The following is a 55,200-nucleotide window of genomic DNA, read 5'->3' as shown; positions in this document are numbered from 1 at the left end:
ATCGGAGACCGTGCCCTGCCGCCCGCCGGAGGCCGGCTGCCCCAGCAGCACCCGGGCGTGCTCCAGCACGAACCGCCGCCCCGGGTCGCCGCCCGCCAGCAGCACCGCCGCCGTCGAGGCCGCCTGCCCCACGCAGAACGTGGAGATCGGCGCCTGTACGAACGTCATCGTGTCGTAGATGGCCATCAGCGAAGTGAACGAGCCACCGGGCGAGTTGAGGTAGATCGCGATCTCCTGGTCCGGGGCCGCCGACTCCAGGTGGAGCAGCTGGGCGATGACGACGCCCGCGACCCCGTCGTCGATCTCGGTGCCGAGGAAGACGATGCGTTCGTTCAGCAACCTGCTGAACACGTCGTAGGACCGCTCACCCTGCGCGGTGCGCTCGATGACGTACGGAACCGTGTACGACCCCATGTCAGAGCCCCATCCGCCGGCGCGAGTCGGCCGGGCGGATGCCGGCGACCGACTCCACCACCCGGTCCACCATCCCGTACTCCCTGGCCTGTTCGGCGGTGAACCAGCGGTCCCGGTCGCCGTCCCGCCGGATCGTCTCCTCGCTCTGCCCGGTGTGCTCGGCGGTGAGCCGCTCGATGGTGCGCTTGGTGTGCTCCAGGTTCTCCGCCTGGATCTCGATGTCCGCGGTGGTGCCGCCGATGCCCGCCGACGGCTGGTGCATCATGATCCGCGCGTTCGGCAGCGCGAACCGCTTGCCCCGCGTGCCCACCGCGAGCAGGAACTGGCCCATGCTCGCGGCGAATCCCATCGCCAGCGTCGACACGTCGTTCGGGATGAGCCGCATCGTGTCGTAGATGGCGAGCCCCGCGGTGACGGATCCGCCGGGGCTGTTGATGTACAGGGCGATGTCGGTGCGCGGGTCCTCCGCCGACAACAGCAGCAGTTGGGCGCACACCCGGTTGGCCGACACCTCGTCGACCTGGGTGCCCAGGAACACGATCCGCTGGGCGAGCAGCCCGGCCGCGAGATGGTCGTCGAACCGGCTGGGCGTGGTGTCGTGCTCCTCGGCGCGCGGCGCGAGCGCGCCGGACGGGAGCAGTGCGGTCGGTGGCGTCATCGGGTCTCCTTGTCGTGGCACGGAAGCCGTCGACCCCACTGTCGGCCCGGTGCCACCGCCGCGTACGGATTCTCTGCCCGTGGCAGATTCGCCACGGGCGGAGCGGCCCGGTCAGCCCTTCTCGCGGAGCTGCCGGAAGAACGCCCGTACGTCCGTGACCAGCAGGTCCGGCTCCTCCATCGCCGCGAAGTGGCCGCCGTGGTCGAACTGCGTCCAGCGCACGATGTTCTCGGTGCGCTCCGCCCTGTGCCGCAGCGGGAGTTGCAGCTCGGCGGGGAAGACGGCGAGCGCGGTCGGGGCGGTCGACGGATCGGCGGGCGCGGCGGCCCGGCCGGAGGCGTGCGCCCGCTCGTAGTAGATGCGCGCGGACGAACCGGCCGTCCCGGTCAGCCAGTACAGCATCACGTCGGTGAGCATCCGGTCCCGGTCGACGGCCTCCTCGGGCAGGTCGTCGCAGTCCGTCCATTCACGGAATTTCTCGACGATCCAGGCGAGCTGGCCGACCGGCGAGTCGGTGAGCGCGTACGCCAGGGTCTGCGGGCGGCTGGCGTTCAGTGCCGCGTAGCCCGCGCCCTCCCGCTGCCAGGCGTCCCAGCGCCGCCACGACGTGAGCGTCCGCTCCCGCTCCTCGGCGTCGAGCCCGGCCAGCTCCTCCCCGGTCGGTTCGGTGGTCTGCTGCGCGCCCGGCAGCAGATTCAGGTGGACGCCGATCACCCGGCCGGGGTGGGCGCGGCCCAGCTCGCGGGAGATCGCCGCGCCCCAGTCGCCGCCCTGCGCGCCGAACCGCTCGTAGCCGAGCCGCCGCATCAGTTCGGCCCACGCGTCGGCGACCCGTCCCGCCTCCCAGCCGCGTTCGGTGGTGGGCCCGGACAGCCCGAAGCCCGGGATGGTCGGCAGGACGAGGTGGAAGGCGTCGGCCGGGTCGCCGCCGTGGGCGGCCGGGTCGGTGAGCGGGCCCACGATGTCCAGGAACTCGACGATCGAGCCCGGCCAGCCGTGCGTGACGACCAGCGCGGTGGCGTCCGGCTCCGGCGAGCGGACGTGGGCGAAGTGCACATTCGCCCCGTCGATCGTGGTCGTGAACTGCGGCCACTGGTTCAGCCGCGCCTCGGCCGCCCGCCAGTCGTAATCGTGCCGCCAGTACCGCACGAGCTCGCGCAGGTAGCCGACGGGGACGCCGTGGTCCCAGCCCGAGCCGGGCAGCTCGTCCGGCCAGCGGGTGCGGTCGAGGCGGTCGTACAGATCGTCCAGGTCGCTCTGCGGGACGCTGAGCCGGAAGGGCCGGATGCCGTCGGCGGGCGGTGACGTCGTCATGCCCGCGATGCTAATTCCGAGCCGGTGCGCGGCTCCGGGAATTTTTGCCGGAGCACCGATGAGTTTCGCGGCGCGGGCCGGTCGATACGGACGAGCGCGTCCCACACCCCAGGAGGAACCCGTGGCCACCGAAGGATTCACCACCTGTCTCTGGTTCGACGGCCAGGCCGAGGAGGCGGCCCACTACTACGTCTCGGTCTTCAAGAACTCCGGCATCGGGCGGATCGGCCGCTACACCGAGGCCGGACCCGGCCCGGCCGGATCCGTGATCGCGGTCGACTTCGTGGCGAACGGCCAGAAGTTCGTCGCGCTGAACGGCGGTCCGCAGTTCACGTTCAACGAGTCGATCTCCTTCCAGATCCACTGCGAGAACCAGGACGAGATCGACCACTACTGGACCAGGCTCACCGAGAACGGCGGCGAGCCGGGCCCCTGCGGCTGGCTCAAGGACAGGTACGGCGTCTCCTGGCAGGTGGTCCCGGAGCGGCTCATCGACATGATCGGCGACCCCGACGCCGAGAAGGCGGCCCGCACCACGCGGGCGATGCTCGCCATGGGCAAGCTCGACATCGCCGCCCTGGAAAGGGCGTACGCGGGCGAGTGACGGCGGGCGACGGGGCCGGTCCACCCGTCCGGGGGAGTGGACCGGCCCCACTGTTTTGGTGCCGGGGCGAAGGAGCGCGCTCCGGTCAGGGCAGGTCGTTCACCAGCACCGCGGCCCCGTCGAAGCGGCCTGCCTTGAGGTCCTCCAGCGCCTGCGGGGCCCGCGAGAGCGGATAGGCGTGCGTGGTGGCGCGCACCCCGTGCCGGGCGGCCAGGGCGAGGAAGTCCCGGCCGTCGTCGCGTGTGTTCGAGGTGACGCTGCGCAGTTCCTTCTCGTAGAACAGCTCGCGCTCGTAGCGAAGCGGCGGTGTGTCGCTCAGGTGGATGCCGGCCACGGACAGCACGCCGCCGCGGTCGAGGGCCCGCAGCGCCACGGGGACCAGGTCGCCCACGGGGGCGAACAGGATCGCGCTGTCCAGCGGCTCGGGCGGGGCCGCGTACGCGTCCTGGACCGAGGCCGCGCCCAGCTCCAGCGCGAGTCGCCGCGCGGCTTCCCCGCGGGTCATGACGTGCACCCTGGCGCCCTCCGCGAGTGCCACCTGCGCGCACAGATGGGCGCTGCCGCCGAATCCGTACAGGCCGAGGCGTCCGCCGGGCGGCAGCGCGGCCCGGCGCAGCGCCCGGAAGCCGATGATCCCCGCGCACAGCAGCGGCGCGAGCGCCACGTCGTCGACCTCGCCGGGCAGCCGGTAGGCGAACGCGGCCGGGACGGTCGTGTACTCGGCGTAACCGCCGTCGGCGTCCCAGCCGGTGTACCGGGAGGCCGGGCACAGGTTCTCCGCGCCGCGCAGACAGTACGCGCAGGTGCCGTCGGTGCTCCGCAGCCAGGCCACGCCCACCCGGTCGCCGGGCGCGAAGCCGTTCACCGCCCGCCCCCGGCCCGCCACCACGCCCACGACCTCGTGACCGGGCGTGACCCCGGTCCGGTGCACCGGCAGATCGCCCTCGGTGACGTGCAGATCGGTGCGGCACACCCCGCACGCGCGTACGTGGACCAGCAGCTCGTCGTCCCCCGGCTCGGGGACCGGTTTCACCGTCAGCCGCAGCGGCCCCTCCTCCACGGGCCGGGGGCCGGTCACCGTCCACGCCCGCATCGTGCCGTCCGTCATCTCGCGTCCCGTCCGCCGTGGCCGCCCGGTTCCTCGCCGTCCGTCCCAGTGTGGAACAGGCGGGCCGACTCGGCGCGCGACCGCACCGGGGAGTCACTGGCGTGAGGACCGGACGAGTCACCGAACGGGAGAGGGTGGCGGCCATGGCGGTACGACCCGAGGGAACCGTTCCGCGACCCGGCGGGGCGGTGTGCTGCGGTTCGGCCCGCACGACAGCCCCTTCGGCCGGCTCGCGGCGCTCACCGATCCGCAGGGTGCGAACTTCTCGGTGATCGACGTCACCACGACCCGGAGGGGGAGGCCGCAGGCCGCGGACGTGTCCTGGGACGTGTCCTGGACGACGGTCCGGAGGATGCGTCCGGCCGTGGCATGATCGAGCCCATGCGTGAACGTGTGGTGGCCGCCTGCGACGGGGCGTCGAAGGGAAATCCGGGTCCGGCGGGCTGGGCGTGGGTCGTCTCGGACGACGCCGTCAGCCCGGTCCGCTGGGAGGCGGGAGCGCTCGGTACCGCCACCAACAACATCGCCGAACTCACCGCGCTGGAGCGGCTGTTGACTGCGACCGACCCGGACGTGCCGCTCGAGGTGCGGATGGACTCGCAGTACGCGATGAAGGCCGTGACCACCTGGCTGCCCGGCTGGAAGCGCAACGGCTGGAAGACGGCCGCGGGCAAGCCGGTCGCCAACCAGGAGCTGGTCGTGCGGATCGACGAGCTGCTGCAGGGCCGCTCGGTCGACTTCCGTTACGTGCCCGCCCACCAGGTCGACGGCGACCCGCTCAACGACTTCGCGGACCGGGCGGCCAGCCAGGCGGCGAGCGCGCAGCAGTCCGCGGGCAGCGCCCTCGGCTCGCCGGAGCCGCCGCCCTCCGCGCCCGTGTCCGCCGCCCCGCGCCGCCGCACGAACGGGACCAAGGCGGCACGGCCGCGCTCCGGCGGCTCGTCGTCCCGCACGATCAAGGCGAAGTTCCCCGGCCGCTGCGTGTGCGGCCGCCCGTACGCGGCCGGCGAGTCCATCGCCCGCAACGACCAGGGCTGGGGCCACCCGGAGTGCCGCGCGGCGGCCGCCGGGTAGCCGCGACGGCCGCGTACGGGGCACCGGTCCCGGAGCGGCCCGCTCCGCGCGGGTGGACGCCTGATGACAGACTGTCGTCATGGACGAACGTGAATTCGGCAGGTCGCACCAGCACGCGTCGGTCGTCGGGCTCGGCACCTGGCAACTGGGCGCCGACTGGGGCGACGTGGACGACAAGGAAGCCCTCTCCGTCCTGGAGGCGGCCGCCGAGTCGGGGGTGACCTTCCTCGACACCGCCGATGTCTACGGCGACGGGCGCAGCGAGTCGGCCATCGCCACCTTCCTCGGCAGCCGGCCGGACCACCACGCGCTGGTCGCCACCAAGATGGGCCGGCGCGTCGAGCAGATCCCGGAGAACTACGTCCTGGACAACTTCCGCGCCTGGAACGACCGTTCCCGGCGCAACCTGGGCATCGACCGCATCGACCTGGTGCAGCTGCACTGCCCGCCCACCTCCGTGTACTCCAGTGACGCGGTGTTCGACGCGCTGGACACCCTGGTGGAGGAGGAGCGGATCGCCGCCTACGGCGTCAGCGTGGAGACCTGCGCCGAGGCGCTGACGGCGATCGCCCGGCCGAACGTGGCCAGTGTGCAGATCATCCTCAACCCGTTCCGCATGAAGCCGCTGCGCGAGGTGCTGCCCGCGGCGCGGGAGGCGGGCGTCGGCATCATCGCCCGGGTCCCGCTCGCCTCCGGGCTGCTGTCGGGCAAGTACACCAAGGACACCGTCTTCGCCGCCGACGACCACCGCACCTACAACCGGCACGGCGAGGCCTTCGACCAGGGCGAGACCTTCTCCGGCGTCGACTTCGCGACGGGCGTGGAGGCCGCGGCCGAGTTCGCCGCGCTCGCCCCCGAGGGCTGGACCCCGGCCCAGCTCGCGCTGCGCTGGATCATCCAGCAGCCCGGCGTCACCACGGTCATCCCGGGCGCCCGCTCGCCGGAGCAGGCCCGCGCCAACGCTGCCGCCGCGAAGCTGCCCCCGCTGGGCGAGGAGACCCTCGCGGCCATCCGGGACCTCTACGAGCGGCGGATCAAGGACCAGGTGGAGGCCCGCTGGTAGCGGCGGGCCGGGGCGGCCGCGGGAATCCGCGGGACACAGGCGCCGGCCCGGCACTCGGGCCGGCCCCGGCCGCCGGGAGCCGGAGCGGACCCGGCGTCGCGGCATCATCGGTGCGGCGGCGACGGCGGCCTCGCTCAGCTTCCGGTGAGCACCTGCGCGAGGAAGTCGTCGACACCGGCGTCCTCCTCGCCGGGCGTCACCAAGGCATAGGTCTCCCGCAGGAACGCCCCGACGGCGGCCGCCCACACGAACACCGTCGCGTGCTGCCGCCCTCCGTCGGCGTGGGCGTCGCCGAGGAACTCCATGCACAGTTCCTCCGACAGGCCGTCGGAGACGGGGCGGAAGCGGACGTCGCCGACGCCGACCGGCTCTCTCAGCCCCTCGTCGAGCATGCCCCGGTCCACCCTCCACCGGGCCAGCACCCGTCCGTCGTGCGTGAAGACGATCGTGACGGCGAACGGGTCGTCGGCGTCGTAGTCCAGGTGCGCCAGCACGGGGAAGCGTTCCATTCCGTGCGCCTGCAACTGCACCACCAGACTCTTGCGCACCATGGCGTTCACGAATTCGGCCCTCCGAGGACGACTGCGGGACGTAGACCCCTCTGGTACCCCTGATACGCGTGAGATGCCCGGCTGTTCGAAGTAATCTCCCGATGCCGCGACGGCGGGACCGGCGGTGCTGGTCAGCGCAGTTGGAACCGGTCCGCCCAGGACATGACGTCGGCGACCGCCGCGTTGCCCCCGCACACCACCAGGCCGAGCCGGACGCCCGGGCCCATCAGCTCCCTCACCCGCCAGGCGGCAGGCAGCAGGGAGCCCGCGGCGGGCTCGGCCCAGACCTTGGCGTGCTCAGCGAGGTCGAGGCTGCCTCGCACGGCCTCCCGGTCGGGCACCACGAGCACCTCGTGCACGAGGGCGCGGACATGGTCGTACGTCAGCCTCGAGACCGTCGGGGCGCTCAGCGTCGTCACGATCGAGGAGAGGGCGACCGGGACCGGGCCGCCGGACGCCAGCGCCTCGGACATGGCCTCGGCTCCCTCGGTCTCCACGCCCCAGATCCGCACCCCGGGCCGCAGCGCGTGCAGTGCCGCTGCGACGCCCGCGATCAGCCCGCCGCCCCCGATGCTGACGAGCACGTCGGTCAGCTCCCCGGCGTCGGCGGCCAGCTCAAGGCCGACGGTGCCCTGCCCGGCGACCACCACCTCGTCGTCGAAGGGATGGACCAGGGTGAGCCCCTCGTCCCGCAGCCGCGCGGCCGTCGCGAACGCCTCGTCCATGCCGTCGGTCAGCCGCACCGACGCCCCGGCCGCCTCGGCGATGGCGACGGACCGGGCGGGCGCCGAGCGCGGCATGACGACGGTGGCCTTCACGTGCAGCGCGGCGGCCATCACGGCGAGCGCGATCCCGTGGTTGCCACCGCTGACCGCGACCACGCCCGCGGCCCGCTCCGCCTCGTCGAGCGACAGCAGCCGCGCCGTGGCGCCGCGCGCCTTGAAGGAGCCCGTGCGCTGCAACAGCTCCAGCTTCGCGGTCACCGGGGCGCCGAGCAGCGCGGACAGGCCGGGGCTCGGCATGGTCGGGGTGCGCACGACGTGTCCGGCGATCCGCTCGGCGGCGGTTTCGATCTCCGAGATGCCGATCAAGGCAGTCCACCTTTCCGGCGCGGCTGGTGATCCGCGCCGACCCGACCCTCACCTGCCGGGGTCACGCAGGTCAACAGGTCCGCCGCATCCACCCCCTGGGACGGCCTGCTCTCCCTCAGTGCTGCTGGGGCCGGTGCGGCGTCGCCTCGCTCGGCCGGACGACGACGTGGCCCTCGCCCTCCAGCATGAGCTGCACCGCCTCGCCGGACCCGCCGCGCAGCATCGATCCGAACGACTGCGAGCGGTGCAGCGACGTCCTCAGGCGGGCGGTCCAGCCGACGATTGCGTCCGTGTCGACGTAGACGGGCTGCCGCGGCGTGACCGGTATGACCAGCGGGCTGCCCTCGCACGCCAGGCCCAGCAGGCCCTGCCCGGTGAACACGCTGTTGAACAGCCCGCCGCCCGCGATGCCCGAACCCTTCACCGTCCTGATCTCGTACGACAGGGTCGCGTCGAAGCACAGCACGTTGCGGCCGTTGACGGTGAACTCGTCACCCGGGTCGACCTCGACGACGAAGCAGTTCAGGGCCTCCTGCGCGAACCAGGCCTCGCCCTGCCCGCGTACGGTCATCAGCGGCAGCCCCTCCCCGGTGACCGCGCGCTTGAGCATGCCGCCGACGCCCTGGCTCCTGCGCTCGAACCGCAGGTCGCCGCGGTACGCGACCATCGAGCCCTGGCGGGCGAACATCTCGCCGTCCACTGTGTACTTGACGCACTTGGAGTTCTCGACGGTCATGCCGGGCGCGGTCGCGGGGCCCACCACGTACTCACTGGAAAACAGGTCACCCTTCATGCGGGCATCCTGGCCCGGAGGCAGCCGTTCCGCCTAGTGCTGTGGCCGGGAAGGTTCGCCGGGAAGCTCGCGGCGTCCGGTGCGGGCGTCGCGAGCCGGTGAACCTATCCGGTCGCAGTACTGGATCACTGCGCGAGGTCGTTCTCCATCGCCGTGCCCGGCAGGTGGGCGGCGCCGCGCGCCTTCGTCTGCTTGCCGCAGAACGCCGACTCCAGGGTGCGCAGCATCGTCAGCTGCACGGCGCCGTTGTTGGAGGTGTTGGCGAGCGCGGCCAGGCTGCGCCTGCCGTCCTTGCTGGTGAACGCGTAGGTGTAGTAGCCCTGTACGGCGCCGGTGTGCCCGTACACCGACACCCCGCACGACAGGTCCCGGCGGCGCAGCCCGAGCCCGTACGCCTGGCCGGTGCCCGCGGGGATCCACCGCTGCATCTGGTCCAACTGGGCGGGCGGAAGCAGCCGTCCGCCCAGCAGCGCCGAGAAGAACGTGTTGAGGTCGCGGGTGCTGGAGATGAGCGCGCCCGCGCTCTGCGCCCAGGACATCGTCTGCTCGGTGGCGTCCACCGGGGGTGACGCGGCCTCGTCGGGGGTGAGGTAGCCGCGCGCGTACCGGCCGGGGATCGTCGTGGCGGGGTGGACGTAGAAGGTGTCGCTCAGCTTCAGCGGCTTGATGACGCGGTTCTCGTACGCGGCGCGCACCGGATGGCCGGTCAGCTTCTCGATGAGCAGGCCGACGACCACGAAGTTCGTGTTGGAGTAGGCGTAGACGGCGCCGGGCGCCTGGGTGGGCGGGTGCTTCAGGGACAGGGCGAGCAGTTGACGGTACGTGAAGACCTTGGTGCGGACGGCCTCGAAGCCTGGCACGGTGCCGGCGAACAACTCTTTCGTGTAGTCGTACAGACCGCTGCGGTGGCTGAGCACGTGCCGCACCGTGATCCGGTCGTCCGGCAGTAGTCCCGGCAGGTAGCGGTTGACCGGGTCGTCGAGTCTCACCCGGCCCTCGGCGGCCAGTTGCAGCAGTACGACCGCGGAGAAGGTCTTGGTGACGCTGCCGATGCGGAACCGGTCGGCCGTGCTGATCCAGTCCCCGGTCCCGCGGTCGGCGACGCCCTCCGTGGCCTTGTACACCGTCGCGTGGTCGTCGTAGGAGGCCCGGTGGTCGTCGATCCGCGCCATCGCGCCCGGCGCGCCCTGCTTCAGCGCCGTGCGCAGGAGGGTGCCGAGTGCCGCCGTGTCCGGGGCGGGCGGCGCGTCCGGCGCCGCAGTGCCGGTCCGGTGGTGCACCGCGTGCGCAGGACCTGCCAGCAGGGCCGGCACGAGCACTCCGAGTACCGCACCGCTGCACACCGTTCGTGAGGCCATCCGATTCCTCTTCCGTCTCCGTCCGCGCGGCGAACCGTGCGAGTCCGGCCGCATCCGGGCAGAGCAACCCTCTCCCATCCGGTCACGTCTCCCCGGCCGACACACAGTCGCCCGCCCGCCGATCACTGAGTGGGGTGGATGGGGAATGCGCCGTCAGCCATGGGGGCCGGCCTCGCCCATCGGGACCGTCAGGGCACAGCGGATGCCCCGCCTTCCGGCGGGGCATCGGGGCATGCGGCAGGGAGTGTGGCTCAGCGCAGTGTGTCCGCCCAGTCCGCTGGGACGCGGCCCGCCGGGCCGGGGGTCGGCTGGTCCTTCGGGTGGCTCTCGGGCGGGGCGAGTTGGGGGCCGGATTCGTAGAGCTCGCTCGTGTCGTAGTTCCAGAACCAGCCCTCGCCCGGCTCGTAGCTGCGGATCACCGGGTGTCCGGTGGCCCGGTTGTGGGCGGTGGCGTGCTTGCCGGGGGAGTCGTCGCAGCAGCCGATGTGGCCGCAGCGGGCGCAGCGCCGCAGATGGAACCACCAGCCGCCGGCCGCGTCGCACTCGGCGCAGCCGGTGCCGCTGGGCGGCACACGGGGGTCGATACCGGTGTCACGGGTCATGTCGGCTCCTCGGAGGTCGGGCGTGCCCCGGCGGTGGACGGCCCTCCGGCCGCCGCCGGCCCGTCGCCGTCCGCGGCGTTCAGCGGCAGCAGCACCTTGAACCGGGTGTCGCCGGGCACCGACTTCACGCAGATGGCGCCGTGGTGCTTGTTGACGACGATCCGCCAGGAGATGTCGAGGCCGAGGCCGGTGCCCCGGCCGACCGGCTTGGTGGTGAAGAACGGGTCGAAGATGCGGTCCCGGATCTCCGGCGGCACCCCGGGGCCGGTGTCCCGGAACTCGACCAGCAGCCGGTCGTCGTGGAGCGCGGTCCGCACGGTCAGCGTGCCCTCGCCGCCCGCGCCGTCCATGGCGCACACCGCGTTGTCGATCAGATTGGTCCATACCTGGTTGAGTTCGGCCGGATAGGCGGGGATCCGCGGCAGCGTACGGTCGTACTCCCTGACGACCTCGATCCGCGGCCCGATCTTGCCGGACAGCATCAGCAGGGTGCTGTCGAGGAGTTCGTGCACATCGGCGACCTGGTACGGGGCGCGGTCCAGCTGGGAGTACTGCTTGGCGGCGTCCACGAGCCGGGAGACCCGGGTGGTGGAGTCCGCGATCTCGTCCATCAGCAGTTCCGTCTCCACCGTGTAGTTGAGCCACCCCACCGCGCCCGGCAGGATCTCCTCGTCGACGGCCGCCGCGACCTGGTCCAGCCAGTCGGCGTCGAGCCCCGCCTGCACGAAGGTGGGGGCCAGTTGCGGGCCCTGGTCGATGCCGTGGTCATCCAGCCAGTCGGTGAGCTCGTCCTCGCGGTCGGCGGCCTGGAGCGGACTGAGGTCCGGGGCCTTGGCGACCCGTTCGGCCGTCCGCTCCTGGATCTCGATGAGGTTGGTCAACTGGTCCCGGGAGAAGGGCCCTTCAGCGATCACGGCGAGCTTGCGCCGCATCTTGGCCACCCGTTCCCGCAGCGTCGCGGTGGCCCGTACGGCCGCCGCCGCGGGATTGTTCAGCTCATGGGTCAGCCCGGCGGACAGCGAGCCGAGTGCCAGCAGCCGCTCCCGCTGCCCGACGGCCGCCTGGGTGCTCTTCGACCCGAAGAACAGCCCCTCCAGCAGGTGCACCGCCATCGGGAACCATTCCCGCATGATGTCCGCGAACGCGTCGGCGGGCAGCACGAAGAACCGGGTCGGCTCCGTGACCCGCATCGAGTTGATGTAGACCTGCCGCAGCCGGTCCCCGAGATACGCCTGCATGGCGCCCGAGTACACCCCGCGCTGCGAGGTCCGGCTGACCTCCACGTCGTCGCCGCCGACCCGGCGCGAGAGCACCACCGTCCCCTCGATCATCACGTAGAAGGAGGTGGCCGGCTCGCCCTCGGTGTACACCGGGCCGGGCTCGAACCTCTCCACCCGCCCCTCGGCGCACAGCCGGCCCAGCTGCTCGGGACGCAGCTTCTCGAACAGGAACAGCGAGCCGATCTCACCGGCGCTGCACGGCATCGGCCGCCCGCTCACGACTGCTCCAGGTAACGGTGGACGAGCAACACGGCCATGGCTCCCTCTCCGACGGCGGACGCGACCCGTTTGGCGGACTCCGCCCGCGCGTCACCGGCGACGAACACGCCGGGCACGTTGGTCTCCAGGTGGTACGGCGGCCGGTCCAGCTCCCACCCCGGGGGCGGCCGCCCGTCGGCGGTGAGGTCGGGTCCGGACAGGATGAACCCGCGCCCGTCCCGCAGCACCGTGCCGTCCAGCCAGTCGGTCCGCGGCGCCGCCCCGATGAACACGAACATCCACTGCGCGTCGACGAGTTCGCTCTCCCCGGTGACGGTGTCGCGCAGGGCCAGCTTCTCCAGGTGGCCCGAGCCGTGCGCGGCGTCCACGACGGTGCCCGTGCGGACCGTGATGTTGGGGGCCTCGTCGATCTGCTGGATCAGGTAGTACGACATCGACGCCGCCAGCGACGCCCCGCGCACCAGCAGGGTCACCGACTTCGCGCCCCGGGCCAGGTACATCGCCGCCTGCCCCGCGGAGTTGGCGCCGCCGACGATGTAGACGTCCTGCCCCTGGCAGGAGGGCGCCTCGGTCAGTGCCGAACCGTAGAACACCCCGCATCCGGTCAGCTCCTCCACTCCGGCCGCCGGGAGCTGCCGGTAGGACACGCCGGTCGCCAGGATCACGCTGTGCGCGGAGACCGCCGAACCGTCGGAGAACCGCACGCTCCGCGCCGCCCCGCAGATCTCCAGGCCGGTCACCTCGCGCGCGGTCAGGATCTCCGCGCCGAACCGCGTCGCCTGCCGCCGGGCCCGGTCGGTGAGCTGGGCGCCGGAGACGCCGTCCGGGAAGCCGAGGTAGTTCTCGATCCGGGAACTCTGCCCCGCCTGGCCGCCGGTCGCCGAACGTTCCACGAGCACCGTCCGCAGTCCCTCGGAGGCCCCGTAGACGGCCGCGCCGAGCCCGGCCGGGCCGCCGCCGACCACCACCAGGTCGTAGAACTCGGCCGCCGGTGTCGTCGCGAGCCCCACGTGGGCCGCGAGCTCGGCCGGCTCCGGTTCCACCAGCGGGGTGCCGTCCGGGGTGACCACCAGCGGCAGCCGCTGACCGTCCTGCCCGGCCGCCGCCAGCAGCCTCCCGCCCTCCGGTTCGTCCGAGGAGTACCAGCGGTACGGCACCTGGTTGCGGGCCAGGAACTCCCGCACCTGGGAGGACCGCGCCGACCAGCGGTGTCCCACCACCTTCGTGCTCGGCACCGGCCGGCGGTCGCTGCTCCGCCAGACCTGGAGCAGGTCGTCCAGGACCGGGTACAGCTTCTCCTCGGGCGGGTCCCAGGGCTTGAGGAGGTAGTGGTCGAGGTCGACCACGTTGATCGCGTCGATCGCCGCGTCGGTGTCCGCGTACGCGGTCAGCAGCACCCGCCGGGCGCCCGGATGGATGTCGAGGGCCCGTTCGAGGAACTCGATGCCGTTCATCCGCGGCATGCGGAAGTCGGCCAGGATCACGGCGACGGGATCGCCCCGCAGCTTCAGCTCGCGCAGCGCGTCCAGCGCGGACTCGCCGGACTCGGCGCGCACGATCCGGTACGTACCGCTGTAGCGCCGCCTGAGATCGCGGGCGACGGCGCGGGACACCCCCGGATCGTCGTCCACGGTCATGATGACGGTCCGCGCCTGCTCCTGGGGCTGTGTCATGCGGCTGTCACCCCGCGTGCTCGGGGATCGGCGTCCCGGTGCGCCCCCGTCGCCACCGCGCCGGCTCCTGCCCATCGTATGTGCGCCCGTCCCGGTTCGCCCAGGCTGTGCTTCTCTCCTCGGTCGGGTCGCCAGACATCGCCGGAATCCAAGGGCGGGCTCGCCCATGAGGCAGGCGGGCGTCGGGAGCGCAATTAGCGATTTGCGGAATGGCGGAATGGCGTATCACGCATTCCGCCATCCGCCATGGATCAAGTCGTAGGGACATGGCTTCACCGAGTAAGTCAAGGCTTATCTTCAGGGGGCTTTGATCGTATGGTGTGGCTCGAATCGAAGGAGCCCCCTGTGGTCGAAAATGGATGATCCCGCTGTGCGTGCGATTGACTCGGAGCAGGATTATGTGTCCTCCTTGTACGAGTTGCTCGCCGAGCGGATTTCCGAGGCGCGAGCACACCGAGCAAGGGTGCTGAAGTCCCCGGCGGACAGCGCCGGTGAGGCATACGAGAGGGAAATCGCCGCCGAGCGTCTGGCCAAGGAAATCGGCCGGCTGGAGGGCGCCGAAAAGGGGCTGGTCTTCGGGCGCATCGACTGGACGGACGGCACGGCCCTGCGCATCGGGCGGATCGGACTGCAGACGGAGGAGGATGACCTGCCTCTGCTCGTGGACTGGCGCGCGAACGCGGCGCGGCCCTTCTACGAGGCGACACCGGTCCACCCGATGGACCTGCGGCGACGCCGGCACCTGCGCCTCGAGGAGCGCACGGTCGTCTCGGTGAGCGACGAACTGCTGGACGGGACCGCCCCGACCGACGAGGACGTCGTGGCGGACGGCCCGTTGACCGAGGCTCTGTCGGCACGGCGTACGGGCAGGATGCACGCGGCCGTCGCGACGCTGCAGGCCGAGCAGGACGAGATCGTCCGCTCCGCCCACCGGGGGGTGACCGTGGTGCAGGGCGGGCCCGGCACCGGCAAGACGGTGGTCGCCCTGCACCGGGCGGCCTATGTCCTGTACGCGTTCCCGCGCGCCGCGGAGGAGGGTGTCCTGGTGGTGGGCCCGAACGCCCGGTTCCTCGACTACATCTCCCAGGTCCTTCCCTCGCTCGGAGAGAACGACGTCGTTCTCGCGACCTGCCGGGAACTGGCCGGACTGTCCACGGACACGGTGGACCCGTTCGCCACGGCGCGTCTCAAGGGCCGCTCCGGCCTCGCCGACGCCTTGGCCGGCCTGCTGCGCGTCCACCAGGCCCCCGCCGGTGACTTCACCGTGCGGGTCGGACAGGAACTGGTTCACCTGTCCGGCGAGGAGGTCGCCGTGGCACGCGACGCCGCCGTGGCAGCCGCACCGGGGCACAACCTCGCGCGCCAGGTGTTCAAGGAGCTCTTGGTCGACGCCGTCGCCGACGCGATGCAACGGGACATGGGCGACCTCCTGGAGCAGATCGACGCCGATGCCGAGAGGATGACGGGCATGGACCTCGACCGGTTCACGGGAGCCGCCCAGCTCCGTGCCGAGGGTGCGGCCGACTCGGGTCCGGTCCACGAGCTGGACCTGGACGCCGTCCGAGCCGATCTCCTCGACGACGCCGGCGTCGACCGAGCGGTCGAGGTGTTGTGGCCGCGGCTGGTACCCGGCGACCTCGTGAAGGCGCTCCTGACGAACGCCGGCGCTCTCGCCGAGCGCCTGCCCCGCCTGACCGCGCGGGAGCGGTCCCTTCTGCTGCGCGGTCCGGACGACCCGTGGACCGATGCCGATGTGCCGTTGCTGGACGAGGCGGCGAGCCTGGTCGACGGACCCCCCGAGCGGACGTACGGGCACGTCGTCGTCGACGAGGCGCAGGAACTGACCGCCATGCAGTGGCGGATGATCGTCCGCCGCTGCCCGGCGAGGGCGATGACGCTGGTGGGCGACTTCGCCCAGGCAGGTCCGGTCGCGACGGCACGCGACTGGAAGGAAGCGCTGAGCCCCCACGTCGGACCGCGGTTCAGACTGCACAACCTGAGCGTCAGCTACCGCACCACGCAGGAGATCCTGGAGAACGTCCGGGACCTGCTCACGCGGATCGCTCCGGACCAGAAGCCCACACGGTCACTGCGAAGCGGTGAGCGCCCTCGCACCGTGACCACACCTCCGGACGGGTCGGTCACCGCCGTCGTTGAGGAACTTCGCGCCCAGAGCACCGCGCACCCGGGCGAGCTTCTGGGAGTGATCTGCGCGGACACCAGGGTGAGCGAGCTGACGGCCCAGGGCATCGCTCATCACGCACGCATCGTGCCGGCGTCCGAAGCACGCGGCCTGGAATTCGACGGGGTCGTCGTCATGAACCCCGAGGAAATCGTCACGGCCCGCCCCGGTGGGGAAAGGGACTTGTACGTAGCCCTGACCCGGGCGACCAAGCGCCTCTGCACCATCACCGCCCAGCCCGCCTGACGACTCGGTGCCCGCGTCGTCGCCGCGGCGCAGCCGGCGCGGTACAGACACCGGCCCGCGCACACGGGGCTGCCCGCCGCCTCACCGCTCGTGGCCGCACCCACCGCCCGCTCCGGTGATCGGCCGGTAGGGGAGACTGGACCGGAACCGGCTCACCAACACAGGGAGGAACACGGCATGACGCGCCCGATCACGGCAGGGGTGGACGGATCGGAGGAGAGCCTCGCCGCACTGGCGTGGGCGGCACGGGAGGCCGAGCGCCGCGGGCTGCCGCTGCGTGTGGTGCGGGCCTGGCGTCACGAGGCGCACGACGCCTTCGACGTGGGCGACCGGGACACCCAGCAGGCGTGGGTGCGCGAGTCGGTCGCCGAGGCCGCCAGGACCGTCACCGAGCGCCACCCGGGCCTGGACGTGACCGCCGACGCCCTGGAGGACGATCCCGTGCCGGCTCTGCTCGGCGCCGCGGCCGCGTCGGAGACGCTGGTGCTCGGCTCGCGTGGACGGGGTGTTCTCGTCGGGTTCCTGGTCGGCTCCGTCGGACAGCAGGTGATCGCCGGCACCGAGCGGCCGGTCGTCCTGGTGCGCGCCGGGGACCGGCCCGCCGCCGAGGCCGCGGGCCGTGAGGTCGTCGTGGGCCAGCAGGGCGCCCCCGAGGACAGCTCGGCGGCCCTGGAGCTCGCGTTCACGACCGCCGCCGCGCGCGGAGCCGGGGTGCGGGCGGTACGGGCCTGGACGCTCCCGCCGGTCTTCGCCTACAGCCCCGGCTCCCTCCGGCTGCTCGACGAGGCCGGCGGCCTGGAGCCGTACGAGCGCAAGGCGCTGGGCGCGGCGCTTCAGCCGTGGCGGGAGCGCTTCCCGGACGTCCCCGTCGTCGAGCACGTGGAGATGGGCAGCGCGGGCCAAGTGCTGCTGGCCGCGGCCGAGAACGCCCAGCTCCTGGTCGTGGGACGCCGGGCACGCCGGACGGCGGTGGGAGCGCGCATCGGCTCCGTCGCGAGCGGGATGCTGCACCACGCCGGCTGCCCGGTGGCGGTCGTCCCGCACCCGTGACTCACCCGGACGTGGACGTCGTGTCCGGGGCCCTGCGCGCCCCGGGCAGGATGTTGCTGCCGCAGTCCTGCACGGCGGTGCCCAGGCCTATGTCGTGCTGCGCCCGCTCGGACAGGTACCAGCGGTGCGCCAGCACCTCCGGGCGGGCGGCGTGCGGACGCCCGGCGCCGGGAGCGTAGTCGTCCTGGGTGGCCGTCCAGCTCTCCAGGTCGTTCAGCCGCCACCGCGCGGCAGTGGCGCGAGGTACTCCTCGGGCCACTCCTCCAGCGGTGTCCGCCACGGCAGTTCGAGCAGGAGCGCGGGGTGCTCCGGGTTGGTGGCGCTGATCTGCGAGCCCATGGCAGGAACCCTAGAGCGCGCGTTCCCGGGCCCGCAGCGCCGCCTGCCGCACCGGACCGCGGTGGACGGGGCCGTGGCCGGGCAGCAGCAGGTCCCCCTCCAGGTGTTCGAGCCGGTCCAACGAGTCCAGCGCCTGGGCGCGTTGGTGGTGGAACATGTCGGGCAGCAGTTGCGGTCCGGTCAGCCGCGAGGTGGGGTGGCCGCTGACCAGGGCGTCGCCGGAGACCACCACGCCGGTGTCCGGCAGGTGGAAGACGGTGTGGCCCCGGGTGTGGCCGGGCGTGTGCACCGGCACGGGCCGCCCCGGCAGGTCCAGCGGTCCCTCGGCCGGGAACGGCTCGGGCGCGGCGACCGGGACGTGCGCCGTGCCGCCGAGGCGCAGCGCGTGCACCGCCCAGGGCAGCACGCCGGGCCGCCAGCCGTTGCGAAACACCTGCCCGACGGTCACCTGGTGCAGGAACTCCCGCCGGGCGTGCGGCAGTTCGGCCTCGTGCAGATGTACCGGGGTACCGTGGGCGAGACGCAGGTACTCGGCGGAGCCCAGGTGGTCGTTGTGCGCGTGGGTGAGCAGCACGGCCGCCACCGCCTGGGGCGAACTTCCCACCGCCTTCAGTGAGTCGAGCAACTGCTGCCGGTCGGCGGGGTAGCCGGTGTCGATCAGCGTGGCGGTGTCGCCCTCGGTCAGGATCACCCAGTTCGTGCTGCTGCCGCGCACCAGATAGGTGCCGTCGGCCACCTGCTGGACGTCCGCGCGCATCTCTCTCCTCGCTCCCGGGCGGCTGTCCGGCGAGTACGGCCCGCACGGACGCGTCCCAGGGTAGGGCGAAGGCCGGCGCCCGCCGGCGCGGCCCTGGCCGAATCCGGCCGGCCGGTCATGCGCCGGCGCGAACGGGGTCCTCGGAGCGCCCGGTCATTCCGCCGGGGCCACCCGCTGATGAGCGCGGGCAAGGGCCCCGGGTGACCGGCGGCCGGCCCGGCTCCCCGCCCCCGGAGCGGCAGGGCACCGGGCCGGTGGCACCGCCGCGCCGGCGGTTCCTGCGGTCACGACGTGCGCACTGGCCCGTTCCGGGTACTCGGGAACACCGTCGTAGAGCCGCAGGAACGATCGGTCAGGAGCACTGATGGCTGACTTCGGATACTTTCTGTCGTCCGAGGAGCACAACCCGGGAGAACTCGTCGAACAGGCCAGGATGGCCGAGCAGGCCGGTTTCACCTCCCTGTGGATCTCGGACCACTACCACCCGTGGAACGACCGCCAGGGACAGAGCCCGTTCGTGTGGTCGGTGGTGGGCGCCCTCTCCCAGGCGGTCTCCCTGCCGGTGGAGACGGCGGTGACCTGCCCGCTGGTGCGCACGCATCCCGCCGTGATCGCGCAGGCGGCCGCCACCAGCGCCGTACAGCTCGGCGGCCGGTTCCGGCTGGGGGTCGGCACCGGTGAGGCGCTCAACGAGCACATCCTGGGCGGTCCGTGGCCCGAGACCTCGGTGCGCCTGGAAATGCTGGAGGAGGCGCTCCAGATCATCCGGAAGCTGTTCACCGGTGAGCAGACCAGCCATCGCGGCAGGCACTACACCGTGGAGAACGCCCGCCTGTACACGCTGCCCGAGCAGCCGGTGCCCATCGACGTCTCCGCCTTCGGCCCGCAGGCCGCCGAGGCCGCCGCGCGGATCGGGGACGGTCTGATCACGACGAAGCCCGACACGGCCCTCGTCGAGCGCTTCCGGCGCGGTGGCGGTGGCACCAAACCGGTGTGCGGCGGGCTCAAGGTGTGCTGGGGCACGGACCGGCAGGAGGCCGTCCGCACCGCGCACCGTCTGTGGGCCAACGAACAGCTTCCCGGGGAGCTGCCGCAGGTCCTGCCCACCCCGCGCCACTTCGAGCAGGCGTCGGAGCTGGTCACCGAGGACCAGGTGGCGTCGGCCGTCCCGTGCGGCGACGATCCGGAGGCCCATGTCGAGGGGCTGCGCGCCTACGTGGAGGCCGGGTTCGACACGGTCTACGTCAGTCAGATCGGCAAGGACCAGCAGGGCTTCTTCGACTTCTACCGCACGAAGGTCCTCCCACAGCTCCGCGACTGACCGACGTAAGAGGTGGTGGACGCGGTGCCCGGGCCCACGGACCGGGGGAGGCGGCAGGAGGGACGCGCGCTCATCGTGATCGACATGATCAACACGTACGACCACGAGGACGCCGAACTGCTCGTCCCGTCCGCCCGCCGGGTGGTTCCCGTCGTGGCGCGCCTGATCGGCCGGGCACGCGCCACCGGCACGCCGGTGATCTACGCCAACGACAACTTCGGCCTGTGGCGCTCCCACCACGGGGAGCTGGTGGAGACCGCGCTGGCCCGGTCGCACGCCGAACTGGTGGAGCCGATACGGCCCGACGGCGACTCGCTCTTCGTGATCAAGGCCCGCCATTCGGTCTTCTACGAGACGCCGATGTCCTATCTGCTGTGGCAGCTGGAGATCGGGAACGTGGTGCTGTGCGGCCAGGTCACCGAGCAGTGCGTGCTCTACTCCGCCCTGGACGCGCACATCCGCCATCTGTCGGTCACGGTGCCGAGGGACGCCGTCGCGTCCATCCACCCCCACCTGGCGGCGGCGGCCCTGGAGATGATGGAGCGCAACATGGGCGCCAGGATCGTCACGGCCGGCGAAGTGGACTTCACGGCGTCATGACCCGCCGCGTCCCGCGCGTTCAGGACCGGGCTCAGAACTGTGCGGCGAGCGCGGCGCACAGCACCGCGATGCCGAGGGCGAGCCAGGTCAGATAGTCGCCGAGGCGTCCCGAATGCAGGTGGCGCAGTGCCCGGACGGCCCGGGTGGCGGGGTGCCGTTCGGAAAGGCGCGGTGTGCGCCGGTGGACGGCGGCGACGGCGAGCGTGACGGCGATGCCCGTGGACAGCAGGCCGAGGGCCACGCCGGTGATGGTCCAGCCGGTGTCCGGCAGGGGACCGGCGGACGCCCCGCCCCGGTGGGTGAGGACGGCGGCGGCGTAGCGCGCCCGGTCGGTGAAGGCGGCGGCCCCGGGCGCGAGGGCGGCGGCGATCGCGGGCACGCAGCCCAGCGCCGCGGCGAGCGCGAGGAGGGCGGCCGGCACCAGGGTCATCGCCGGCGGCAGGGCGCGCTGCGGGGACCGGATCTCCGGTTCCTCGCCCTCGCCCGTGGTCTCCTCCTCGCCGGGCCGGCTGCGCGGTGCGGGGCCGGCACCCCAGAAGACCCTCAGGCCCGCGCGGAGCACGGCGGCGCCGGTGACGGCGGAGGCGGCGACGAACACGGCGGGCAGCCACGGCTGCCAGCGGGCCGCGGCGTCCTCGGCGAGCGCCTTGCCCAGGCCCGTGCCGAACGGCGGCAGCCCGGCCACGGCCAGGGCGCCGGCCGCGAACAGCAGCCCCGCCGGGCGCAGGGCGCGGGCCCTGCCGTGCAGGCCGTGCTCGTCGACGGAGCCGTAGCGGTCGAGGAGGACCCCGGTCAGCCCGAACAGGGCCGCCTTGACACAGCCGTGGGCGGCGACGTACAGCGCTGTCCCGGCCACCCCGTCCGGGGTGAGCAGCGCGACGCCGACGGTGAACAGGCCCACATGGCTGACGGTGGAGAACGCCAGAAGGCGCTTGAGATGCCGCTGCTCCCAGCACATCACGGCGCCGACCAGGGCGGTGAGTACGCCGACCGCCGCGAAGACCGAGCGGAACGCCTCGTGGGGGAGGCCGCCGGGGCCGGCGAAGACGGTCCAGTACACGCGGGCGACGCCGTAGACGCCGAGTTCGACCATGACGCCGGACATCAGCATGCACACCGGTGTGGGGGCGACCGCGTGGGCGTCCGGCAGCCAGAAGTGGAACGGCACGGCCGCGGCCTTCACCAGCAGGGCGGTGGCGATGAGGACGAACGCGACGACGGTCAGCAGGTCGGTGGGGTGGCCGGCGAGCCGCTCGCCGAGCCGGGCGAGGTTCAGCTCGCCGGTACGGGCGTAGAGGAGTCCGATGCCGAGCAGGGAGCAGTAGGCGGCGAAGGAGGTGACGATGCCGAAGGTGAGGGCGCCCTGGAGGGGGCGGGGATCCTCGATGTGATAGCCCGTCAGCGCGTACGCGGCCGCTCCCATCAGCTCGAAGAAGACGAAGGCGTTGAACAGGTCGCCGGTGAGCGCGAACCCGGCCATGCCGGCCTCGAACAGCAGGATCAGGGCGGGGAAGACACCGGCGTGCTGGCCCTTGGGCTCCTCGAAGTACCGCCACGAGTAGACCAGGACGGCCAGGACGAGCACGGCGACCAGCAGCGCGAGACCCAGGCCGATCCGGTCGGCGGCGAGCACGATGCCGAGCCGGGCCGGCCAGCCGCCCAGGTCCGAGGTGGCGACCGGGCCGCCGTGCCCCCACAGCAGGGCCAGGAGGACCACCTCGGCGGCCGCGGCCGTGGTGGCCAGGACGTCGCAGCCGAGGCGGGGCAGGGCGCGGCCGGCGACGGCGAGGAGGGTGGAACCGAGCAGGGGGACGGCCACGGCCAGGGGCAGCAGATCGGCTGCGCTCATGATCACCCTTTGAGGCCGGTGAGGGCCTGCGGGTCGACGGTGCCGTGGCGCTTGCGCAGCTGGGTGGTCAGCGCGAGCAGCAGCGCCGTGACGGTCGCGCCGACGACGACGTCCGTCAGCGCCAGCGCCTGCACGACCGGGTCGACGACGGGGCGGGAGCCGGGGGTGACGTCGGAGTAGACGGGGGCGGTCGCGCCGCGTCGGTAGCCGACGGCCAGGAGCAGCAGATACGTGGAGGACTGGGCGACGGCGAGGCAGCCGATGGCGTGGATGAGGTTGCGGCTGGTGACCAGGCCGTAGAGCGCGATGAGCAGGACCCATCCGGCGGCGAGGTAGGGCCAGATCCCCACTAGCGGTCTCCCTTGTCGTCGGTGTTCTTGTCGGTCTTGTCGGTCTTGTCGGTCTCGTCGGTCTCGTCGGTGTTCTCGGCGTGGGCGCCGTCGCCGTCCTGGCCGGGGTCGGTGAGTTCGACGGCCTGGTCGAGGAAGTGGGCGAGCAGCGCGATCAGCCCGGAGGCGACCTCGACGCCGACGGCGGCGTTGAGCACCGGCACGGTGCCGCCCGAGGTGATCTGGTTGAACGTGCCCAGCGGCAGCACGTTCTTCAGGAACGCGCCGCCCGCCACCAGACCGGCCAGGCCGACGAGGCTGAAGGACGCGGCGGCCAGCGAGTCCGTCACGTCCAGGACGGCCAGCGGCCGCAGCCTCTTCAGGGCGCGGTAGTCGGCGGCGACGTAGGCCAGGTGCAGGGCGGTGGCCAGGATGACGCCGCCCTGGAAGCCGCCGCCGGGGCTGAGCTGGCCGTGCGCGACGATGTACACGCCCACGACCAGGGTCACCGGCAGCAGCAGGGTGCCGAACAGGCGGGTGCTGGGCATGACGGACTCGCCACCGGCACGCCGGTGGCGTTCGTCGCGGGCCCGGCGCAGCAGCAGGGTGGCCCCGAGGACGGTGCCGAAGAGGATGGACTCCTCGCCGAGGGTGTCGAAGGCGCGGATGTCGAAGTTCACGGACGAGACGACATTGGCCGTGTGGTGGGCGATCGCCGCCGCCACCGCCCGGTCGCCGTAGGGGTGCAGGGCCGACCCGAACGGCGGGAGCCGTACGCAGGCACCCGCGAAGAAGGCGGCGATCACCGCGGCGGAGACCAGGAAGAGGACCAGCCGGGTCCGCGCCGTCACTCCTGGTCCTCGCCGTCGCCGGTGCCGTCGCCGGTGCCGGTGCGGTCGCCGGTGCCGGTGCGGTCGCCCGCGCCGCTGGAGCGGCGGGTGACCTTGCGGACGGTGAGGAGGATCAGCAGCGGGGTCAGCGCGGTGCCGACGGCCAGCTGGGACAGCGCCACGTCGGGGGCCTGGAGCACCGCGAACAGCACCGCCAGGCCCAGGCCCAGCGCGGACAGGACGACGGCCTGGCGGGCCGGGTCGCGGGTGAGGACCGCCGCGGTCGCGGCGAGGACGACGAACGCGAGGGCGGCGCCGGTCAGCCAGTCGTTCACGCGCGCTCCCCCTCCTCGGCCTGCCGCGAGGCGCGGCCGACGGAGATGGCGGTGACCGTCCCGCCGACGGCGAAGAGCAGGCCGATGAACAGCGTCTTGACCGCGGCCCGGCCCACTCCCTGGTCGACGGCGACGGCCAGGGCGATCAGCGGCACCCCCGCGCAGGAGGGCGGAGCCAGCGCGTGCAGCCGCATCAGCGTTCCGCGCAGCCGCAGCACCGCGACGGCGGAGAGCAGCATGCAGCCCACCCCTGCCCACAGCAGCACGAGCACGGTCAGATGGCGCGGCGTCATCGCGAACTCCCCTGCGCGCCCCGTCCGCGTACCGGCCGGCCGGGCGCGGTGTCGTCATGTTCCGGTGCGGGAATCGTGGGTCGGGCGTGTCTCGTGGCGGCTGCCCGCAACGAAGCGGGTGAAGACGAGGGTGCCGGCCGGTGCCAGGACGGCCAGCACCAGCGCGAGGTCCTGGTAGGCGGGCCGGTGGTAGGCCTGGGGCAGGACGAGGAACACCGCGCCCACCGTGGTCGACAGCAGCGAGACCCCGGCGAGACGGCGCACCGCGGTGCCGCGGGCCACCACCCACAGGTACGGCGGCACCGTGGCGGCCAGCAGGACCAGCGCGGCCGCCGTCCAGGCGTTCACCGCCTCCCTCCCGTCCGGGCCACCGCCGCTTCGACCGGCCCCGCCTCCGGACGCAGGGCGTGCACCAGCACCACGTCGTCGCGCGGGACGCCGATCACGCAGGTGTCCGGTGACGCGGCGATCAGCGGGCCGGCCCATGCCGCGTCCGCTCCCGGTCGCAGCCGCGTACGCCGTACGCTCGCCTCCACCGGGCGCGCGGCCACGGAGGACACCAGGACGGCCAGGCCGCGCACGACCGCGTACGGCAGCGAGACGGCGGCCCGGGCCGCGCAGCGGATCCCCCTGACGCGCACACCGGCGGCCGGCCGCATCCGCCGCGCCGCGAACGCAGCGCCCAGTGAGGCCAGGCCGGCCACCGTCAGTTCGACGGGCGACACGGTGCTGATCGACACCACCGTCACGCCGAACAGCACCGCGCACCACACCACGATCTCCACCGTCGCAGCCCTCATCGGACCTCCTCCTGCCCAGGCCATTGTTCGACTGCGGGCGGCCCGCGCACGCCACGGCGAACGGTGACGTGTCCCGGGCATCACCCGTACGGCTCAGCGCCGTCGAGCGGCCCGGAGTCAGTCGGGCGGCTCCGGCGGTCGGGGCCGTACGGGCTCGGGCGACGGCGCGGGCTCCGGACCGGGCTCGGCCGGGCGGGGCGGAGCGGACGGCTCGGGCGGCGGGACGGGCGCGCCGGGCGGCGCCGGCGGGTCGCGGGGAACCGGCGGCTCGGAAACGGAGACCATGATCGCGGCTCCTGGCTCGGGGCTCGATCCGCTGGGCATGGTCACACGCTCCTGTCCTGTGCTCGGAGGGCTCGGGTGCCCCGCATCCGTGCCGCGAACCCGGCGCCGAGCCGGGGCACGGCCGACGCCGCGCGTCGCGCACCGTCCGCGAGGGCGCCGAGGGTGTGCGCGGCCTGCTGCTGGGTGCTGCGGGCCCGGGCCTGTCCGTCGAACCGGCCGTGCGCTCCGAAGTCCCGTTGCGCGTCCGCCGGTTCGAACAGGTTGTCGGGTTTTCCGGCCGGCTTCGGACGGCCGTCCTGCTGCGAGGAGAAGCCGGTGCGGGCGAGGTAGCGGTCCAGCAGGCCCGGCACGACGGCGTTCGCCACCAGGGTGGCGACGGTGCTGCCGCCGACCCAGTACTCGCGCCTGCCCGGGTGGTCGGCGGCGTACAGCACGGCGCGGGCGGCGATCTCGGGCTGGTAGATCGGCGGCACCGGCTGCGCCCGTTGGGGCAGGCGCGAGCGGACCCAGTCGAACTGCGGTGTGTTCACCGCGGGCATCTGCACCATGGTGGTGCGCACCCGGGTGCCCGAGGCGAGCAGCTCGCAGCGCACCGCCTCGTGCCAGCCCTGGATGGCGTGCTTGGCGCCGCTGTAGGCGCTCTGCAGAGGGATGCCGCGATAGGCGATCGCCGAGCCGACCTGCACGACGACACCCCGGTTGCGCGGCAGCATCCGGCGCAGCGCCGCCCCGGTGGCGTAGACGTAGCCGAGGTAGGTGACCTCGGTGACGCGCCGGAACTCCTCGGGGGCGATTTCGGCGAAGGGGGCGAAGACCGAGGTGAACGCGTCGTTGACCCACACGTCGACCGGACCGAGTTCCTCCTCGGCCCGCCCGGCCGCGGCCTCCACCGCCTCCGGATCGGCCATGTCCGCCTCGATGGCGACCACCTTCGCGGTGCCCGCCTGCTCGGCCTCGCGCACCGCGCCGTCGAGGCCGGCCCGGCCACGGGCGATCAGCGCGAGGCGGTCTCCGCGAGCGGCGAAGGCGACCGCGGCCGCGCGGCCGATCCCACCGCTGGCTCCGGTGACCACCACGGTGCGGCAGTCGGGTTCGTCAGATGTCATACGGTCCGGTTCTCCTCGATGCGCGGGGGCAAACGGAGGGGCGGGGACGCGGCCGCCGGGCCGGTCATGGCCGGGTCAGTCCGCGCCGGCGAGCGTGGTGGCGGCCTCCAGGAGCAGCGCGTGGACGAACGCCTGCGGCAGGTTGCCGCGCATCTGGCGCTGGGCCACGTCGAACTCCTCCGCGTACAGGCCGGGGGGGCCGCAGGCGGCACGGTTGCGTTCGAACCAGCGCACCGCGTCCACGGCGCCGCCCTGCTGGTGCTCGGCCAGGGCCATGACGAACCCGCAGAGCAGGAAGGCCCCTTCGGCGTCCTGGAGCGGTCGCGTGCCGTGGCGGAAACGGTAGACGAAGTGGTCCTGGACGAGGTCGGCGCGGACCGCCCGCAGGGTGGCGAGGGTGCGGGGGTCACCGGCGGGCACGGCGCCGCGCAGGGCGGGCAGCAGGAGCGCCGTGTCGACACGGGGATCGGACGGGGAGCGTTGCCACCGGCCGGACGGATGCAGGCTGTCGGCGGCGGTCTCGGCGACGATCCGGTCCGCGAGCGCCGCCCACCGCGCCGCCGCCCCGGCGCTGCCCGCGGGCGCCGCCGCCGCGGCGGCACGCAGCCCTGCCGCGCAGATCAGCCGACTGTGCGCCCAGCGGTCCTTGTGCAGTTCCCAGATCCCGGCATCCCCGTCCCGGTAGTGGGCCTCGATGGCGTCGGCGGCGATGAGCGCGGCGCGCCAGGCCTCGGCGCCGACGCGGTCGTGGCGGACGCCGGCCGCGATCAGCAGCAGGCTCTCGCCGAACACGTCCAGCTGGAACTGGCGGTTGACCCGGTTGCCGACCACGTCGAAGCCGCCCGGGTAGCCGGGCAGGTCGAGGGTGCGCTGGTCGGGCACCGGCCCGCCGGTCGCGGTGTAGGCGGGCGCGAGGCCGGGCCCGTGTTCGATCAGGCGTTCGGTGACGAACCGCAGCGAGCCGTCCAGGAGTTCGTACGGGCCGGTCGCCGCGACGGACTGGCCGATGTAGGCCTGGTCGCGGATCCACACATAGCGGTAGTCGTAGTTGCGGCCCTGCTCGGCCCGCTCCGGCAGGCTGGTCGTCGCGGCGGCCACGGTGCCGCCACCCGGCCCCGACATGCCGCTCAGCACCGCGTACGCGTGCCGGGCGTCGCGCACGCCCAGCACGCCGCGCAGCTCGGGCACACGCGCCGCCCATCCGGTCTCGGTGGCCCGCCACAGCCGGTCGGCCGGCTCGGGTGCGGGAAGCGGCCGGTCCGAGATCTCCAGGACCAGGTCGTGGTGGGTGCCGGCGGCCAGGCGCAACTCCGCGTGCAGCCCCGGGTGGTGCGGGCCCGCCGGTTCGGCGCCGGGCGCGCCCGTGAACCGGACGTACAGCTCACCCGCCCGGCTCGTCCACCGGCCCTCCTCGTCCCGGTGCGGCTCGCTCAGCGGACGCCGGCCGAACCCCGCCGCCGGGTGGAGCCGTACGCCGACCCGGGCGTCCCCGTCGACGGCGACGACCCGGCGCAGCACCGTGACGCGGTGCGGATCGCCGGGGAGGGCGAGGGCCTCGCGGCACTCGACGATGCCGTCGGTCGTGATCCAGCGGCTGCGCCAGATGAGGCCGCCCTGCTCGTAGTAGCCGCCGTGCACGAACGGCTCGACGGTCGTGACGGTGTACCAGCCCGGGCCGCCGATCAGGGCGGCGAAGACGGCGTCGCTGTCCCAGGCGGGCGCGCACATCCACACGATGTCACCGCGCGGCCCCACCAGGGCACCGCGCTCGCCGTCCGCGAGCAGGGCGTATTCGCGCAGCGTGTGCGGGGCGGGTACGTCGCCGGACGAGTTCACTGTTCCCACTCCTTCCCGGTCCCGGCGCGCCCGCGGTACCCGGTCGGCCGCCGTGACGTGAACACGGCTCATCGGCCCGACTGACCACGGACGCCGTGGTGAAACCTCGCTCCCCTCCAGGAACTCCCTCCCGCGCCCTTTCGATACATCGATGCATCGGATACATTCATGTATCGAACAGGGGGTGGCGGCATGGCGGTCGGGGGCACGGAGAAGCGCGTCACCCGGCGCCGGCAGCGAACACGCGCCAACCTGCTCGACGCCGCCTTCACGGTGTTCGCCGCCAAGGGCTTCGGCCGGGTGTCGATCGAGGAGGTCTGCGAGGCCGCCGGCTACAGCAGGGGCGCCTTCTACTCCAACTTCGCCACCCTCGACGAGCTGTTCTTCGCCCTGTACCGGGACCGGGCCGAGCTGATCGCCGACCAGGTGGCCGGGGCGCTCGCCCTCGACGGCCCGGACCTCGACGTGCCCGCCGCCGTCGACCGGGTCACCGACGTGCTGCTCCTCGACCGGGACTGGCTCCTGGTCAAGACGGACTTCCTGGTGCACGCCGCCCGCGACACGGCAGTGGCGCAGACGCTGCTGGAGCACCGCGCGCGGCTGCGCCACGCCGTCGCCGACCGGCTCTCCCGCGCCCGCACCCCGCTGCCCTCCGTCCTCGGCGACGCCGACGGCGCCGCCCACGCGGTCGTCGCCGCGTACGACGGAGTCACCACCCAACTGCTGCTCGACAGGGACGTCGAGGGCGCCCGCGCCTGGCTCGGACAACTGCTCACGGCGCTGCTCACCGACGGCGGCACCGCCGCGCGCGGATCACGGGACACCTGAGACGCACCCGGGAAACCGAGGAAACAGAGGAAGGGGACGATCGCCATGGACGCCGACGTCATCGTCGTCGGAGCGGGCCTCGCGGGCCTGGTCGCGGCGCACGAACTGACCAGCCGGGGCCGCAGGGTCGCCCTCGTCGACCAGGAGAACGCCGCCAACCTCGGCGGGCAGGCGTACTGGTCCTTCGGCGGGCTGTTCCTCGTCGACACCCCGCAGCAGCGCAGGCTCGGCGTCAAGGACTCCTTCGAGCTGGCCTGGAACGACTGGCAGGGCAGCGCCCGGTTCGACCGGCTCGGCGACGAGGACTCCTGGGCGGTGCGCTGGGCGCGCGCCTACGTCGAGTTCGCGGCGGGGGAGAAGCGGTCCTGGCTGGAAGGGCACGGCGTCACGCTGCTGCCCACGGTCGGCTGGGCCGAGCGCGGCGATCTGCGCGCCGACGGCCACGGCAACTCCGTACCCCGCTTCCACATCGCCTGGGGCACCGGCACGGGCGTCGTGGAACCCTTCGCCGCGTACGCCCTCCAGGCCGAGCGTGACGGACTGCTCACCTTCCACCACCGTCACCGGGTCGACGAACTCGTCGTCCGGGACGGCGCCGTCCAGGGCGTGCGGGGCACGCTCCTCGCCGAGGACGACGCGCCCCGCGGCGTCGCCTCCAACCGCGAGGAGACCGGCGCGTTCGAGCTCACCGCGCAGGCCGTCGTCGTCACCACCGGCGGCATCGGCGCCGACCACGGCCTCGTGCGCCGCCACTGGCCGAAGCGGCTCGGCACCCCGCCGTCGCGGATGGTCACCGGCGTCCCGGCGTACGTCGACGGCCGGATGCTGGACATCAGCGAGGAGGCCGGCGTACGGCTGGTCAACCGCGACCGCATGTGGCACTACACCGAGGGCCTGCGGAACTGGAACCCGGTCTGGCCCGGCCACGGCATCCGCATCCTGCCCGGCCCCTCCTCCCTCTGGCTGGACGCCCTCGGCCGCCGGCTGCCCGACCCCTGCCTGCCCGGCTACGACACGCTCGGCACCCTCAGGCACCTGCGCACCACCGAGGACATCGCCGGGTACGACCACTCCTGGTTCCTGCTGACCCGCAGGATCGTCGAGAAGGAGTTCGCCCTCTCGGGCTCCGAGCAGAACCCCGACATCACCGCCAGGGACCGCAAGGCCGTGCTGCGCGACCGGCTGCTCGGCAAGGGCGCGCCCGGACCCGTGCGGGACTTCCTGCGGCACGGCGAGGACTTCCTGATCGCCGGCACCCTGGAGCAACTGGTCGAGAAGATGAACCAGTCGACCGGCAAGCCCCTCCTGGACGCCGCCGGGGTGCGGCGCCTGGTCGAGGCCCGCGACCTCCAGATCGCCAACCCCTACAGCAAGGACTCCCAGGTCCAGGGCATCCACAACGCCCGCCGCTACATCGGCGACCGCCTCGGCCGGGTGGCCGCCCCGCACCGCATCCTGGACCCGGCGGCAGGACCGCTGATCGCCGTCAAGCTGCACATCCTGACCCGCAAGACGCTCGGCGGCATCCAGACCGACCTGGACTCGCGCGCCCTCGGCCGTGACGGGCGGGTGATCGACGGCCTCTACGCGGCCGGTGAGGTCGCCGGCTTCGGCGGCGGCGGCCTCCACGGCTACAACGCCCTGGAGGGCACCTTCCTCGGCGGGTGCCTGTTCTCCGGGCGCGCGGCGGGCCGTGCCGCCGCACGGCAGACCGCCTGAGCGGGTGTCACGGCCCGCCCCCGCACGGCGCGGAGGCGGGCCGGCTCACTTCCTCTTCAGCAGATCTGCCAGCACCGAGGCCTGGCTCTGCTCCGGGTGCTTGGAGGCCGTCAGCAGGGTCACCCGGCCACGGCGGGCCAACTTCCTGATCTGGTCAAGGAGTTCGGCCGCCTCCGGCTCGGCCAGTTCGGCCTCGTAACGGCGCCGGAACTCCTCGTACGACCCCTCGCCGCCGTGGTACCAGCGGCGCAGCTCGGTGGACGGCGTCATGGCCTTCGGCCACTCGTCGATGTGCGCGTCCTCCTTGGAGACCCCGCGCGGCCAGAGCCGGTCGACCAGGACCCGCACACCGTCGTCGGACTCGGGCGGATCGTAGATGCGGCGCACACGGACGCTCACGGTCGGGCCTTCCTCGGGTGCGGGGACTGGTGTCCGGAGCGTACCGCGGTACGCCCCGGACCCGGCCGCACCCCGCGGGCGAGGGGGCCCGGCACGGCCCGAACGGCGCCGGATCCGGTCACTGCTCGCGCATCCCCCACGGCGAGCCGTACTCCGTCAGCAGGTCCAGGAAGGGGCGGGCCGGGAACGCCTCGGGGCCCAGCACGCCCGCGCCCGACCAGACGCCGGTGGCCAGCAGCTCCAGGGCGACCACGGGGTTGACCGCCGTCTGCCACACCACCGCCTGGCACCCGTACTCGGCCATGGACCACTCGTTGTCGACCACGTGGTACAGGTACACCTCGCGCGGCGCGCCGTCCCGGGTGCCGCGCACCCAGGTGCCCGCGCAGGTCTTGCCGCGCATCCGCTCGCCCAGGGTCGCCGGGTCGGGCAGACAGGCGGCGACGACGTCCCGGGGCGAGACGGCGACCGGCCTGTCCGGGCCCGGCACGGTGACCGGCTCCGTGCGGTCCAGACCCAGCAGGTGCAGTGTCTTGAGGGTGTCGATGAACTCGCGGCCCAGACCGTACTTGAAGGTCACCCGCCGCGCGTCCACCCAGCGCGGGACCAGCAGCACCTCCTCGTGCTCCACGTTCACGCACTCGACCTCGCCGATGCCCTCGGGGAAGTCGAACACCTCCGGCTCGCTGAACGGCTCGGTGGTGAACCAGCCGCGCCCGGCCTCGTACACCACCGGCGGGTTCAGGCACTCCTCGATGGTGGTCCAGATGCTGAAGGACGGCGCGAAGTCGTAGCCGTCGACGGTCAGGTTCGCGCCGTCGCGGACGCCGATCTCCTCGATCTCGTCGAAGAGCTCGTCGGCGGCGTACCGCGCGAACACGTCGGAAAGGCCCGGCTCCACGCCCATGCCGACCAGCGCGAGCGCGCCGGCCTTCTCCCAGTCCTCCGCCAGCGCGAACTGCTCGTCGCCCAGCCTGACCCCGCACTCCTCGTACGGCCGCTCGGGGTGCGGACGGGACAGGGACATCGCCATGTCGAGGTAGCCGGCGCCGGCCGTGCGGGCGGCGCGGAACAGCGGCATCACGAAGCGCGGGTCGGTCGCGTTCAGCAGCACGTCGCAGCGGTGCCGGACGAGCAGGCCGGCCACCGCCGCCTCGTCGCTCGCGTCGACGCGCTCGGCGGTGAACCGGGCGTCGTCGACGGCCGCCACGGCGGCCTCGGCCCGCCCGCGGTCGTAGTCCGCGACGACCATCGACTCGAAGAACGGACGACGGGCCGCGATCCGGGTGATCGCCGTACCCACACCACCGGCACCCACGAGCAGTACACGCATGACCTGGACTCCCTCTCGGACTCTGTGCTGAGCGTCGATACAACGCCGCGCAACGCGTAAGGTCAATGGCGTTGGCATAAGCGTGGCGAGGAGCCCGAGGAGCCCGAGGAGGTCGGGATGCCGAAACCGGTGGTCCCCGAGGAGAAGCGACGGCGCCGCCGCCCCACCCGGAGCGGCACCGTGCTGTCCGAGACACTGATCGTCGACACCGCGCTGCGGCTGCTGCGGGAGCACGGCAGCGTGGGGCTGACCGCCCGCCGCCTCGGCCTGGCGCTCGACTGCGACCCGAGCACCCTCTACCGCTACTTCCGCGGCATGGACGACCTCACCCTCGCGATCGGGGACGCCCTCATCGGCCGGGCGCTGGCCGGCTGGGAACCCACCGGGCGATGGCGGGCCGACCTGCGCGAGGTGGGCCTGCGCATCCACTCCGCGTACACCGCGCATCCGCAGGCCGCGGTGGTCACCGCCAACCGCGTCTCCGGCCGGACCCACGAGCTGGCCGCCGACGAGGCCGTCCTGGGCGTGCTGCGCGGCGCCGGTTTCCCGCTGCCCGACACGGTGCGGATCTACCACGCCTTCGTCGACCAGACCCTCGCCTTCGCCGCGCTCGACGCCGCCTCCCTGGCCCTGCCGAGCGCCGCCCTGCGCGCCGACGAGGAGATGTGGCACTCGACCTACGCCCGGCTGCCCGCCACCACGCATCCGCGCATCGCCGAGGCGGCGCCCCTGCTCGCCACCCGCATGGTCACCAGCGCCTACCCGACCGCCCTCGACATGCTGCTCGACAGCGCGGCCGCCCAACTGGAGCGCGTGCGCGCGAGCGGTCCGGATCCGGGGGGCCCGGGGACCCCGCCGCTGCTGCGACACTGAACACCGCACCGATAGATGTAACGAGCAACCAGGAAGCTTGTGGACACCAGCGAGAGCACCGGCAGCGGCACCGCACCGCACAGCGACGCCCCCCACCCGTCCGGAGCCGGCCGGCGCGGCCGGCGCCGCTGGGTCATGGACACCCGGCCGCTGCGCCGCCCCGCCTTCCGCCGGCTGTGGTCCTCGACCATCGTGACCGCGGTCGGCAGCCAGCTCACCGCCGTCGCCGTGCCCAAGCAGATCTACGACCTCACCGGCTCCTCGGCCTGGGTCGGCTACGCCGGCCTCGCGGGCCTGGTCCCGATGGTCGTGTTCGCGCTGTGGGGCGGCGCGGTGGCCGACACGGTGGACCGCCGCAAGCTGCTGCTGATCACCAACAGCGGTATCGCCGTCACCTCGCTGCTGTTCTGGTTGCAGGCCGCGGCCCGGTTCGACTCGGTCGTGGTGCTGATGGTGCTGCTCGCCGTGCAGCAGGCCTTCTTCGGGCTGAACTCCCCGGCCCGCAATGCCTCCATCGCCCGGCTGGTCCCGGCCGGGGAACTGCCCGCCGCCAACGCCCTCGGGTCGACCGTCATGCAGACCGGCCTGGTGGCGGGCCCGCTGCTGGCCGGCGCGCTCATCCCCGTCATCGGGCTGCCCGAGCTGTACCTCATCGACGCCGTGGCGCTGTGCGTCACCGTGTGGGCGGTGAGGCGCCTGCCCGCGCTGCCGCCCCTGGCCGTCGCCGCCGTGCGCCGCGCGGGGCTGCGGGAGACAGCCGACGGCTTCCGCTACATCTTTGGGCACAAGGTGCTGCTGCTGTCGTTCCTCGCCGACATCATCGCCATGGTCTTCGGCATGCCCCGCGCGCTGTTCCCGCAGCTCGCCGCCGAGACGTACGCCCCCTACGGGCAAGGGCACGCGCTCGGCCTGCTGTTCGCGGCCATCCCGGTGGGCGCCGTGGTCGGCGGGCTGTTCTCCGGCGCCTTCTCCCGGGCGCGCCGGCACGGCTGGATGGTGATCGGCGCGGTCACCGCCTGGGGAGCGGCCGTCACCGGGTTCGGGCTGAGCCGCGGCCTGTGGTTCGCGGTGGTGTTCCTGGCGGCCGCCGGAGTCGCCGACATGGTCTCCATGGTGTTCCGCGGCGCCATCCTGCTGTCCGCCGCCACCGACGAGATGCGCGGCCGTATGCAGGGCGTGTTCACGGTCGTCGTCGCGGGCGGTCCGCGCCTGGCGGACGTCCTGCACGGCACGGCCGGCTCGGCCTTCGGCCCGCGCGTGGCGGTGGCCGGCGGCGGCCTGCTGGTGGTCGCCCTGATGCTGGGCCTGGCGGCGGCCGTCCCCGCGCTGCGCCGCTACCGGATCTGACCCACCGGACGACGGGTCAGTGGGTGCGCCGGGGGATGGTGTACTGCTCCAGGAGCTTGCCCCGGGTCAGCTCCAGCCGGTGGGCGAGGACCTCGGCGACGGTCCGCACCAGCGACAGCCCGAGCAGCGGATCCTCCACGGACAGCGCGAGGACCGCCGAGGCGTCGAACTCGTAGGCGCGGACCTGGCTGAACGCCGAGGCCCCGAAGTCCCACTGGTACGGCGGGAACAGCCAGGACCAGCCGAGCAGGTCGCCCGCGCCGAGGGACGCCACCGTCACCCGGCGGGTGGGCGTCACCTGCTGGTCCAGGTGCACGGCGCCGGAGCGGATGACCCAGAAGCGGTCGGCCGTGCCTCCCGCCTCGAAGATCCTCGTGTCCTCGGGGAAGGAGACTTCACGCGCGACCTCCATCAGGCGCTCGCGTTGTTTCTGGGGGAGGGCGGTCAGCAGTTTTATCGCTTTGGTCATGACCCGAAGCTCCTCGCCGGCGATGGGTTCCCCGCATGTGCCTCCTCCCCATTTCAGCCGCTGCGGATCCCCCGGGCACCTCGGCGGAGGCGACTTCTCAACGTCCTCACGCGCGGGGACGGCTCGTCACCCTCCGCTCACCGCTACGAGGGCCGGCCGGCCCGCGCTGGAAGGTGGCGTACAGCAGCCACAGCGAGGGGACCAGGAGCACCGCGCCGACGCCCAGCGACACCAGGACCGCCGTCAGCACGGAGGGGTTCGCCGCGGCCTGCGCGACGGTGGTGGTGCCGACCAGCATGGCCGGGTACTGGGCCGCGCCCCACGCCCACAGGATCGCCGCGACCGCCAGGGCGGCGGCCCCGCGGGCGGCCACGAAACGCCGCCGGGCCGACAGGCCGAGACCGGCGAGCCCGGCCACCGCGCTGACGATCACCAGCGGCAGCGCCCGGTGGGTCAGCCCGTGGAACAGCGCCGGGGCGTCCGCGTGCAGCACCGCGATCCCCGCGAGGGCCACGACTCCGGCCGCCAGCCCGCTGAGTACGGCGTCGCGGGCGAAGGCCGCCGCCAGGTCCGGCCGGCCCTCGCGGTCCGCGTCGGCGCACAGGTAGACCGCCGCCAGGTGAGCACAGGCCACCACCGCCAGCACCCCGCCCAGCACCGACGTCGGATTGAGCCAGCCGGTGATCACATCGCCCGTCGCGAGCCCCGGCGGCACGCGCCCGGAGGCCACACCACCGGCGACCGTGCCGAGGAAGAACGGCGTGAGCAGCGAGGACAGCGCGAAGCACGCCCCGAACAGCCGCTGCTGCCACAGCTCGGTACTGGCCTTGCGGAAGGCGAAGGCGGCGCCCCGCGCGATGATGCCGAGCGCCGCCAGGGTCAGCGGGATGTACAGCGTGGACATCACGGCGGCGAACACCGGGGAGAACGCCGACCACAGCAGCACCACCACGAAGATCAGCCACACATGGTTGGCCTCCCACACCGGCCCGATGCTGTGCTCGATCAGCGCGCGCCGGGCCCGCCCCCGCTCGGCCCCGCCGGCCAGCAGGTCCCACACCCCGGCGCCGAAGTCCGCCCCGCCGAAGAGGGCGTAGCAGGTCAGGCCCAGCCACATCACGGCGAGCGCCGCGTCCGCGAGCACGGTCACCTCCAGGGGGTCGTACGGCGGGGCCCGGCGGGCCTCACACGACGGGGTAGCCGGTGACGTCCGCCTCCTGCGGGGCCTGCGGCACCGGGGTGCGCCGTGCCAGGCGGCGCAGGACATACACGGTGGCCGTGGTCATGGCGGCGTACACCACCAGCACCAGCCACAGGCCGGTCATCAGTCCGGGGGCGGGGTTGACGGCGTCCCGCACACTCATCACGCCCCACACGATCCACGGCTGGCGGCCCAGTTCGGTCACGGTCCAGCCGCACTCCAGCGCCACCACGGCGGCCGGGCCGGCGACGGCGGCGAGCGCCAGGAACACCCGGGGCATGCCCAGCTCACCGCCGCCGGTGCGGCGGCGGTGCCACCACTGCCACAGCAGCCACACACCCATGAGCAGCAGGAAGAAGCCGATGGCGACCATCAGGTCGAAGGCCCAGTGCACACCGGTGACCGGCGGACGCAGGGCGACCGGTACGCGGTCCAGGCCCTGGACGACGGTGCCGGGGCGGTAGCCGACCAGCAGGGACAGCCCGTCGGGGACCTCCAGGCCGTACTTCAGCCTGTTGTCGCCCGCGATGCCGCCGATGGTCAGCGGGACGTGGGAGCCGGTGCGGTACACGCCCTCGATCGCGGCGAGCTTGGTCGGCTGGTAACGGGACAGGAAGCGCGCCGCCCAGTCGCCCACGACGATCTGGAACGGGGCCACGATCACGCCCAGCGTGAACGGGATGAGGAAGCCGGCCCGGTGGTAGGCGTCCCGGCGCCCGCGCAGCAGGGCCACCGCGTACACGGCGGCGGCCAGGAACGAGGCCACCATGAAGGCCGCGAGGATCATGTGCACGGTCTGCGGGGGACTGGCCGGGTTGAGCATCGCCGCCCACGGGTCGACGTGCACCACCTTGCCGTCGCGCAGGGTGTAGCCGCGTGGCTGGTTCATCCACGCGTTGGCGCACACCACGAAGAACGCCGACGCGGTGCCCGCGACGACGATGGGGATGCCGGTCAGCAGATGGCGGCGGGGCGGAAGCCGGTCCCAGGCGTACAGATAGATCCCGAGGAAGATCGCCTCCAGGAAGAAGGCGATGCCCTCCAGGGCGAACGGCAGCCCGATCACCTGACCGAACCTGCCCATCAGCCCCGGCCACAGCAGTCCCATCTCGAAGCTGAGGATGGTCCCGGAGACGGCGCCCACCGCGAACAGCACGCCCATGGCGCGCGCCCACCGGCGGGCGAGCAGCCGGTGGGCCGGATTCCCGGTGCGGATGCCGTACCACTCCGCGAGCAGGGTCAGCACCGGCAGCCCGACCCCGAGACAGGCCACGACGATGTGCCAGGCGAGGGAGAACCCCATCTGCGCCCGCGCCGCCGCGAGGTCTCCCTCCGTCGCCCGGCGCACCGCGTCCACGGCGAGTACCGCCGGACCGGAGAGCAGAGCACGCATCACGAGGACTGCCAGTACCCGGCTGAAACGTCCCGAACCGGGATTCTTCGTCCATTTCCGGCTGATCGCATGAAAAAGCCCTGGCTGGACGGGGGAAGCCAGCCAGGGCCGTACAAGGCGGCGCACCGGGGACCCACCGGGTCGACCCTGTCGCCGCTTATGGGTGAACCGTAAACCATCCACGACCGTTTCGCGCGGTCGCGGCGGGGTCGGGTGAGCGGACTCACTCCGCCCCTCAGCTCCGGTCGGGATGCCGGCCCGGGACCAGGATCTCGTCCAGCACCCGCAGGACGGCCTCGTAGGTCAGGACGCGTACGGCCGCCTCGCGCGCGGCGTCCGGATCCGTCGCCCCGAGGGTGTCGCGGCGGTCCCGCCATCGGAGCTCCTCCTGTACCGCGCACGCCCTGGCGCGCTGGATCCGCCGCAGCAGTTCGTCCGAGTGCACCACATCCGTCATGCCCTGCACCTACCCGCTCCGAGGCGCCGTGATGGCGGCACGAAGCAGCCAGTGTGGAAGCGGGAGGGAAGCCGGCGGGGGAGCGGTATGGGAGAAGAACTGCCAGAAGCGGAGTTTGCCACTCCCACCGCCGGGCAGACGGAATCTCGTGCTTCGGACCGGAGGCGCGTCAGCGGAAGCTGTACCTGCTGCTCCGGGAGGTCTTTGGACGAACCGGACGGCACCACCTCTTCCGCGGTCAGTCCCTGAAACACCGTTCAGGAGCCATACCGCATGTTCATCGACATATCGACAAGCCGCCCCGACACTCCCGCGGACCAGGCGGCGCCCGCCCGCCGGCCGCACGACGACGCCCCCGACACCGCCGTCCTCTTCCAGCGCCTCGCCGCCGCGGGGGACGGCCCCGAACGGGCAGCCGTCCGCGACGAACTCGTCAGCGCGTGGCTGCCCATGGCCCACCGCATCGCCGGCCGCTTCCGCGACCGCGGCGAGTCCCTGGAGGACCTGCGGCAGGTGGCGGCACTCGGGCTGGTCAAGGCCATCGACCGGTTCGACCCGGACCGCGGCGCCTTCGAGAGCTACGCCGTGCCCACCATCACCGGCGAGGTCAAGCGGCACTTCCGGGACCGGATGTGGGCCCTTCGCGTGCCCCGCCGCGTCCAGGAACTGCGCAACAAGGTCCGGGTGGCGCGCCGTGAACTCACCCAGAACCCGGGCAGCCCCGAACCCTCGGTCGCGGCGATCGCCGCACACGCCGGACTGACCCAGGAGGAGGTCAACGCGGGGATGGAGGCGATCGACAGCTTCAGCACGCTGTCCCTGGACGCCGAACTCTCGGCCGGCGGCGACGGCTACAGCCTCGCCGACAGCCTCGGCGCGTCGGACTCCTCCTACGACACCGTCGTCGACCGCGAGTCGGCCAAGGAGGGCCTGCGCCGGCTCCCCGAACGGGAGCGCGCCATCCTCTACATGCGCTTCTTTGAGGACATGACACAAAGCAGGATCGCCGACCGGCTCGGCATCTCCCAGATGCACGTCTCCCGGCTCATCAGCCGCAGCTGCGCGCGCGTACGCGACGAGGTGCTGGCGGAGCGGGCGAACCGCCCCGGCGACGGACGACCGCGACCGACGACCGGTCCCACCCCGTGAGGGGCCTTGCTCCCCGGCTCGTGCCGTCGCCCCGCGTCGCCGGTCGCGCCTTCCGTGTCTGAGCGGGCGTTCGCGGGGAACACGGAGCCAATGAACGAAGACGAGCTTCCGCCCGACGGCCGGGCCGTGGAGGTTTATCTCGATCTGCTCCGCGTCCGGATGCCCGAACAGGACTACGAACTGCTGCTCGACGTCGTCGACCCGGTTCTGCGGGCCATCGACGAACGAGGCGTGCCCTCCGCGGACTTCCCGCTGGAGGGCGCCCAGGCGCAAGGCCTCCCCCAGGAGATACGGGACGAGGCCGCCCTGGTCATCGCGACCGCCGTCACCGGCAGGCTGGACAACGAGCTGGTCGTCCTCGACATCGAGGAGACCGGCCCGGTCCGGGTGGTCACCGACGCGGCGACCGCCGCCGACCCGGCGCGCCTGACCGAGATCGCGGACTACATCCGCGACCGGCACCGGGAGACCGAGGAGCTGCGGGGCATCGCCGAAGCCAGCGACCTGCCCACCGACTTCTGACCGCGGTGACGGGCCGGGGACCTGCCCCGGCCCGTCACCGCGCCGGTTTCGACACCGGGACGTCCAGCGGACGCGCCAGACCCACGACCGCCTCGTCGAGCCGCTGGAGATGCCGCAGCACCCGGTCGGTGATGCGCCCGAACCGGGGGACGCCGGGCGCCCCGTCCGGCTCCAGCAGCGAGGCGATGCTCGGACCCCGTTCGACCTCCGCGGTGGCGCACTCCTCGGCCACGTGCGCGCGGATCGTCTCGATGTTGCGGGTGATCCGGGCACACGCCTGGCGCAGCCGGGGATCCGCGGCTATCGACGGATGCGTGGGCAGCAGCTCCGCGGTCGCGGCCAGCGACCGCGCGTGGTAGGCACAGGTCTCCAGCAGCGCCACGACGTACTGGGCGGTGTTCCGCCGGGCCCGCAGCGGCGTGATCGGATGCGTCAGCGGCTGCGTGGCCGCCCGCAGGTCGCCCAGCGCCTGGTCCAGTTCGCGCGCCCGGTCCAGCAGATCGCCCGCCGGACCGCCGCTGAGCTGCTCGACGGCGACGGCCGTGACATCCGTCAGCCGTTCCAGCACCCGGCCGAGCAGCTCGTTCGTACGGCCGTGGGTGTGCACCGGCAGTACCAGCGCGGCCGCGATGATGCCGCAGGCCGCCCCCAGCGCCGTCTCCTCCACCCGCAGCACGAGCACCGCCGCGCTGTACCTGTGCAGCAGCGTGTACAGCAGCCCCAGCGCCGCGGTGACGAAGAACGACATCAGCGTGTACGACAGCGGGGCCGTGTAGAACATCGCGAAGACGAACAGCAGCACCAGGGCCAGCGCCGTCCACGTGTGCGGCCCGACCAGCCCCGCCAGCACGATCCCGGCCACCACGCCGAGCACGGTGCCCACCAGACGCCGGTAGCCCTTGACCAGGATCTCGCCCGTCGACGAGGTGTTGATGAAGACGATCCAGCAGGTCAGCACCGCCCAGTACCAGCGCTGGCTGGAGAGGAACTCGCCGCCGACGATGGCCAGCGACGAGCCCACCGCGACCTGCACGGCCGCCCGCGTGGTGGGCCGCCGCCACCCGGTCGGGACCTGCTCCTCCCGCTCCGCCTCCTCGGCGCCCTCGATGGCGGCGCTCTCCGCGTCCAGCTCCTCCCGGGAGCGGATCGTCGCCGGCGCGTCGTCGGACTCGTCCTGCGGGCCGTCCAGTGCGATCCGCAAGCCCATCACGGCCCGAGCGGTCTCGCCGATACCGCGGAAGACGTCCTGCACGGCGGGCGAGGCGGGCGGCAGGTTCTCCTCGTCCCGGTAGCCGAGGAGCCGGTTGCGCACATGCGCCAGCGCGGTCCCGCCGCCCTCCCCGACGGGCCGCAGCACAAGCATCGCCAGCGCCCCCAGGTCGCGGCGCAGCGTCTCGGTCGCCTCGTCCCGCACCGGCAGCCGGCCGCTGGAGGGCACGGACGCGCCGGGCAGGTGCAGGGTGAGCGTGTCGGTCCGCTCGGCGCTGCGGGCGTTCAGCAGAAGCAGCCCCAGCCGCTCGGCGGCGATCTCGGCGTCCGCGATCCGCCGCTGCACCAGCCGCGCCACGGCCTCGTCGGAGGTGCCGTCCGCCAGCCGCGACTGGATCATCATGGCCGTGTCGTGCAGCCGGGCCGTGCCCAGGCGCACCGCCTCCACGACCTTCTCCACCTCGTCCGGACCGGCGTCCAGCAGCTCCAGCTGCGCCGTCACCAACTGCGCGAGCCGCACCCGGAACGCCTCGCGCAGGCGTTGCAGGACGCCCGCGGGCGTCTCGTACACGATCACGAACCGGACGAGGGCGCTGGAGCCGAACGCGACCGCGATGACCCCGTAGAGCCCGGGCAGCGCCGACGCGGTGGCGCCGACGAACAAGGACATGAAGTAGAGCTGGAAGCCGATCAGGCCGAGCGCGTTGCCCCGGTCGCCGAACCGGCGGCTGTAGACCGCGCAGAAGATCAGTGCGACGAAGAAGACGTCCCCGGCCACCACGAGCGGGTTGAGCAGCGCGCCGAGCGACACGGACACCAGCGCCACCGGAAGACCGAGGGCGAGCGTGACCGCCTGCTGCGAGCGCTGCTTCTCCCGGATGGCGAAGGTGGCCGCCATCGACGCGATCGCCCCGGCCACCAGATGCGTCACGGGCACGCGCAGCACGCCGAGGACGACCAGCGTCAGCGCGATCGAGCCCGCCGTCCGCGATCCGGCCGCCAGCCGCAGCAGGCCGGGATCGGACGCCGCGAAGCGGTCACGCAGCCGCGACCGGACCGGCCTCTGTGCTGCTCCCACGCCGCCCTGCCCTCCCGTTTCGCGTCCCCGTCTCCCGTCATGATCCGCCCGACCGGCATGGCGCGCCACGGCCGGACCGCCCGTCGCGGCCCGGCCGTGCCCGGGCGGGAGGGGCCCTGCCCCGTTGCCCCCGGGTGTCACATCCGCCGGGGGCGGGCCCCCTCGACGTGCTCCCGCACCTGCTCGGGCGTCATGTACGAGTCGGTGAACTCGAAGTCCTTCAGTTTGGCGGCCTTGCGGGCCTGGAATCCGGTACGGACGAAATCGTCCCCGGCGACCGCGTTGAGCAGCCAGTTGGTCGCGACCCTGGTCTTGGCGACGTTCGTGCGCAGCGCCCCCAGGTGGTAGCCGCGGGCCACGGCCTGGGCCGGGACACCGCGCAGTTCCACGCCGAGCGGTTTGGAGACCGCGTCCGCGCCGCCGAGGTCGACGACGAGTCCCAGGTCCTTGTGCTCGTACGGCCGCAGGGGCTGCCCGCGCAGGGTCGCGATGAGGTTCTCCGCGACCCGCCGGCCCTGCCGCGTGGCGTGCTGCGCGGTCGGCGGGCACACCACGCCACCGCCCTTGCTCAGGTCGGGTACGGCGGCGGAGTCCCCGAGCGCGAACACCCCGTCGTGGCCGGGCAGGCACATCTCGGCGGTCACGGCGAGCCGGCCCCTGACCGTCTCCGCGCCGAGGGTCGCGATGAGCGGGCTGGCCACCACGCCCGCGGTCCAGATCAGGGTGTGTGTCGGCACCACCCGGCCGTCGGTGAAGGTGACCTCCTCCGGCCCGGCCTTCGCGATGGACACCCCGAGCGAGATCTCGATGCCCCGGCGGCGCAGCACCTCCTGGGCGCTGCGGCCCAGCTTGTCGCCCAGTTCCGGCATCAGCTTCGGCGCGATGTCGATCAGGTGCCACTTGATGAGGGCCGGGTTCAGCCGCGGGTAGCGCTTGACGGCGGCGTGCGTGAGGCGCTGCAGGCACGCCGCCGTCTCGGTGCCGGCGTACCCGCCGCCGACCACCACGAACTGCAGCCGCGAGGCGCGCTCGGCCGGGTCCTCGCTGGCGTCGGCGAGGTCGAGCTGGGTGATGACGTGGTCGCGGACGTAGGCGGCCTCGGCCAGCGTCTTCATGCCGAAGGCGTGGTCGATGAGCCCCGGGATGTCGAAGGTGCGGGTGACGCTGCCGGGGGCCAGCACCAGGTAGTCGTACGGCTCGTCGACGACGCGGTCGGTGAGCGTCCGCACGACGCACACCTTGGCCTTCAGGTCCACGCCGACGGCGCCGCCCGGAATGATCCGCGTGCGGTATTTCTTGCTGCGGCGCAGGGAGATGGCGACCGACTGGGGCGTCAGCACCCCGGACGCGACCTGGGGCAGCAGCGGCAGATAGAGCTGATAGGACTGCGGCGTCACGAGGGTGATGTCCGCCTCACCGGGAGAGAGCCTGCGCTCCAGACGGCGGACGCACGCCACTCCGGCGAAGCCTGCGCCGACCACCAGGATCCTGGGTCGTGTCACGATGTTTCATCCCTTCTGGGGGGGCTCCGGGCGGCTGCATCGACGTCCTTGCGTCTGCCCGGGGACGGCTGCTTCGCACCTCACCGGTCCATCGGGTCCATCCGGTCCGTCGGGCACCACGATGCCCCCACCGGGCCTCGCGCGCACCGGAGCCGCTGTCCCCGCCGCCCGGAACGCGTCCGGACGGCGGGGGCCGCCCCGGCGGGTTCCCGGGATCCGCCGCCCTATGGGTCGTTCGGTCGTTCGGGCGTCCGGACGGGCCCGCGCCGCGCGGTGCTACCGCAGGTGGTCCACGCCCGCCGGGATCCGGTCCGGTGCGCCTTCGGCCGCGCTGTCGATGTGGCACAGCAGGAGGCAGACGTCGTCGTCGCGTTCGGAGTCGCTCAGCAGCGGGCCGAGGAGGCGGTCCGCCGAGCCGTCCAGGTCGGCGTCCAGCTCGGCCGGGTCGAACGCGCCCAGCGCGGTGGCGAGGCGGTCGATGCCGGGGTCGATGCCCAGCGCCCGCCGCTCCACGAGGCCGTCCGTGTACAGGGCCAGGGTCGCGCCGGGGGAGAGGCGCACCGTGTGGTCCTCTATCTCCTGGCGCAGGGGGATGCCGAGCATGGCGCCCGGCTTGGCGTCCAGGACGTGCACCCGGCCGTCCGGCAGGCGCAGCACCGGTGGCGGATGGCCCGCGGCTGCCCAGGTGACCGTGGGATCGTCCGGGCTGAAACGGGCGATGACCGCGGTCGCGAACAGGTCGGGCTGCAAGTGGTGCAGGAACACGTGCAGCCGGGTCAGCAGCCGGCCGGGGCTGCCGCCGTCGACGGCGTAGGCACGCAGCGCGGTGCGGAGCTGGCTCATCATCACGGCGGCGTGCAGGCCGTGGCCGGTGACGTCGCCGATGACGGTGATCAGGCTCCCGTCCGGCTGCCGGAAGGCGTCGTACCAGTCCCCGCCGATGTTCAGCCCGTGCGTGGCCGGCAGATAGCGCGCGGCCAGGCGCAGGCCCGGTGTGGTGGGCAGGTCGGTGAGCAGGGCACGCTGCAGCGTCTCGGCGATGTCGCGGTTGTGCTCGAAGCGGCGCGCGTTGTCGAGGGCGACGCTCGCCCGCCGGGCCAGCTCGATCAGCATGACGGCGTCGTCGGGGTCCCAGCGGGGGCCGGGCGGCGTCAGCGTCAGCACACCGAGCGGTGTCCGCCGCGCGAGCAGCGGGACGCACAGCAGGGGCCGGCCGGGGTTGAGCGCCGAGGGCGGCTGGTCGTCGACGCCCGGCAGGTCACCGGGGTGGTCGGCCGCGTACTGCGGGCGGCCGGTACGGGCCGCGAGCACCGCGGCCGCCGGGTGCGGGGCGGGCCGGTGCCGGTCGCCCTCGTGGTCGAACAGCCATACGTCCACGCGGTCGGCGTACCGGGGTACGAGCAGGCCCGGCAGCCGCCGCAGGATCTCCTCGTGGTTCAGCGAGGTCGTCAGCAGCGCGCTGGCGTCGGCCAGGAACCTCAGTCTGCGGCGGGCCTCCTCGGCCTCGGTGCGCGCGGCGCGTTCGGCCGCGAACGCCTCTCGCTGGGCCCGCCAGGCGGCGTCCAGATCGGCGTGCAGGGCGAGGACGCCCTGGTTGGTCTGGTGCAGTTCCTCCCGATGGAAGGCGACCAGCTCCTCCTGCTCGGCGAGTCTCTCCAGAACCGCCGCCGTGTCGTCGTCGGCCCCCAGCAGGGCCTCGGCCAGAGCGGCAGCGTCGCCGCCCACCTCCGGTTCAGGTTCCGGTTCCGGCTCCGGCGAGACCCCGTCCCGGGGGCAGAGTACGGACATCCGCCACGCCGGCTCCCCACCGCCCTGCGGGTCATGGGCCGGCGCGACCGTGATGTGGAGGGCGCCCGCGTCCGCGCCCCCGCCCGTGTCGGGGCCCGGCAGCCGGACGGTGACCGTCCAGGTGCCGCCCTTGGCCAGGCAGTGGCGCAGATGGGTGCCGAGGGCGGTGGTCAGACGGGTGCGTTCGAGCGGGGGGACGCCGTACGCCGCCGCCGTGCGGGCCGTGGCGATACGGACGCGGGCCGCGTCGGTGGCGGTGCTGATCTGCCGGGTGCGCGTCATGGGCGGTCCGGCGGGGCGGGGGTCAGGACGGCCACGGTGGTGTCGTCCCGGACCGGGCTGGCGGAGCTGCCGGTGTCACGTACGGTCAGGGCGGCCGTCACCGCGGGGTCGGCCGACGTGGGCAGAGCGGCCGCGCCGGGCGGTGCCCACCGGCTGGGCAGGCCGTCGCTGTGCAGGACGAGCAGGCGGTCAGGAGCCCAGGCCACCTCGGTCTCGGGCAGCGTCGTGGGCCGGTGCACGCCGACGATGCCCGGCCGGGACAGCAGGTGGCGCCAGGTGTCGCCCTCGCGCAGCCGGGCCCCGACGTTGCCGATCCCGCAGAAGCGCAGCCGCCCGGCCCGCAGATCCAGCTGGGCCACGGCGACGGCCGCGCCCCGGGTGCCGCGCAGCGCCGTGTCGAGCCGCCGGAGCAGCTCGGTCGGCGTGAGACGGGCCGAGCGGTGCAGGGTCTCGACCGCCGCCGACGAGGCGCGGGCCGCCTCCCGGCCGTGGCCGAGGCCGTCCGCCAGCATGAGGGTCACCAGCTCCCCGGCGCCCGCCCAGGACCAGGCGTCACCCGAGTACTCCGCTCCGGCGTACGGGACGGTGACGCCGCCCGCCCGCAACGCCCCCGTGTACGGGAGGGCGGCACCGTCGGCCCGAACCGCGCCGGGCCGGGGCACGGTGGTGCCCACCCGGGCGAGCGCCACCGTGCCCCGGCCGACGACGCTGTGCAGGTGGAACTCGTCGGCCGCGCGGCGGCAGGTGCCGAGCCCGGCCCCGAGCGAGCCGCTGGTCGAGAACCCGTCGCGCCGGGCGGCGGCGACGTCGGGGATGCCGGGACCGTGGTCGACCGCCGTCATCTGCACCACCGGCGCCGGGTCGCCGTGCCCGCACGGAGCGCTCGGCGGGGGCACGACCTCGACCAGGAGCCGCCCGTCCTCGGCGTACTTGAGCAGGTTGGTGGCGAGTTCGGTCGCCACCAGCGCCGCGGCGGCGGTGCGGGACTCGCCGAGGCCGGCCAGCGCGGCCGCCTCCTCGGCGGCGACCCGCGCGTCGCGCACCCGGGTCGAGTCGGGCACCGGAACCTCCCAGACGCGCGGCATCAGGCTCCCTCGTACGGCCGCACAGGCCGGGTCGCCCAGGAGGTGACGGTGACGGTGGTGCCGGCGCCCGGGGTGCTGTCGATCGCGAACTCGTGCACCAGCCGGCGGGCGCCGCCCAGGCCCATGCCGAGGCCGTCGCCGGAGGTGTAGCCGTCGCTGAGCGCCCGGTCCAGGTCCGTGATGCCGGGCCCCTCGTCGCTGAACGCCAGCCGGAGCCCGTGCACCTGCCCGTCTACCACCTGGGACGCCCGCATCTGCCCGCCCCCGCCATGCACCAGCGTGTTGCGCGCCAGCTCGCTGGCCGCGGTGACCAGCTTCGTCTGGTCGACCAGGCCGAAGCCGAGCCGCCCGGCCGCCTGGCGCACATGCTGCCGTACCCACACCAGGTCCATGTCCGACCGGATCGGCAGGCAGACCTCGACGCCCGCTGCTGTCTCCATCACCGGCTCCCCGCCTGTGCGCCGCCGGGGCGCGGCAGCGTGGGCCGGGCGGTGACGAGCCGCAGGGCGTCCTCGGCGGTGAGCGCGGTCCGCAGCCCGGGCAGGGTCAGACCCAGTTCGACCATGGTGATCGCCACCGCCGGACGCATCCCGGCCACCACGGTCTGCGCGGCCAGCAGCCTGGCCTTGGCCGCGATCTCGGCCAGCACCCGGCCGAGGAAGGAGTCGACGATCTCCACTCCGGAGACGTCGATGACCACTCCCGTGGCCGTGTGATGGGCGATGGCCTCGCCGATGTCCTGCTGGAGCTGTTCGGCGGTGCCGTCGTACAGATCGCCCTGGAGCGTGACCAGGAGGACGTCGCCGAGTCTGAGTACCGGCACCTGCCCCGTGCCCGGCGCGGGGAGACGGTCGGTCACCGTTCACCCACACCGTGGCGTGCCCGGCTCACGATGTCCGCGCCCAGCTGGTGCAGGGCGTGGGCGAGCGCGTCGGCGAGGGTCGCGCGGGTGACGACCGAGCCCAGGTCGAGGCCGAGGTGGACGATGGTCTGCGCGATGGCCGGGCGGATGCCGGAGACCACGCACTCGGCGCCCATCAGCCGGGTGGCCGCCACGGTCTTCATCAGGTGCTGGGCGACCAGCGAGTCGACGGTGGGCACGCCGGTGATGTCGAGGATGGCGAAGCGGGCCTGCTGGTCGACGACCGCCTCGAGGAGCGACTCCATCACCACCTGGCTGCGGGCGCTGTCGAGCGTTCCGATCAGCGGTACCGCGACGATGCCGTCCCACAGCTTGATGACCGGGGTGGCCGCCTCGAGCAGCTGGAGCCGCTGACGGTCGATGAGGCCCTGGCCCTCGCTGAGCGCCGTCTGCATCACCACGAGCCGCAGGGTGCCGATGAGCACGGTCAGGACGTTGGCGCACTCCCGCAGGTACTCCTCCGGGGTGCCGGCGAGCTCGGCGGTCAGCAGCTCCAGCGCGGGCGGCCGCAGGGCGTCCACGTCCCGCGAGACCTCCGCTGCGGTCAGACCGGTCCTGCCCCGCACCGCGCCCATCCGCGCAAGCTGCTCGCGCACCGGCAGGAAACCGTCGGCGTCCGGGTCGGACACCCGCTCGGAGGCGGCCACCGCGCCCAGCGCGTCGACGACGGCGCGGCCCGCTTCCACCGCCTCGTCGCGGGAGACGGTGAACACGGTCCGGAAGATCGGCTCCTCGGCCCACCGCTGGGCGATCTGCTCCCTGCGACGGCGCAGGAAGTCCCCGACCTCGGGGGCCGGCGATCCGTGCTGTGCTACCGCTGCGTGCTCCGGCACCTGTTCCACTCCTCATCCGCGTTGCACCGTTCCGAATCCGCCCTCCGGGCGGCACCGCGGCGCGACTCTTGCCGGGCGACAACTGTTACCACAGGCCCACCGCGTACGACACCTCGTGAGGGCCCAGGGGGGCGAGCTGACAGCCACCGCCAACCCTGCGAGAGTGTCAGCGTGACGTCCTCCCACCCGCGCCCGCGGTCGCCCGGCGAGGCGGCGCGCGCGACCTCCACGGCGGCGGAACTGCTGGAGATCCTGTGGGGCCGCGCGTCCACAGCTCCCGTCTCCGCCTCCCAGCTCCGGGTGCTGTTCGTCCTCGAACGCAACGAGGGCATCAACCTGCGCACCCTCGCCGCCACCCTGGGCTCCACGCCGCCGTCCACGAGCAGGCTGTGCGACCGGCTGCAAGCGGTGGGCTTCGTACGGCGGCAGGTGGCCGCCACCAGCCGCCGGGAGGTGGAACTGCGCCTCAGCCGTCGCGGCCGCGCGTTCCTGGCCGACGTGCGGGCGCGCCGGGAGACGGAGCTGCAGTCGGTGGTGGAGCGGATGCCGACGAGCCAGCGGATCGCGCTGCTGACCGGGCTCGAGGGGTTCTGCGCGGTCGCGTCGGCGCTGATCCACGCCGCGGGCGCGGCGGGCGACGACGGCCCTGCCCGACGCTCTCCCCCCGCGCACACCGAGACCTCCGCGCCCGCGCTCACTTCGCCCCCGGCTCCTCCGGCTGACGGTCCACCAGGGCCAGCGCCTCCTCGGCGCTCCGCGAGACCGGCACCGTGATGCTGACGCCCGTGAGCTCCAGGATCCGCAGCACCGCCGGGGCGGGGGCGATGATGTGCACACTGCCCGCCCGCTCCCGGGCCTCCTGGTACACCCGCAGGATGATGTTCATGCCCGAGGAGTCCATGAAGGGGACGGCGGACAGCTCCAGCAGGAAGTGCCGTCGGCCGTGGTGGAGCTGGTTGGCCAGATGGGCCTGCAACTCGGTGGCGGTGTCGACGTCCAGGTAACCCTCGACCGTGAGCAGGGCGACATCCTCCCGCGGCAGGGTGACCTCCACGGACAGCGGATTGTGGGCAAGGGGCACGAATACCTCCAACGAATGCTGACGCCGGCCAGTGCCGGTTACCCCCGGCGACGCCTTCGACGCACACCGGACCCGCACCGGTGACGTGATCCGTTTCTCATCACCGGCCACGGGAGCAACCCGCACTGCGCCCCCGCGCCTACCCCTGAACCGGGCTCTCATGCCTCGTCACCCGTCCACGCCCGCTCGCCGTCGGACCCGCCCGCCGTCAGGCGACCCGGATGCCCACGATGCAGGTGTCGTCGTCCGTGTCCGACTTGCTGTACGTCAGCAGCCGGTCGAGCTGCTGGTCCAGGGTCTTCGGCGCCGAGCGGGCCGTGGTCAGCAGATGGCTCAGCGACTCCTCCACGGAGCGGTCCCGGCGCTCGATCAGACCGTCGGTGTACATCAGCAGCGTGTCCTGCGGCGCGAACTGCAGCTCGTCCTCCTCGTACACGGCCTCCGGCACCGCGCCCAGCAGCATGCCCCGGACCAGCGGCAGCGGAGCCGCCTCCGCCCCGCGGACCAGCACGGGCGGAAGATGCCCGGCCCGGGCCCAGCGCAGGGTGCGCCGCCCGGGGTCGTACAGGGCGCAGACCGCCGTGGCGGTGACCGCGCCGGTCAGATGGTGCGCCACGATGTTGAGCCACGACAGCAGCTGGCCGGGCCCGGCCCCGGTCACGGCCAGGCCCCGCAGCGCGTTGCGCAGCACCACCATGCTCGTGGCCGCCTCTATGCCGTGGCCGGCGACGTCGCCGACGCACAGCAGCACGAGCCCGGAGGGCAGCACCACCACGTCGTACCAGTCGCCGCCCACCAGATGCTCGGTCTCCGCCGGCCGGTAGCGCACCGCGACGTCCAGGCCGCTCACCCGCAGCGGTGCCTGGGCCGGCGGCATGATGGCGTGCTGCAACTGGAGCGTCAGCCGGTTGCGCTCGGTCGCCTGCTGCTCGGTGTGCGCGAGCTGGTCACGGGTGGCGGCGAGCGCGACCTCCGTCCAGTGCTGCGCGGAGATGTCCTGGTAGGCCCCGCGCACCACGAACAGCCGCCCGTCGGTGTCCAGGACCGGCTCGGCCACCACCCGGATGTGCCGGGTCACCCCGTCCGGCCGCTGGAGCCGGAAGGCCGCGGAGGCCGGACGGCGGTGGTGCAGCAGCGTGCGCAGGAACCGCCGGATGGCCACGGCGTCGTCCGGGTGGGCGTGCGAGGGCAGCTCCTCCAGCGGCACCGGCGTACTCGAAGGCGCACGGCCGTACAGGCCGAACAACTGGTCGTTCCAGGTGATCTCACTGGTCAGCAGGTTCTCCTCGAAGCCGCCGATCCGGCCGAGGCGCTGCGCGTGCTGGAGCAGACTCGCCAGCCGCGCCGTCTCGTCCTCGATGCGCCAGATCAGCAGCACGCAGCCGCCGTGCCGGCTGATGCTGATGTCCGCCACCGCCGACAGCGGCACCTGGTCGACGAGCGCCGTCAGATGCATGCGCTGCGCCCGGTACGCCTCACCCGTGGCGTACACCCGCTCCACCCGCTGGAACAGCTCGCTCTTCCCGGCGGCCATGGGGAAGGCCTCCAGCAGCAGCGCGCCGTTGACCACGGCCCGCGGCCGGCCGGCCGGGTCCAGGAAGCGGCTGTTGACATGCTGGATGCGGAAGTCCACCAGCTGCCCGTCGCCGTCGACGTGCGGGACCAGCACCAGGGCCGGGTCGTGCAGTCCGTCGGCCAGGTCCATCAGTTCGGCGGCGTCCGGCAGCACCCGCGGTTCCTGCCCCGCCTCGTGGCGCAGCGTGGACGTCTCCAGCGTGTGCGCGCACAGTTCGGCGAGGGCCTCCACCTGGCGTACGACCTGGGGCGGCTGCGGCTCCAGCGGTCCGGGCCAGGCGATCTCCAGCACCCCGTGGATACGGCCGCCGGTGCCGGCGGGCACCGCCACCCGGCCCCCGTCCGGATGCAGGTGCCGCCCGATGGTGGGCAGTCCGGTCGTGGCGAGCGAGGTGAACCACTGGCCGGTGCGCTCGGTGAGCCCCCGGCGCGCCACCGTGGAAACCTCCGGCGGCACATAGCGCCACCGGGTGGCCTCCGCCGGGGAGAAACCGGCGCTGCCCGACAGGGTCAGCGAGCCGTCGGCGCCCGCCGCCCAGACCGCAACGGCCACCGCGCCCAGGGGCCGCAAGGCGTGCTCCAGCAACGAGTCGGCGACGGCCTGGGTGTCGTCCGCGGCCAGCGCGCCGCTCTCCGCGGCGCGCAGCCGCACGGCAGAGGCGCGCTCCAGCGCCCCCTCGGCGGCGGCCAGGAAGGCGTCGGTGACCTCGGAGACTCGGTCGCGGGCGGCCTGGTTGATGACCTCCACCGCGAACTCCAGCGGTGTCACCCGGGCCTGTTCGGCCAGCTCGGCGAGCTGCCGGGCTGCCTGCGCCGGACCGCAGCCCAGCCGCTCCACCAGGATGCCCTTGGCGAGCTCGACCAGGGCCCGGCCCTCGGCCTCCGCCTGCGCCGCCCGCACCTCGCGGCGCAGCCGCTCCACGGTGGCGGCCAGCCGCCCCACGGGGGACGTGGAGTTGGGCGCCGTGGAATCGGACGGCGCCGGGTCGCCGGTGGGTGAGGGCGTCCCGGACGCGGACGGCTCCTGACCCGGCCCGGCGGCGGCCGGATCGCGCTGCTGCTCGGACGTGCTCACGATCGACAAGCTCCTCGGCTGAACGGCGCGGGGGTGCGGGAGGTGCCGCGGCGGACCGGGCCCGCCCCGCCGGTGCGCGGGGCGGGCGCCGACGCGCTCACGCGGACAGCCAGTGCCGGACGCAGGCGATGAGGTCGTCCGTGTCCACGGGCTTGGTGACGTAGTCGCTCGCCCCGGACGCCAGCGACTTCTCCCGGTCCCCCGGCATCGCCTTCGCGGTGACGGCGATGATCGGCAGTTCGGCGTACCGCGGCAGCCTGCGGATCTCGGCCGTTGCGGTGTAGCCGTCCATCTCCGGCATCATCACGTCCATCAGGACGAGCGCGACGTCGGGGTTGCCGACCAGCGTCTCGATGCCCTTGCGCCCGTTCTCCGCGTGCAGCACCCGGAAGCCGTGCAGCTCCAGGATCCCGCTGAGCGCGAACAGGTTGCGCGCGTCGTCGTCGACGACGAGGACGGTACGGCCCGCGAAGGCGCCGTCGACGGGCGGTGCGAGGTCCTGCGGTTCCTCGGCCCGCACCAGCGACAGCACGTCACCGGGCTCCTCGGCCGACAGGTGCAGGGCGATGCGCTCGCGCAGTTCGTCGAGGCTGGAGAGGAACTCCAGCGAGCCGTCGTCCCCGCGCGAGCGCAGCGCCTCCGCGCGGGCCACCTCCGGACGCCGGCCGCTGTGCACGAGCACCGGCACGCCCGCCAGCGCCGAGTCGCCCTGGAGCGCCCGGAGGAATCGGGACGCCTCCTCCTCGGGCATGTCCAGGTCGAGGACGACACAGTGGCACGGCTCGGAGGCCAGCGCCCCCGCGGCCTCCTGCGCTCCCACGGCGGTGATGATGTCGACGGTGGGCAGGGCGCCCGTGTCGTCGGCGCCGTGCCGGACCACGTCCGCGACCACGCTCTCCGCGACCAGGGTGAGCAGCCCGCGGGGACGCTCCTCGACGACCAGCAGCCGCCGCCTGCGCGGCCCGTCGCCGGCCGGGAGCGCACGCCCGGTCTCCCGGTCCGCCGCGGCGGCCGGCACCAGTTCGGCCGGCGCCTTCTGCGCGGCCCGGCCGCCGCCGAGCACCTGCTCGAAGTCGGGGCGGGCCACCGGCAGGAAGAGCGTGAACGTGCTGCCCCGGCCGGGCGCGCTGTCCACGGCGACGGCACCGCCGAGCAGATGCGCGATCTCCCGGGTGATGGACAGCCCGAGGCCGGTCCCGCCGTACTTGCGGCTGGTGGTGCCGTCTGCCTGCTGGAACGCGCCGAAGATCGTCTCCAGGTGCTGTTCCGGGATGCCGATGCCGGTGTCCTTGACCCGGAAGGCCACGACCGCGCCGCCCCGCACGACACCGCCGGGCACCTCGTCGTCCGCGGCCGGCTCGATGCACAGTTCGACGCCGCCCTGCTCGGTGAACTTCACCGCGTTGGACAGCAGGTTGCGCAGGATCTGGCGCAGCCGGGAGTCGTCGGTGAGCAGGTCCGCGGGCGCGCCCGCCGCGGTGGTGACCGCGAACTGGAGGCCCTTCTGCGTCGTCATCGGCTGGAAGGTGGCCTCGACGTAGTCGATGAGCTGGCGCAGCGACACCCGCTCGGGGGTGACGTCCATCTTGCCCGCCTCGACCTTCGACAGGTCCAGGATGTCGTTGATCAGCTGGAGCAGGTCGCTGCCCGCGGAGTGGATGATCCCCGCGTACTCGACCTGCTTCGGGGTCAGGTTGCGCGAAGGGTTCTGCGCGAGCAACTGGGCAAGGATGAGCAGGCTGTTGAGGGGAGTGCGCAGCTCGTGGCTCATGTTCGCCAGGAACTCCGACTTGTACTTCGAGGCCAGCGACAACTGCTGGGCGCGGGCCTCCAGTTCCTGCCGGGCCTGCTCGATCTGGAGGTTCTTCGCCTCGATGTCGCGGTTCTGCTCCGCCAGCAGCGAGGCCTTGTCCTCCAGTTCGGCGTTGGAGCGCTGGAGCTCATCCTGCTGGGACTGCAACTCGGCCGACCGGGACTGGAGTTCGGCCGTCAGCCGCTGCGACTCGTCAAGCAGTTCGTCGGTGCGGGCGTTGGCCACGATGGTGTTGACGTTGACCCCGAGGGCTTCGCGCAGCTGCTCCAGGAAGTCCCGGTGGACCGGCGTGAACGCGGCCACCGACGCCAGCTCGATGACGCCGAGGACCTGGTCCTCGAACAGGATCGGCAGCAGGATCAGCGCGCTCGGCACCGCCCGGCCGAGCCCGGAGGAGATGGTGACGTAACCCGCCGGCAGCTCGTCGACGGTGATGGTACGGCGGCTGCGCGCGGCCTGGCCGACCAGCGAGCGGCCGAAGGAGAAGCGGGTGGGCCGCTCGTCGTCGGGGCTGCCGTAGGAGCCGACGAGCCGCAGCTCGGGGCCGCGTTCGCCGTCCTCGGCCAGGTAGAAGGCGCCGTACTGGGCCGACACCAGCGGGGTCAGCTCGTCCATGATCAGTTCGGCGACGACCGGCAGGTCGCGGTGGCCCTGCATCAGGCCGGTGATCCTCGCCAGGTTGCTCTTGAGCCAGTCCTGCTCCTGGTTGGCCCGGGTGGTCTCGCGCAGGGACTCCACCATGGAGTTGATGTTGTCCTTGAGCTCGGCGACCTCGCCGGAGGCCTCCACGGTGATCGAGCGGGTCAGATCGCCCTCGGCCACGGCGCTGGCCACCGCGCCGATCGCCCGCACCTGCCGGGTCAGGTTGCCGGCCAGCTCGTTGACGTTCTCCGTGAGCCGCTTCCAGGTGCCCGAGACGCCCTCCACCTCGGCCTGTCCGCCGAGTCGTCCCTCGGTGCCGACCTCGCGGGCGACGCGGGTGACCTCGTCGGCGAACGCGGACAGGGTGTCGACCATCGTGTTGATGGTCGTCTTCAGCTCCAGGATCTCGCCGCGCGCGTCGACGTCGATCTTCTTCGACAGATCGCCCCTGGCCACCGCGGTCGTCACCAGCGCGATGTTGCGGACCTGACCGGTGAGGTTGTTCGCCATCGAGTTGACGTTGTCGGTGAGGTCCTTCCAGGTGCCCGCGACGTTGGGCACATGGGCCTGTCCGCCGAGTCGTCCCTCGGTGCCGACCTCGCGGGCGACGCGGGTGACCTCGTCGGCGAACGCGGACAGGGTGTCGACCATCGTGTTGATCACGT

General features: G+C 73.3%; 52 protein-coding genes and 2 pseudogenes (1 of these 54 running past the window's edge). 15 read left to right on the top strand and 39 right to left on the bottom strand.

Translation table 11 applies throughout. From position 1 onward, the window contains the following. The 3 genes from ACIOWN_RS06275 to ACIOWN_RS06265 form a co-directional block, all read right to left on the bottom strand. Positions 1-414, bottom strand: the 5' portion of a protein-coding gene (locus ACIOWN_RS06275; protein ID WP_401980745.1) for a ClpP family protease. The gene continues 189 nt to the left of window position 1, outside the view; 414 of the gene's 603 nt are visible here — the first part of the coding sequence; its start codon is at positions 412-414; its stop codon lies beyond the left edge, outside the window. Position 415: 1 nt separating this feature from the next. Continuing rightward, positions 416-1,072, bottom strand: coding sequence for an ATP-dependent Clp protease proteolytic subunit (locus ACIOWN_RS06270; RefSeq protein WP_362354366.1), 657 nt, complete (start codon positions 1,070-1,072; stop codon positions 416-418). A 111-nt stretch (positions 1,073-1,183) separates the two neighbouring features. After that, positions 1,184-2,386 carry an epoxide hydrolase family protein gene (locus tag ACIOWN_RS06265; protein ID WP_401980742.1) on the bottom strand — a complete coding sequence of 401 codons (1,203 nt, stop codon included), beginning with the start codon at positions 2,384-2,386 and terminating at the stop codon, positions 1,184-1,186. A gap of 121 nt (positions 2,387-2,507) precedes the next feature. Here ACIOWN_RS06265 and ACIOWN_RS06260 point away from each other — a divergent pair, with 121 nt between their 5' ends. After that, complete coding sequence (locus ACIOWN_RS06260) at positions 2,508-2,990, top strand: VOC family protein (protein ID WP_362354362.1); 483 nt, start codon at positions 2,508-2,510, stop codon at positions 2,988-2,990. An 85-nt stretch (positions 2,991-3,075) separates the two neighbouring features. Here ACIOWN_RS06260 and ACIOWN_RS06255 read toward each other — a convergent pair whose 3' ends face one another. Continuing rightward, on the bottom strand, positions 3,076-4,083 hold the full coding sequence (locus ACIOWN_RS06255; protein ID WP_401981080.1) for a zinc-binding alcohol dehydrogenase family protein: 1,008 nt from the start codon (positions 4,081-4,083) through the stop codon (positions 3,076-3,078). Positions 4,084-4,270: 187 nt separating this feature from the next. Here ACIOWN_RS06255 and ACIOWN_RS06250 point away from each other — a divergent pair. The 3 genes and pseudogenes from ACIOWN_RS06250 to ACIOWN_RS06240 form a co-directional block, all read left to right on the top strand. Next, positions 4,271-4,471, top strand: a pseudogene (locus ACIOWN_RS06250) (hypothetical protein); the annotation flags it as partial. Then, positions 4,468-5,172, top strand: coding sequence for a ribonuclease H (locus tag ACIOWN_RS06245; protein ID WP_362354360.1), 705 nt, complete (start codon positions 4,468-4,470; stop codon positions 5,170-5,172). The pseudogene ACIOWN_RS06250 and the gene ACIOWN_RS06245, both read left to right, overlap by 4 nt. A 79-nt stretch (positions 5,173-5,251) precedes the next feature. Next, positions 5,252-6,235, top strand: a complete 984-nt coding sequence (locus tag ACIOWN_RS06240) for an aldo/keto reductase (RefSeq protein ID WP_326801036.1) — start codon at positions 5,252-5,254, stop codon at positions 6,233-6,235. 134 nt (positions 6,236-6,369) lie between these two features. Here the strand turns inward: ACIOWN_RS06240 and ACIOWN_RS06235 are convergent, their stop codons facing one another. The 7 genes from ACIOWN_RS06235 to ACIOWN_RS06205 form a co-directional block, all read right to left on the bottom strand. Continuing rightward, a complete protein-coding gene (locus tag ACIOWN_RS06235; protein WP_401980739.1) occupies positions 6,370-6,795 on the bottom strand; it encodes an SsgA family sporulation/cell division regulator in 426 nt (141 codons plus the stop codon). A 122-nt stretch (positions 6,796-6,917) separates the two neighbouring features. Further along, positions 6,918-7,877 (bottom strand): threonine/serine dehydratase, encoded by a 960-nt coding sequence (locus ACIOWN_RS06230; RefSeq protein ID WP_401980737.1) that lies wholly within the window; start codon positions 7,875-7,877, stop codon positions 6,918-6,920. A gap of 115 nt (positions 7,878-7,992) precedes the next feature. After that, entirely contained in the window at positions 7,993-8,670 is a 678-nt protein-coding gene (locus ACIOWN_RS06225; RefSeq protein ID WP_362354354.1) for an AIM24 family protein, read from the bottom strand. A 125-nt stretch (positions 8,671-8,795) separates the two neighbouring features. Continuing rightward, positions 8,796-10,028 carry a serine hydrolase domain-containing protein gene (locus ACIOWN_RS06220; protein WP_362354352.1) on the bottom strand — a complete coding sequence of 411 codons (1,233 nt, stop codon included), beginning with the start codon at positions 10,026-10,028 and terminating at the stop codon, positions 8,796-8,798. Positions 10,029-10,279: 251 nt separating this feature from the next. Next, a complete protein-coding gene (locus tag ACIOWN_RS06215; RefSeq protein WP_401980735.1) occupies positions 10,280-10,630 on the bottom strand; it encodes a UBP-type zinc finger domain-containing protein in 351 nt (116 codons plus the stop codon). Then, positions 10,627-12,129, bottom strand: a complete 1,503-nt coding sequence (locus ACIOWN_RS06210) for an ATP-binding protein (RefSeq protein ID WP_401980732.1) — start codon at positions 12,127-12,129, stop codon at positions 10,627-10,629. Before ACIOWN_RS06210 ends, ACIOWN_RS06215 begins: the two co-directional genes overlap by 4 nt. Then, positions 12,126-13,802, bottom strand: a complete 1,677-nt coding sequence (locus ACIOWN_RS06205; RefSeq protein ID WP_362354346.1) for an FAD-dependent oxidoreductase — start codon at positions 13,800-13,802, stop codon at positions 12,126-12,128. Before ACIOWN_RS06205 ends, ACIOWN_RS06210 begins: the two co-directional genes overlap by 4 nt. Positions 13,803-14,157: 355 nt before the next feature. Between ACIOWN_RS06205 and ACIOWN_RS06200 the strand changes: the two genes are divergently transcribed. Then, positions 14,158-16,230, top strand: a complete 2,073-nt coding sequence (locus ACIOWN_RS06200) for a HelD family protein (RefSeq protein ID WP_401980729.1) — start codon at positions 14,158-14,160, stop codon at positions 16,228-16,230. A gap of 177 nt (positions 16,231-16,407) precedes the next feature. Continuing rightward, positions 16,408-17,280 (top strand): universal stress protein, encoded by an 873-nt coding sequence (locus tag ACIOWN_RS06195; protein ID WP_401980727.1) that lies wholly within the window; start codon positions 16,408-16,410, stop codon positions 17,278-17,280. A 1-nt stretch (position 17,281) separates the two neighbouring features. Here ACIOWN_RS06195 and ACIOWN_RS06190 read toward each other — a convergent pair whose 3' ends face one another. The 3 genes from ACIOWN_RS06190 to ACIOWN_RS06180 are packed head-to-tail and all read right to left on the bottom strand — an operon-like array spanning position 17,282 to position 18,376. Next, positions 17,282-17,539, bottom strand: coding sequence for a DUF4032 domain-containing protein (locus ACIOWN_RS06190; protein WP_401980724.1), 258 nt, complete (start codon positions 17,537-17,539; stop codon positions 17,282-17,284). Beyond that, entirely contained in the window at positions 17,494-17,619 is a 126-nt protein-coding gene (locus ACIOWN_RS06185) for a hypothetical protein (protein ID WP_362357141.1), read from the bottom strand. The genes ACIOWN_RS06190 and ACIOWN_RS06185 overlap by 46 nt, the downstream gene beginning before the upstream one ends. Before the next feature lie 10 nt (positions 17,620-17,629). Further along, a complete protein-coding gene (locus ACIOWN_RS06180) occupies positions 17,630-18,376 on the bottom strand; it encodes an MBL fold metallo-hydrolase (protein WP_401980722.1) in 747 nt (248 codons plus the stop codon). A gap of 364 nt (positions 18,377-18,740) precedes the next feature. Between ACIOWN_RS06180 and ACIOWN_RS06175 the strand changes: the two genes are divergently transcribed. Next, the gene (locus ACIOWN_RS06175; RefSeq protein ID WP_401980720.1) at positions 18,741-19,697 is read left to right on the top strand and encodes an LLM class F420-dependent oxidoreductase; all 957 of its coding nucleotides are present in this window, start codon (positions 18,741-18,743) and stop codon (positions 19,695-19,697) included. Positions 19,698-19,721: 24 nt separating this feature from the next. Beyond that, positions 19,722-20,297 (top strand): isochorismatase family cysteine hydrolase, encoded by a 576-nt coding sequence (locus ACIOWN_RS06170; RefSeq protein ID WP_362357146.1) that lies wholly within the window; start codon positions 19,722-19,724, stop codon positions 20,295-20,297. Between the two features lie 31 nt (positions 20,298-20,328). Here ACIOWN_RS06170 and ACIOWN_RS06165 read toward each other — a convergent pair whose 3' ends face one another. The 9 genes from ACIOWN_RS06165 to ACIOWN_RS06125 all read right to left on the bottom strand — a co-directional run bounded on the left by ACIOWN_RS06165 (position 20,329) and on the right by ACIOWN_RS06125 (position 28,032). Continuing rightward, positions 20,329-22,146, bottom strand: a complete 1,818-nt coding sequence (locus ACIOWN_RS06165) for a complex I subunit 5 family protein (protein WP_401980717.1) — start codon at positions 22,144-22,146, stop codon at positions 20,329-20,331. 2 nt (positions 22,147-22,148) lie between these two features. After that, positions 22,149-22,496 (bottom strand): sodium:proton antiporter, encoded by a 348-nt coding sequence (locus ACIOWN_RS06160; RefSeq protein ID WP_362357150.1) that lies wholly within the window; start codon positions 22,494-22,496, stop codon positions 22,149-22,151. Further along, positions 22,496-23,326, bottom strand: coding sequence for an MnhB domain-containing protein (locus ACIOWN_RS06155; protein ID WP_401980714.1), 831 nt, complete (start codon positions 23,324-23,326; stop codon positions 22,496-22,498). Before ACIOWN_RS06155 ends, ACIOWN_RS06160 begins: the two co-directional genes overlap by 1 nt. Then, the gene (locus ACIOWN_RS06150) at positions 23,323-23,640 is read right to left on the bottom strand and encodes a DUF4040 domain-containing protein (protein ID WP_362357154.1); all 318 of its coding nucleotides are present in this window, start codon (positions 23,638-23,640) and stop codon (positions 23,323-23,325) included. Before ACIOWN_RS06150 ends, ACIOWN_RS06155 begins: the two co-directional genes overlap by 4 nt. After that, the gene (locus ACIOWN_RS06145) at positions 23,637-23,933 is read right to left on the bottom strand and encodes a monovalent cation/H(+) antiporter subunit G (protein WP_362357156.1); all 297 of its coding nucleotides are present in this window, start codon (positions 23,931-23,933) and stop codon (positions 23,637-23,639) included. The genes ACIOWN_RS06150 and ACIOWN_RS06145 overlap by 4 nt, the downstream gene beginning before the upstream one ends. A gap of 54 nt (positions 23,934-23,987) precedes the next feature. Further along, a complete protein-coding gene (locus ACIOWN_RS06140) occupies positions 23,988-24,281 on the bottom strand; it encodes an MrpF/PhaF family protein (RefSeq protein ID WP_362357158.1) in 294 nt (97 codons plus the stop codon). Next, the gene (locus ACIOWN_RS06135) at positions 24,278-24,733 is read right to left on the bottom strand and encodes a hypothetical protein (protein ID WP_362357160.1); all 456 of its coding nucleotides are present in this window, start codon (positions 24,731-24,733) and stop codon (positions 24,278-24,280) included. The genes ACIOWN_RS06140 and ACIOWN_RS06135 overlap by 4 nt, the downstream gene beginning before the upstream one ends. A 326-nt stretch (positions 24,734-25,059) precedes the next feature. Then, a complete protein-coding gene (locus ACIOWN_RS06130) occupies positions 25,060-26,124 on the bottom strand; it encodes an SDR family oxidoreductase (RefSeq protein ID WP_401980710.1) in 1,065 nt (354 codons plus the stop codon). Between the two features lie 75 nt (positions 26,125-26,199). Beyond that, positions 26,200-28,032: a glycoside hydrolase family 15 protein gene (locus tag ACIOWN_RS06125; protein WP_401980707.1), complete on the bottom strand. Its 1,833-nt coding sequence runs from the start codon at positions 28,030-28,032 to the stop codon at positions 26,200-26,202. 120 nt (positions 28,033-28,152) lie between these two features. On the opposite strand from ACIOWN_RS06125, the gene ACIOWN_RS06120 reads away from it, so the two are divergent. Continuing rightward, complete coding sequence (locus tag ACIOWN_RS06120) at positions 28,153-28,788, top strand: TetR/AcrR family transcriptional regulator (protein WP_362357166.1); 636 nt, start codon at positions 28,153-28,155, stop codon at positions 28,786-28,788. A gap of 45 nt (positions 28,789-28,833) precedes the next feature. Next, on the top strand, positions 28,834-30,507 hold the full coding sequence (locus ACIOWN_RS06115) for an FAD-binding dehydrogenase (RefSeq protein WP_362357168.1): 1,674 nt from the start codon (positions 28,834-28,836) through the stop codon (positions 30,505-30,507). 45 nt (positions 30,508-30,552) lie between these two features. Here the strand turns inward: ACIOWN_RS06115 and ACIOWN_RS06110 are convergent, their stop codons facing one another. Further along, positions 30,553-30,906, bottom strand: coding sequence for a DUF488 family protein (locus ACIOWN_RS06110; RefSeq protein ID WP_362357170.1), 354 nt, complete (start codon positions 30,904-30,906; stop codon positions 30,553-30,555). A gap of 118 nt (positions 30,907-31,024) precedes the next feature. Beyond that, positions 31,025-32,239: a saccharopine dehydrogenase family protein gene (locus tag ACIOWN_RS06105; RefSeq protein ID WP_401980703.1), complete on the bottom strand. Its 1,215-nt coding sequence runs from the start codon at positions 32,237-32,239 to the stop codon at positions 31,025-31,027. A gap of 117 nt (positions 32,240-32,356) precedes the next feature. Here ACIOWN_RS06105 and ACIOWN_RS06100 point away from each other — a divergent pair, with 117 nt between their 5' ends. Next, positions 32,357-33,112: a TetR/AcrR family transcriptional regulator gene (locus tag ACIOWN_RS06100; RefSeq protein WP_362357174.1), complete on the top strand. Its 756-nt coding sequence runs from the start codon at positions 32,357-32,359 to the stop codon at positions 33,110-33,112. Positions 33,113-33,151: 39 nt separating this feature from the next. Continuing rightward, positions 33,152-34,459, top strand: coding sequence for an MFS transporter (locus ACIOWN_RS06095; protein ID WP_401980700.1), 1,308 nt, complete (start codon positions 33,152-33,154; stop codon positions 34,457-34,459). A 16-nt stretch (positions 34,460-34,475) separates the two neighbouring features. On the opposite strand, the gene ACIOWN_RS06090 is transcribed toward ACIOWN_RS06095, so the two are convergent. From ACIOWN_RS06090 to ACIOWN_RS06075, 4 genes are all read right to left on the bottom strand, one after another. Continuing rightward, complete coding sequence (locus ACIOWN_RS06090) at positions 34,476-34,928, bottom strand: cyclic nucleotide-binding domain-containing protein (RefSeq protein WP_358737357.1); 453 nt, start codon at positions 34,926-34,928, stop codon at positions 34,476-34,478. Positions 34,929-35,034: 106 nt separating this feature from the next. Then, positions 35,035-36,072, bottom strand: a complete 1,038-nt coding sequence (locus ACIOWN_RS06085; RefSeq protein ID WP_362357219.1) for a cytochrome d ubiquinol oxidase subunit II — start codon at positions 36,070-36,072, stop codon at positions 35,035-35,037. A gap of 40 nt (positions 36,073-36,112) precedes the next feature. Beyond that, positions 36,113-37,522, bottom strand: coding sequence for a cytochrome ubiquinol oxidase subunit I (locus ACIOWN_RS06080; RefSeq protein ID WP_362357178.1), 1,410 nt, complete (start codon positions 37,520-37,522; stop codon positions 36,113-36,115). Positions 37,523-37,757: 235 nt separating this feature from the next. Beyond that, positions 37,758-37,979 carry a 3-deoxy-D-manno-octulosonic acid transferase gene (locus ACIOWN_RS06075; RefSeq protein WP_401980697.1) on the bottom strand — a complete coding sequence of 74 codons (222 nt, stop codon included), beginning with the start codon at positions 37,977-37,979 and terminating at the stop codon, positions 37,758-37,760. A 273-nt stretch (positions 37,980-38,252) separates the two neighbouring features. Between ACIOWN_RS06075 and ACIOWN_RS06070 the strand changes: the two genes are divergently transcribed. After that, positions 38,253-39,128, top strand: coding sequence for an RNA polymerase sigma factor SigF (locus tag ACIOWN_RS06070; protein WP_401980694.1), 876 nt, complete (start codon positions 38,253-38,255; stop codon positions 39,126-39,128). Between the two features lie 90 nt (positions 39,129-39,218). Beyond that, positions 39,219-39,650 carry a hypothetical protein gene (locus ACIOWN_RS06065; protein WP_100571283.1) on the top strand — a complete coding sequence of 144 codons (432 nt, stop codon included), beginning with the start codon at positions 39,219-39,221 and terminating at the stop codon, positions 39,648-39,650. Positions 39,651-39,684: 34 nt separating this feature from the next. Here the strand turns inward: ACIOWN_RS06065 and ACIOWN_RS06060 are convergent, their stop codons facing one another. The 7 genes from ACIOWN_RS06060 to ACIOWN_RS06030 form a co-directional block, all read right to left on the bottom strand. Continuing rightward, a complete protein-coding gene (locus ACIOWN_RS06060; protein WP_401980691.1) occupies positions 39,685-41,937 on the bottom strand; it encodes an FUSC family protein in 2,253 nt (750 codons plus the stop codon). A gap of 137 nt (positions 41,938-42,074) precedes the next feature. After that, complete coding sequence (locus tag ACIOWN_RS06055; protein WP_362357186.1) at positions 42,075-43,439, bottom strand: NAD(P)/FAD-dependent oxidoreductase; 1,365 nt, start codon at positions 43,437-43,439, stop codon at positions 42,075-42,077. Positions 43,440-43,715: 276 nt separating this feature from the next. Further along, positions 43,716-45,509, bottom strand: a complete 1,794-nt coding sequence (locus ACIOWN_RS06050) for a GAF domain-containing SpoIIE family protein phosphatase (RefSeq protein WP_362357187.1) — start codon at positions 45,507-45,509, stop codon at positions 43,716-43,718. Further along, entirely contained in the window at positions 45,506-46,594 is a 1,089-nt protein-coding gene (locus tag ACIOWN_RS06045; RefSeq protein ID WP_401980689.1) for a SpoIIE family protein phosphatase, read from the bottom strand. The genes ACIOWN_RS06050 and ACIOWN_RS06045 overlap by 4 nt, the downstream gene beginning before the upstream one ends. Further along, the gene (locus ACIOWN_RS06040) at positions 46,594-47,034 is read right to left on the bottom strand and encodes an anti-sigma regulatory factor (RefSeq protein WP_362357191.1); all 441 of its coding nucleotides are present in this window, start codon (positions 47,032-47,034) and stop codon (positions 46,594-46,596) included. The genes ACIOWN_RS06045 and ACIOWN_RS06040 overlap by 1 nt, the downstream gene beginning before the upstream one ends. Then, positions 47,034-47,453, bottom strand: a complete 420-nt coding sequence (locus ACIOWN_RS06035; RefSeq protein ID WP_401980685.1) for an STAS domain-containing protein — start codon at positions 47,451-47,453, stop codon at positions 47,034-47,036. Before ACIOWN_RS06035 ends, ACIOWN_RS06040 begins: the two co-directional genes overlap by 1 nt. Then, on the bottom strand, positions 47,450-48,349 hold the full coding sequence (locus ACIOWN_RS06030; RefSeq protein ID WP_362357195.1) for an STAS domain-containing protein: 900 nt from the start codon (positions 48,347-48,349) through the stop codon (positions 47,450-47,452). The genes ACIOWN_RS06035 and ACIOWN_RS06030 overlap by 4 nt, the downstream gene beginning before the upstream one ends. A gap of 171 nt (positions 48,350-48,520) precedes the next feature. On the opposite strand from ACIOWN_RS06030, the pseudogene ACIOWN_RS06025 reads away from it, so the two are divergent. Beyond that, a pseudogene (locus ACIOWN_RS06025) lies at positions 48,521-48,985 on the top strand (MarR family winged helix-turn-helix transcriptional regulator); the annotation flags it as partial. A 58-nt stretch (positions 48,986-49,043) separates the two neighbouring features. Here the strand turns inward: ACIOWN_RS06025 and ACIOWN_RS06020 are convergent. From ACIOWN_RS06020 to ACIOWN_RS06010, 3 genes are all read right to left on the bottom strand, one after another. Continuing rightward, positions 49,044-49,430 carry an STAS domain-containing protein gene (locus ACIOWN_RS06020; RefSeq protein WP_100571290.1) on the bottom strand — a complete coding sequence of 129 codons (387 nt, stop codon included), beginning with the start codon at positions 49,428-49,430 and terminating at the stop codon, positions 49,044-49,046. 208 nt (positions 49,431-49,638) lie between these two features. Next, complete coding sequence (locus tag ACIOWN_RS06015) at positions 49,639-52,080, bottom strand: SpoIIE family protein phosphatase (RefSeq protein WP_362357197.1); 2,442 nt, start codon at positions 52,078-52,080, stop codon at positions 49,639-49,641. A 97-nt stretch (positions 52,081-52,177) separates the two neighbouring features. Next, the coding region (locus tag ACIOWN_RS06010; protein WP_401980682.1) for a response regulator at positions 52,178-55,200 on the bottom strand (3,023 nt) is incomplete at its 5' end.

This window comes from Streptomyces sp. NPDC087787 (assembly GCF_044743035.1).
Classification (GTDB): Bacteria; Actinomycetota; Actinomycetes; order Streptomycetales; family Streptomycetaceae; genus Streptomyces.
This window is presented reverse-complemented; position numbering and strand designations above follow the sequence as displayed.

What these genes read in the sequence shown, in the direction of transcription:
- ACIOWN_RS06100 (WP_362357174.1), top strand. Translation starts at nt 32,357, where the DNA reads ATGCCGAAACCGGTGGTCCCCGAGGAGAAGCGACGGCGCCGCCGCCCC.
- ACIOWN_RS06120 (WP_362357166.1), top strand. Translation starts at nt 28,153, where the DNA reads ATGGCGGTCGGGGGCACGGAGAAGCGCGTCACCCGGCGCCGGCAGCGA.
- ACIOWN_RS06145 (WP_362357156.1), bottom strand. Translation starts at nt 23,933, where the DNA reads ATGACGCCGCGCCATCTGACCGTGCTCGTGCTGCTGTGGGCAGGGGTG.
- ACIOWN_RS06130 (WP_401980710.1), bottom strand. Translation starts at nt 26,124, where the DNA reads ATGACATCTGACGAACCCGACTGCCGCACCGTGGTGGTCACCGGAGCC.
- ACIOWN_RS06185 (WP_362357141.1), bottom strand. Translation starts at nt 17,619, where the DNA reads ATGGGCTCGCAGATCAGCGCCACCAACCCGGAGCACCCCGCGCTCCTG.
- ACIOWN_RS06175 (WP_401980720.1), top strand. Translation starts at nt 18,741, where the DNA reads ATGGCTGACTTCGGATACTTTCTGTCGTCCGAGGAGCACAACCCGGGA.
- ACIOWN_RS06265 (WP_401980742.1), bottom strand. Translation starts at nt 2,386, where the DNA reads ATGACGACGTCACCGCCCGCCGACGGCATCCGGCCCTTCCGGCTCAGC.
- ACIOWN_RS06225 (WP_362354354.1), bottom strand. Translation starts at nt 8,670, where the DNA reads ATGAAGGGTGACCTGTTTTCCAGTGAGTACGTGGTGGGCCCCGCGACC.
- ACIOWN_RS06045 (WP_401980689.1), bottom strand. Translation starts at nt 46,594, where the DNA reads ATGCCGCGCGTCTGGGAGGTTCCGGTGCCCGACTCGACCCGGGTGCGC.
- ACIOWN_RS06180 (WP_401980722.1), bottom strand. Translation starts at nt 18,376, where the DNA reads ATGCGCGCGGACGTCCAGCAGGTGGCCGACGGCACCTATCTGGTGCGC.
- ACIOWN_RS06205 (WP_362354346.1), bottom strand. Translation starts at nt 13,802, where the DNA reads ATGACACAGCCCCAGGAGCAGGCGCGGACCGTCATCATGACCGTGGAC.
- ACIOWN_RS06125 (WP_401980707.1), bottom strand. Translation starts at nt 28,032, where the DNA reads ATGAGCCGTGTTCACGTCACGGCGGCCGACCGGGTACCGCGGGCGCGC.
- ACIOWN_RS06270 (WP_362354366.1), bottom strand. Translation starts at nt 1,072, where the DNA reads ATGACGCCACCGACCGCACTGCTCCCGTCCGGCGCGCTCGCGCCGCGC.
- ACIOWN_RS06220 (WP_362354352.1), bottom strand. Translation starts at nt 10,028, where the DNA reads ATGGCCTCACGAACGGTGTGCAGCGGTGCGGTACTCGGAGTGCTCGTG.
- ACIOWN_RS06200 (WP_401980729.1), top strand. Translation starts at nt 14,158, where the DNA reads ATGGATGATCCCGCTGTGCGTGCGATTGACTCGGAGCAGGATTATGTG.
- ACIOWN_RS06075 (WP_401980697.1), bottom strand. Translation starts at nt 37,979, where the DNA reads ATGACGGATGTGGTGCACTCGGACGAACTGCTGCGGCGGATCCAGCGC.
- ACIOWN_RS06070 (WP_401980694.1), top strand. Translation starts at nt 38,253, where the DNA reads ATGTTCATCGACATATCGACAAGCCGCCCCGACACTCCCGCGGACCAG.
- ACIOWN_RS06195 (WP_401980727.1), top strand. Translation starts at nt 16,408, where the DNA reads ATGACGCGCCCGATCACGGCAGGGGTGGACGGATCGGAGGAGAGCCTC.
- ACIOWN_RS06050 (WP_362357187.1), bottom strand. Translation starts at nt 45,509, where the DNA reads ATGACGCGCACCCGGCAGATCAGCACCGCCACCGACGCGGCCCGCGTC.
- ACIOWN_RS06080 (WP_362357178.1), bottom strand. Translation starts at nt 37,522, where the DNA reads ATGCGTGCTCTGCTCTCCGGTCCGGCGGTACTCGCCGTGGACGCGGTG.
- ACIOWN_RS06115 (WP_362357168.1), top strand. Translation starts at nt 28,834, where the DNA reads ATGGACGCCGACGTCATCGTCGTCGGAGCGGGCCTCGCGGGCCTGGTC.
- ACIOWN_RS06245 (WP_362354360.1), top strand. Translation starts at nt 4,468, where the DNA reads ATGATCGAGCCCATGCGTGAACGTGTGGTGGCCGCCTGCGACGGGGCG.
- ACIOWN_RS06040 (WP_362357191.1), bottom strand. Translation starts at nt 47,034, where the DNA reads ATGGAGACAGCAGCGGGCGTCGAGGTCTGCCTGCCGATCCGGTCGGAC.
- ACIOWN_RS06255 (WP_401981080.1), bottom strand. Translation starts at nt 4,083, where the DNA reads ATGCGGGCGTGGACGGTGACCGGCCCCCGGCCCGTGGAGGAGGGGCCG.
- ACIOWN_RS06065 (WP_100571283.1), top strand. Translation starts at nt 39,219, where the DNA reads ATGAACGAAGACGAGCTTCCGCCCGACGGCCGGGCCGTGGAGGTTTAT.
- ACIOWN_RS06105 (WP_401980703.1), bottom strand. Translation starts at nt 32,239, where the DNA reads ATGCGTGTACTGCTCGTGGGTGCCGGTGGTGTGGGTACGGCGATCACC.
- ACIOWN_RS06165 (WP_401980717.1), bottom strand. Translation starts at nt 22,146, where the DNA reads ATGAGCGCAGCCGATCTGCTGCCCCTGGCCGTGGCCGTCCCCCTGCTC.
- ACIOWN_RS06135 (WP_362357160.1), bottom strand. Translation starts at nt 24,733, where the DNA reads ATGAGGGCTGCGACGGTGGAGATCGTGGTGTGGTGCGCGGTGCTGTTC.
- ACIOWN_RS06090 (WP_358737357.1), bottom strand. Translation starts at nt 34,928, where the DNA reads ATGACCAAAGCGATAAAACTGCTGACCGCCCTCCCCCAGAAACAACGC.
- ACIOWN_RS06215 (WP_401980735.1), bottom strand. Translation starts at nt 10,630, where the DNA reads ATGACCCGTGACACCGGTATCGACCCCCGTGTGCCGCCCAGCGGCACC.
- ACIOWN_RS06240 (WP_326801036.1), top strand. Translation starts at nt 5,252, where the DNA reads ATGGACGAACGTGAATTCGGCAGGTCGCACCAGCACGCGTCGGTCGTC.